49 protein-coding genes and 1 tRNA gene (1 of these 50 running past the window's edge) are annotated in these 57,671 nt (G+C 50.7%); 23 read left to right on the forward strand and 27 right to left on the reverse strand.

What is annotated here, in order from left to right; translation table 11 throughout:
• Window positions 1-145 precede the first annotated feature (145 nt).
• Complete coding sequence (locus BUB73_RS12650) at window positions 146-646, reverse strand: hypothetical protein (protein ID WP_073161409.1); 501 nt, start codon at window positions 644-646, stop codon at window positions 146-148.
• Window positions 647-729: 83 nt separating this feature from the next.
• Between BUB73_RS12650 and BUB73_RS12655 the strand changes: the two genes are divergently transcribed.
• Window positions 730-1,086, forward strand: a complete 357-nt coding sequence (locus BUB73_RS12655; RefSeq protein ID WP_073161408.1) for a hypothetical protein — start codon at window positions 730-732, stop codon at window positions 1,084-1,086.
• 176 nt (window positions 1,087-1,262) lie between these two features.
• Here the strand turns inward: BUB73_RS12655 and BUB73_RS12660 are convergent, their stop codons facing one another.
• Both BUB73_RS12660 and BUB73_RS12665 read right to left on the reverse strand, forming a co-directional pair.
• On the reverse strand, window positions 1,263-2,033 hold the full coding sequence (locus tag BUB73_RS12660; RefSeq protein WP_073286347.1) for a redoxin domain-containing protein: 771 nt from the start codon (window positions 2,031-2,033) through the stop codon (window positions 1,263-1,265).
• 14 nt (window positions 2,034-2,047) lie between these two features.
• Window positions 2,048-3,235 (reverse strand): beta/alpha barrel domain-containing protein, encoded by a 1,188-nt coding sequence (locus tag BUB73_RS12665; protein WP_073237928.1) that lies wholly within the window; start codon window positions 3,233-3,235, stop codon window positions 2,048-2,050.
• Between the two features lie 154 nt (window positions 3,236-3,389).
• Between BUB73_RS12665 and BUB73_RS12670 the strand changes: the two genes are divergently transcribed.
• Window positions 3,390-4,769 (forward strand): M20/M25/M40 family metallo-hydrolase, encoded by a 1,380-nt coding sequence (locus BUB73_RS12670; RefSeq protein WP_073237926.1) that lies wholly within the window; start codon window positions 3,390-3,392, stop codon window positions 4,767-4,769.
• Between the two features lie 10 nt (window positions 4,770-4,779).
• The gene (locus BUB73_RS12675) at window positions 4,780-5,469 is read left to right on the forward strand and encodes an NAD-dependent deacylase (protein WP_073161404.1); all 690 of its coding nucleotides are present in this window, start codon (window positions 4,780-4,782) and stop codon (window positions 5,467-5,469) included.
• Window positions 5,470-5,504: 35 nt separating this feature from the next.
• Here the strand turns inward: BUB73_RS12675 and BUB73_RS12680 are convergent, their stop codons facing one another.
• From BUB73_RS12680 to BUB73_RS12690, 3 genes are read right to left on the reverse strand one after another with little or no spacing between them, the layout of a single operon-like run.
• A complete protein-coding gene (locus tag BUB73_RS12680) occupies window positions 5,505-6,590 on the reverse strand; it encodes an ABC transporter ATP-binding protein (protein ID WP_073286350.1) in 1,086 nt (361 codons plus the stop codon).
• Window positions 6,583-7,662 carry an ABC transporter permease gene (locus BUB73_RS12685; RefSeq protein WP_073286354.1) on the reverse strand — a complete coding sequence of 360 codons (1,080 nt, stop codon included), beginning with the start codon at window positions 7,660-7,662 and terminating at the stop codon, window positions 6,583-6,585. The genes BUB73_RS12680 and BUB73_RS12685 overlap by 8 nt, the downstream gene beginning before the upstream one ends.
• A gap of 14 nt (window positions 7,663-7,676) precedes the next feature.
• A complete protein-coding gene (locus BUB73_RS12690) occupies window positions 7,677-10,256 on the reverse strand; it encodes a hybrid sensor histidine kinase/response regulator (protein ID WP_073161401.1) in 2,580 nt (859 codons plus the stop codon).
• 51 nt (window positions 10,257-10,307) lie between these two features.
• On the opposite strand from BUB73_RS12690, the gene hflX reads away from it, so the two are divergent.
• Window positions 10,308-11,495: a GTPase HflX gene (hflX, locus tag BUB73_RS12695; protein WP_073237914.1), complete on the forward strand. Its 1,188-nt coding sequence runs from the start codon at window positions 10,308-10,310 to the stop codon at window positions 11,493-11,495.
• 249 nt (window positions 11,496-11,744) lie between these two features.
• Window positions 11,745-12,326 carry a phosphatidylglycerophosphatase A family protein gene (locus tag BUB73_RS12700; protein WP_073161399.1) on the forward strand — a complete coding sequence of 194 codons (582 nt, stop codon included), beginning with the start codon at window positions 11,745-11,747 and terminating at the stop codon, window positions 12,324-12,326.
• On the opposite strand, the gene BUB73_RS12705 is transcribed toward BUB73_RS12700, so the two are convergent.
• From BUB73_RS12705 to BUB73_RS12725, 5 genes are all read right to left on the reverse strand, one after another.
• The gene (locus tag BUB73_RS12705) at window positions 12,327-13,847 is read right to left on the reverse strand and encodes a GGDEF domain-containing protein (RefSeq protein WP_073286356.1); all 1,521 of its coding nucleotides are present in this window, start codon (window positions 13,845-13,847) and stop codon (window positions 12,327-12,329) included. It abuts the gene before it with no gap.
• A 107-nt stretch (window positions 13,848-13,954) separates the two neighbouring features.
• Window positions 13,955-16,276 carry an ATP-dependent helicase gene (locus tag BUB73_RS12710; RefSeq protein WP_073286359.1) on the reverse strand — a complete coding sequence of 774 codons (2,322 nt, stop codon included), beginning with the start codon at window positions 16,274-16,276 and terminating at the stop codon, window positions 13,955-13,957.
• 282 nt (window positions 16,277-16,558) lie between these two features.
• Window positions 16,559-17,770: an FISUMP domain-containing protein gene (locus tag BUB73_RS16695; protein WP_083539772.1), complete on the reverse strand. Its 1,212-nt coding sequence runs from the start codon at window positions 17,768-17,770 to the stop codon at window positions 16,559-16,561.
• Window positions 17,771-17,829: 59 nt separating this feature from the next.
• Window positions 17,830-17,931 (reverse strand): LEPR-XLL domain-containing protein, encoded by a 102-nt coding sequence (locus BUB73_RS18040; protein ID WP_175552217.1) that lies wholly within the window; start codon window positions 17,929-17,931, stop codon window positions 17,830-17,832.
• Window positions 17,932-17,991: 60 nt separating this feature from the next.
• Complete coding sequence (locus tag BUB73_RS12725; RefSeq protein ID WP_083539774.1) at window positions 17,992-19,188, reverse strand: FISUMP domain-containing protein; 1,197 nt, start codon at window positions 19,186-19,188, stop codon at window positions 17,992-17,994.
• 226 nt (window positions 19,189-19,414) lie between these two features.
• Between BUB73_RS12725 and BUB73_RS12735 the strand changes: the two genes are divergently transcribed.
• Window positions 19,415-21,451, forward strand: coding sequence for a CotH kinase family protein (locus BUB73_RS12735; protein ID WP_073286373.1), 2,037 nt, complete (start codon window positions 19,415-19,417; stop codon window positions 21,449-21,451).
• A 14-nt stretch (window positions 21,452-21,465) separates the two neighbouring features.
• Here BUB73_RS12735 and BUB73_RS12740 read toward each other — a convergent pair whose 3' ends face one another.
• From BUB73_RS12740 to fabF, 3 genes are all read right to left on the reverse strand, one after another.
• Window positions 21,466-22,035 carry a fibrobacter succinogenes major paralogous domain-containing protein gene (locus BUB73_RS12740; protein WP_073160505.1) on the reverse strand — a complete coding sequence of 190 codons (570 nt, stop codon included), beginning with the start codon at window positions 22,033-22,035 and terminating at the stop codon, window positions 21,466-21,468.
• A 72-nt stretch (window positions 22,036-22,107) separates the two neighbouring features.
• Window positions 22,108-23,046 (reverse strand): YfiM family protein, encoded by a 939-nt coding sequence (locus BUB73_RS12745; RefSeq protein WP_249269337.1) that lies wholly within the window; start codon window positions 23,044-23,046, stop codon window positions 22,108-22,110.
• A gap of 92 nt (window positions 23,047-23,138) precedes the next feature.
• Window positions 23,139-24,368, reverse strand: a complete 1,230-nt coding sequence (gene fabF / locus BUB73_RS12750; RefSeq protein ID WP_073160503.1) for a beta-ketoacyl-ACP synthase II — start codon at window positions 24,366-24,368, stop codon at window positions 23,139-23,141.
• 243 nt (window positions 24,369-24,611) lie between these two features.
• Here fabF and orn point away from each other — a divergent pair, with 243 nt between their 5' ends.
• From orn to lgt, 3 genes are read left to right on the forward strand one after another with little or no spacing between them, the layout of a single operon-like run.
• Window positions 24,612-25,157 (forward strand): oligoribonuclease, encoded by a 546-nt coding sequence (orn, locus tag BUB73_RS12755; protein ID WP_073160531.1) that lies wholly within the window; start codon window positions 24,612-24,614, stop codon window positions 25,155-25,157.
• On the forward strand, window positions 25,158-26,552 hold the full coding sequence (locus BUB73_RS12760; RefSeq protein ID WP_073286376.1) for a penicillin-binding transpeptidase domain-containing protein: 1,395 nt from the start codon (window positions 25,158-25,160) through the stop codon (window positions 26,550-26,552). It abuts the gene before it with no gap.
• Between the two features lie 9 nt (window positions 26,553-26,561).
• On the forward strand, window positions 26,562-27,428 hold the full coding sequence (gene lgt, locus BUB73_RS12765; protein ID WP_073160499.1) for a prolipoprotein diacylglyceryl transferase: 867 nt from the start codon (window positions 26,562-26,564) through the stop codon (window positions 27,426-27,428).
• 186 nt (window positions 27,429-27,614) lie between these two features.
• Here the strand turns inward: lgt and BUB73_RS12770 are convergent, their stop codons facing one another.
• From BUB73_RS12770 to BUB73_RS12780, 3 genes are read right to left on the reverse strand one after another with little or no spacing between them, the layout of a single operon-like run.
• Window positions 27,615-28,943, reverse strand: coding sequence for a TldD/PmbA family protein (locus BUB73_RS12770; protein WP_073286379.1), 1,329 nt, complete (start codon window positions 28,941-28,943; stop codon window positions 27,615-27,617).
• A complete protein-coding gene (locus tag BUB73_RS12775; RefSeq protein WP_073286382.1) occupies window positions 28,940-29,218 on the reverse strand; it encodes a helix-turn-helix transcriptional regulator in 279 nt (92 codons plus the stop codon). Before BUB73_RS12775 ends, BUB73_RS12770 begins: the two co-directional genes overlap by 4 nt.
• Window positions 29,219-29,233: 15 nt before the next feature.
• A complete protein-coding gene (locus BUB73_RS12780) occupies window positions 29,234-30,796 on the reverse strand; it encodes an alginate O-acetyltransferase AlgX-related protein (RefSeq protein ID WP_073286491.1) in 1,563 nt (520 codons plus the stop codon).
• Window positions 30,797-30,891: 95 nt separating this feature from the next.
• Between BUB73_RS12780 and BUB73_RS12785 the strand changes: the two genes are divergently transcribed.
• Window positions 30,892-30,964: transfer RNA gene (locus tag BUB73_RS12785), tRNA-Arg, on the forward strand.
• 192 nt (window positions 30,965-31,156) lie between these two features.
• Entirely contained in the window at window positions 31,157-32,926 is a 1,770-nt protein-coding gene (locus BUB73_RS12790) for a S8/S53 family peptidase (protein ID WP_139259217.1), read from the forward strand.
• A gap of 13 nt (window positions 32,927-32,939) precedes the next feature.
• Here the strand turns inward: BUB73_RS12790 and BUB73_RS12795 are convergent, their stop codons facing one another.
• Window positions 32,940-33,737: a mechanosensitive ion channel family protein gene (locus tag BUB73_RS12795; protein ID WP_073286494.1), complete on the reverse strand. Its 798-nt coding sequence runs from the start codon at window positions 33,735-33,737 to the stop codon at window positions 32,940-32,942.
• Between the two features lie 106 nt (window positions 33,738-33,843).
• On the opposite strand from BUB73_RS12795, the gene BUB73_RS12800 reads away from it, so the two are divergent.
• Both BUB73_RS12800 and BUB73_RS12805 read left to right on the forward strand, forming a co-directional pair.
• A complete protein-coding gene (locus tag BUB73_RS12800) occupies window positions 33,844-34,656 on the forward strand; it encodes a hypothetical protein (protein ID WP_073286387.1) in 813 nt (270 codons plus the stop codon).
• Window positions 34,657-36,117, forward strand: coding sequence for a zinc metalloprotease (locus tag BUB73_RS12805; RefSeq protein ID WP_073286390.1), 1,461 nt, complete (start codon window positions 34,657-34,659; stop codon window positions 36,115-36,117).
• Between the two features lie 28 nt (window positions 36,118-36,145).
• On the opposite strand, the gene BUB73_RS12810 is transcribed toward BUB73_RS12805, so the two are convergent.
• Genes BUB73_RS12810 through BUB73_RS12820 form a run of 3 tightly spaced genes read right to left on the reverse strand, consistent with a single transcriptional unit; the run spans window position 36,146 to window position 41,444 of the window.
• Window positions 36,146-37,972: a LeoA/HP0731 family dynamin-like GTPase gene (locus BUB73_RS12810; RefSeq protein WP_073286393.1), complete on the reverse strand. Its 1,827-nt coding sequence runs from the start codon at window positions 37,970-37,972 to the stop codon at window positions 36,146-36,148.
• 2 nt (window positions 37,973-37,974) lie between these two features.
• Entirely contained in the window at window positions 37,975-40,950 is a 2,976-nt protein-coding gene (locus tag BUB73_RS12815) for a P-loop NTPase family protein (protein ID WP_073286396.1), read from the reverse strand.
• Complete coding sequence (locus BUB73_RS12820; RefSeq protein WP_073286399.1) at window positions 40,950-41,444, reverse strand: AAA family ATPase; 495 nt, start codon at window positions 41,442-41,444, stop codon at window positions 40,950-40,952. The genes BUB73_RS12815 and BUB73_RS12820 overlap by 1 nt, the downstream gene beginning before the upstream one ends.
• Window positions 41,445-41,812: 368 nt before the next feature.
• On the opposite strand from BUB73_RS12820, the gene BUB73_RS12825 reads away from it, so the two are divergent.
• The 3 genes from BUB73_RS12825 to BUB73_RS12835 all read left to right on the forward strand — a co-directional run bounded on the left by BUB73_RS12825 (window position 41,813) and on the right by BUB73_RS12835 (window position 44,264).
• A complete protein-coding gene (locus tag BUB73_RS12825) occupies window positions 41,813-42,547 on the forward strand; it encodes a DUF6261 family protein (protein WP_073286401.1) in 735 nt (244 codons plus the stop codon).
• An 80-nt stretch (window positions 42,548-42,627) separates the two neighbouring features.
• A complete protein-coding gene (locus BUB73_RS12830) occupies window positions 42,628-44,127 on the forward strand; it encodes a hypothetical protein (RefSeq protein WP_175552218.1) in 1,500 nt (499 codons plus the stop codon).
• 11 nt (window positions 44,128-44,138) lie between these two features.
• Window positions 44,139-44,264, forward strand: coding sequence for a hypothetical protein (locus BUB73_RS12835; RefSeq protein WP_083539775.1), 126 nt, complete (start codon window positions 44,139-44,141; stop codon window positions 44,262-44,264).
• A gap of 36 nt (window positions 44,265-44,300) precedes the next feature.
• On the opposite strand, the gene BUB73_RS12840 is transcribed toward BUB73_RS12835, so the two are convergent.
• From BUB73_RS12840 to BUB73_RS12860, 5 genes are all read right to left on the reverse strand, one after another.
• Entirely contained in the window at window positions 44,301-45,566 is a 1,266-nt protein-coding gene (locus BUB73_RS12840; protein ID WP_073286407.1) for a HesA/MoeB/ThiF family protein, read from the reverse strand.
• On the reverse strand, window positions 45,560-45,796 hold the full coding sequence (locus BUB73_RS12845) for a hypothetical protein (RefSeq protein WP_073286410.1): 237 nt from the start codon (window positions 45,794-45,796) through the stop codon (window positions 45,560-45,562). Before BUB73_RS12845 ends, BUB73_RS12840 begins: the two co-directional genes overlap by 7 nt.
• Window positions 45,797-45,860: 64 nt before the next feature.
• Window positions 45,861-46,355 (reverse strand): hypothetical protein, encoded by a 495-nt coding sequence (locus BUB73_RS12850; protein WP_073286412.1) that lies wholly within the window; start codon window positions 46,353-46,355, stop codon window positions 45,861-45,863.
• Window positions 46,340-47,374, reverse strand: a complete 1,035-nt coding sequence (locus BUB73_RS12855; protein ID WP_139259218.1) for an MPN domain-containing protein — start codon at window positions 47,372-47,374, stop codon at window positions 46,340-46,342. Before BUB73_RS12855 ends, BUB73_RS12850 begins: the two co-directional genes overlap by 16 nt.
• A gap of 26 nt (window positions 47,375-47,400) precedes the next feature.
• On the reverse strand, window positions 47,401-47,790 hold the full coding sequence (locus tag BUB73_RS12860; RefSeq protein ID WP_073286418.1) for a hypothetical protein: 390 nt from the start codon (window positions 47,788-47,790) through the stop codon (window positions 47,401-47,403).
• A gap of 167 nt (window positions 47,791-47,957) precedes the next feature.
• Here BUB73_RS12860 and BUB73_RS12865 point away from each other — a divergent pair, with 167 nt between their 5' ends.
• The 7 genes from BUB73_RS12865 (at window position 47,958) to BUB73_RS12895 (ending at window position 57,193) form a co-directional block, all read left to right on the forward strand.
• Entirely contained in the window at window positions 47,958-48,962 is a 1,005-nt protein-coding gene (locus BUB73_RS12865; RefSeq protein WP_073286419.1) for a WYL domain-containing protein, read from the forward strand.
• 182 nt (window positions 48,963-49,144) lie between these two features.
• A complete protein-coding gene (locus BUB73_RS12870; RefSeq protein WP_141100384.1) occupies window positions 49,145-50,446 on the forward strand; it encodes an OmpP1/FadL family transporter in 1,302 nt (433 codons plus the stop codon).
• Between the two features lie 80 nt (window positions 50,447-50,526).
• Complete coding sequence (metG, locus tag BUB73_RS12875) at window positions 50,527-52,620, forward strand: methionine--tRNA ligase (protein WP_073286423.1); 2,094 nt, start codon at window positions 50,527-50,529, stop codon at window positions 52,618-52,620.
• Between the two features lie 166 nt (window positions 52,621-52,786).
• Entirely contained in the window at window positions 52,787-53,851 is a 1,065-nt protein-coding gene (locus tag BUB73_RS12880) for a GGDEF domain-containing protein (RefSeq protein WP_170932286.1), read from the forward strand.
• Window positions 53,851-54,876 carry a GGDEF domain-containing protein gene (locus BUB73_RS12885; RefSeq protein WP_073236651.1) on the forward strand — a complete coding sequence of 342 codons (1,026 nt, stop codon included), beginning with the start codon at window positions 53,851-53,853 and terminating at the stop codon, window positions 54,874-54,876. The genes BUB73_RS12880 and BUB73_RS12885 overlap by 1 nt, the downstream gene beginning before the upstream one ends.
• Before the next feature lie 121 nt (window positions 54,877-54,997).
• The gene (locus tag BUB73_RS12890; RefSeq protein ID WP_073160481.1) at window positions 54,998-56,692 is read left to right on the forward strand and encodes an HD domain-containing phosphohydrolase; all 1,695 of its coding nucleotides are present in this window, start codon (window positions 54,998-55,000) and stop codon (window positions 56,690-56,692) included.
• Window positions 56,693-56,707: 15 nt separating this feature from the next.
• Window positions 56,708-57,193 carry an NUDIX hydrolase gene (locus BUB73_RS12895; protein ID WP_073160479.1) on the forward strand — a complete coding sequence of 162 codons (486 nt, stop codon included), beginning with the start codon at window positions 56,708-56,710 and terminating at the stop codon, window positions 57,191-57,193.
• Window positions 57,194-57,401: 208 nt separating this feature from the next.
• Here the strand turns inward: BUB73_RS12895 and BUB73_RS12900 are convergent, their stop codons facing one another.
• Window positions 57,402-57,671, reverse strand: partial view of an LptE family protein gene (locus BUB73_RS12900; protein ID WP_073160477.1) — the 3' portion only. It continues 237 nt past the right edge of the window; only the last 270 of its 507 coding nucleotides appear in the window; its start codon lies off the right edge, out of view; it ends in the stop codon at window positions 57,402-57,404.

Genomic DNA, 57,671 nt, shown 5'->3' on the forward strand with positions numbered 1-57,671 from the left:
GAACAATAGACCAAGAAAAAGGCTTGACTACCTAACACCAAATGAGTATCTTTTGAAAAAGTTCAACATTATGCGTTAGCGATTAGAAATCGCCTTTTATAATCGCGCCGAAGGCGCCATATTTTAACTCACAACTCATAGCTCACTACTCCAACAGCTCTACGTGCAGGTGTTCTGCATCGCCTTTTTCCCAAATTGCTCGGGCCTTGCCCTTAAGCTTATCTTCGACGCCGGTTACAACCATCCGGCGTTTTTCAATGGGAATGTTCTTAATACGGAAATCAATAGCCTTGTTAAAGTAGTGCTTAGAATTTCGGGCATGAAAAGGATAGTCATTACCGCTTGTGATTACGGGAATGTAATCATCCCCCATCACATTGTGGAAGACGTTCACCACCGTCAGACCCACCGTATCCATAACCGGTTCCAGGCTTTCAAGGTACACCCCCGGTTTCTGTCGGGTGCGGTTCAGCAAGAGACGGTGGACCTCATCACCATTAAAGGCTCGGTTGTTCAGGTGGCGCAAATATTCCTCGGCAGACCAGGATTCCTCAACATAATTACTTTCAAACTTTGGGATAGGCCGACGATTGTCCTGAATTAGCTGGTAGACAAAAAATACCAGCGCAACAGCAATTACAGGCATTAAAAGATGAATATGTTTTAGAATAAACTGCATTTTACAATAGATTTCGCGTTTTCCAACGCCAAAAATACTATTTTAGAGGCATGAAAAAGATTATCGCCCTCTCTATTACACTCTCTGCAGCAGCAACCCTCTTTACCGCATGCGGAAACGACTCCGCAAATTATGTGGGCCACTGGCAGGGTGAATCCAATATGGTTTTCGAAGTTTTGAGCAACGACAATCAGAACTTCACAATCCGCAACATCAATGGCGACCTTACCGCCAAGTTCGAAGACGGCAGAATCTGCGGCAAGAATTCCCTGGATATGCAGTATTGCATGACCGTCAAGGGAGACTCCGCTTACTATGAATTCGGCGGCATCACCACGGGTTACAAGCGTATCGGCCAGGCTGAATACGAACAGATCTTCGACAACCAGAAGAAGAGCATGCAGTAATCCTATAATACGGATTTTGCCGCTCTTTAAAAAATCTGACTTTATAAAGAAACCCCTCAGTAAAAATGAGGGGTTTCTTTTGTGCTTTAATCCAATATTATGGCAGCAGAACTACTCCAGTTTATTTGCGAATTCATCAAACCAGCTCACGAGCTTCAAAACCAAATTGGTCCAGCCTAGTTCTTGGCTTCGTTCAGCACTTCGACCACCAATTTTTCAACCATGGACTGGGAGGGAGCGCCGCTCCAGACACGCTTGATGTAACCGTTTTCATCCAGAAGCATCAAGGTGGGAACCGCCCTAATTCCATAGCGGCGCCACATTTCCTGGGTGGCATCGCGGTAGAGGGGGTACGGCGAAGCGTGCTGCTGCACATAGAAGGCATTCAGAGTCTTTGTATCTTCGTTAGAAATACCGATGACTTCCAGGCCCTTGGAGGCGTACTTGCCATACACATTGGCCAGCACAGGCAAGGTCTTACGGCAAGGGCCGCACCATGTAGCCCAGAAGTCCAGCAAGGTGGCCTTGGGCTTGGCGTTGCGCTTTTCGCCATTCTTGTAGAAGTTGGCGCCGAATTCAGCCATCTTGCTTCCGATAGCGGAACCTGTCAGGCTGCTGATATCATCGGGGCGATCCGTAATCTTTACGGTCATGGGAATCTTCTTCCCTTCACGAACCACATCAATCTTGACGTTCGACCCCACCTTGCCCTTGGAAATAGCCTGCTGGATTTGTGCAACATCCTGAAGGGGCTGCCCCTGGACACCCACAATCTGGTCACCGGCCACCATGCCTGCGGTAAAGCAACCGGAACCGGGATGCACGCCAATAACCTGGAGGGCCAAGTGATTTTCGAAAGTTCCCTTCTTGAAGGTAACACCAAGCCAGGGCACGGCACAGGCAAAGCTAACCGCACAAAGAATCAAAAATGCAAAATTGCGATTCATGACGCCTCGCCCACCTACTTCAGAGTCGTCACCTTGGGATTATGATTGTCGTAATCCTGCAGGGTGGCATAACCCGTTTCCTTGAGGGCGGCAGCCAGTTCCTTACGCATGGAATGAGCGGCCATCCAGCGGAATGCCACCACAGAATAGCACTGCACGGCATCCACACCCATCTTGATCAGGTCAAACACCTTGAAGCCATGGTCGATACCGCCGCATGCGATCACGCTCATCTGGGGGTAATGTTCGCGGATATACTTTACGTTCCATACCATGTTCTCGTACAGGGGGCGGCCAGACATGCCACCGCAATCTCCATCGGCGCGGAGGGGCGTCAAGTCTTCGAACTTGGTCTGTACGGGAAGTTCGCTAATCTTCTTGGTGGGGTAAGTGTTGCCCACCACCACACCGTTCACGCCGCAACGCACCAGCATATCCATGATGTTCACCAGATGGCGTTCAGAAAGGTCCGGGCTGATTTTAGCATAAACGGCCTTGCGCAAAGTCTGGGAATTGCGGAACTTCATGATTTCGCTGAAGATCTTTTCGGTGAGGGACAAGTCCATGTCTACGCGGGATTCACCGGTATTGGGGCAGCTCACGTTAATTTCTATGTAATCACCAGCCTTGTAGGCGATGGCAAAGCTTTCCACCACGTCCTTTAATTTATCTTCATCGTTGGTCAGGCCCGGAGTTTCGGCAACGGAAACACCGACACAGAGGCCAACCTTGTGGGCCTTGGCCAGCTGGGCGTCTACACGGCGGGCAATGACTTCGACACCTTCGTTATTCAGGCCCATGCTGTTATGAATGGCACGTTCCTCTTCGATGAAACCGACGCGGGGACGGTGGGTATTACCTTCGCGGAAGTTGCGGGTGGCAGTACCTACAGAAATACCGCCGAAACCCATATTGGCGTAGTCGCAAATGCGCTTGGCCGTCTTGTTGGCACCGGCTGCCAGAATGATGGGGCAACCGAAATACAGGGAATTGCTATGGTCCGGGAAAGTGACCACGCGCTTGAGGGTCTTGCTCAAGTCGGGGCGGCCGCTCATAAAGGGAATGATGGGAGCAAACCTGGCGGCATGCTTCAGGGAGTCATGACGGAATTCCGGATTGTTGTGGAAAATCTTGCGGATCATGGCCAACACGCGGTCGCCAAAGTTCAGGTAGTATTCGTGATTTACACAATTGAATGCCATAATTACACCTTTTAATCGCCTTTTTATAGTCAGCGTCAATTATTACGCCTTTTAAAATAGAAAATATAAAGGCCTGACACTGCGCCCCATTTTTCTTTACTATTTTCATGTGTGGTTAAATCAGGTCAAAAACGCTAACTATATAACAAGACTTATGGAACAGCAGATCAAGAAAGCTATCAAGGCAAAAATGCCCACCTATATTCAGCAACTGAGCAAGCTGGTGAGCATTCCCTCCATCAGTTTCGACAATTTTGACCAGAAGTATGTTCTGGAATCCGCCGAGGCCGTCAAGCAGATGTTCGCCGAAGCAGGTCTCACCAACATCCAGTTCCTGACTCCGGAAAGCGGCCGCCACACGGTCTATGCCGAAAGCCTGACCTCTCCGGACAAGCCCACCATCTTGTTGTACGCCCATCACGACGTGCAGCCCCCCATGCGCGAGGCCCTCTGGAACACCAAGCCTTTTGAAGCAACCGTCAGTGCCGACGGAGAACGTCTCTTTGGCCGCGGCACCGCCGACGACAAGGCCGGCATCATTATGCACCTGGCCGCCCTGGAACAGGTCCGCGCCCTTAAGAAGAACGACGGCCCTAACCTGAAGTTCATTATCGAAGGCGAAGAGGAATCCGGCAGCGCAGGTTTCGCAGGCATCCTTAAAAAGCATGCCGAACTTTTGAAGGCCGATGCCGTAATCATCGCCGACCTGGGCAACTTCGCCAAGGGCACGCCCTCCATTACCACCACCCTTCGCGGCATGAGCGCCGTATCCGTGGAACTGAAGGCAACGAAGGCTCCCCTCCATTCCGGCTCCTGGTCAGGCCCCATTCCCGACGTAGGTCAGGTCCTTTGCCGCATGATCGCGGAGCTGACCGACGGTACCGGCAAGATCTTGATTCCCGGCTTTGAAGACGGACTGGTTCCGCCCACCGCCGAAGACTTGGCCTCTTACAGGAGCCTGGGCATGACCGAAGAAATCTTCCGCAACGACGGCGGCGTCCTGGATGGCGTCAAGCTGAAGTGTTCCGAAGATGAAATTTTGACGACCCTGTGGCGCAAGCCTAGCCTGGTGGTTACCGCCATGGAAGTGGGCAGCCGCATGAACGCAGGAAACGTTCTGCAAGACAGCGCCTACGCCCGCATCGGCATCCGTCTGGCCCCCGGCATGGACGCCGACCGCTGCACCCAGCTGCTGGTGGACTTCCTGAAGCAGCACGTTCCTTATGGAATCCAGTGCAACATCGTTACCGAAGACGGCGCCAACCCCTTCGTCACAGACACAAGTCACCCCTTCTTCAAGAAGATGAGCGATGCCATGACCGCCGCCTACGAAAGCGAGACCAAGATTATCGGTTGCGGCGCCAGCATCCCCGGTGCAGAACTTTTCCGCAGCACCCTGGGCAACATCCCCGTGCTGATGACCGGTCTTGAAGACCCCGAATGTAACGCCCACGGCGAAAACGAAAGCCTTTACCTGCCCGACTTCGAAAAGGGTATCGTAGCAGAAACCTTGTTCTTTGGAGGCCTCTGCTAGAGGATCACTTATGAAAAAACGCTTGGTTGTTTTAACTGGTGCAGGAATTAGCGCGGAATCCGGACTCAGGACATTCCGCGGTAACGACGGCATGTGGGAACACGAAAACATCGACGACGTATGCACCCCCGAAGGTTACTACCGCGACCGCAAGCGCGTCAAGGATTTCTACAACTTCCTGCGCATGGGTCTCAAGGAACACCAGCCCAACGCCGCCCACTACGCCCTGGCAGAACTGGAAAACCGTCTTGGCGACGAATTCCTGCTGATTACCCAGAACGTAGACGACCTGCATGAACGCGCCGGCAGCCGCCAGGTGTTGCATATGCACGGCGACCTGATGCGCCTGACCTGCGAACGAGACCCCAGACACCAGTTCGTATTCAAGGGCGAAGAAACCATGAAGACCATCTGTCCCTTCTGCGGTGCCATGAGCCGTCCGGACATCGTGTTCTTCGGAGAAACCCCGCAGTACATGGAAGAAATCCAGCAGGCCCTGGAAGAATGCGAAGAGTTTGTCTACATTGGCACCAGCAGTGTGGTCTACCCCGCCGCCGGTTTCAAGAGCCTGGCCCATTCCTACGGAGCCAAGGTTACCTGTCTGAATTTGGAAGTCCCCGCCAGCGACCCCTACACCGATGTAAGCATCCAGGGCAAGGCCAGCGTCATTGTACCGGAATGGTGCAAGAACTTTAAATAATTTGTGGACGTCAAAAAGTTTCCGCTAACCGGTTTTTATAGACCGTAGCAGAAAGCGATATGATCCGCTTCGGAGTCCTGACTCCGGGGCGGTTTTTCGTTACCGCGGCAACGAGCCTGAGCGTCGGCGGAAAGCTTGGAGCAACGTTCGCATCGATCCGCAAAACGACAGCCAGACACAAAATCCTTGGGATGCGGCACAGAGCCCGGAATAGACTTCAGGTTCTTCATTTCGCTGTGACTTTCAGGAATGGCTGCCAGCAAGCCCTGGGTATAAGGATGCAGCGGATTGTTGATGACTTCACGGACAGGGCCCACTTCAACAATGCGGCCCGCATACATTACAGCCACGCGGTTGGCATACTGGGAAACGATACCCATGTTGTGGGTAATGAGCAGCACTGCGGTTCCAGTACTTTCGGCCATTTCCTTAAGCACCGCCAGAACCTGAGCCTGCACGGTCACGTCAAGAGCCGTAGTCGGTTCGTCGGCAATAATCAGCTTGGGCCTAGGCAGCAACGCCATCACGATGCAGACTCGCTGCAGCATACCCCCCGAAAGTTCATGAGGGTAAGAATTCAAGACACGATCCGGATCCGTAAAGCCGGCCAAGTTCAGCATGCGGCGAACTTCCGCTTCAGGGGCATCCTTCCCGGAGCCTACCATGGAACGTGCGCGGGCACTGAACTTGAAAACTTCCAGCAGCTGTTTCTTGATAGTCACCACCGGATTCAGGGCCTGCATGGGTTCCTGGAAGATGCACGCGATTTCGGAACCGCGAACCTTCTGAAGTTCCTTCAGCGGGAGTTTGGACAAGTCAATGCAAGATTCCTCGCTATCGCTCGGAATGACACATTGAGACGCGTTCTGAAAGGCTCCTTGAGACGCGTTCTTAATGGCGCTGGGAACAAACAGCACTTCGCCGCTGACAATTTTTGCGGAGGGCTGAGGCAGCAGTCGCAAGATGCTCATGGCGGTCACGCTCTTACCGCAACCAGACTCCCCCACCAGCGCAAAGAATTCACCGGCATGGATGTCAAAGGAAACACCGTCCGTCACCTGCAGGCGGGCAGCCCCGAAGGCCACCGACAAATCCTTTACTGAAAGAACCGTGTTACTCATAGCGGTCTCCAGACTTGGGATCCATGGCATCGCGAACACCTTCGCCTACAAAAGTGGTCAAAAGCAAGGTCACAAAGAGTGCCGCCACCGTACTTACAGAAATCCAGGGGGCGTAAAGATTATTCAATCCCTGGCTCATCAGTTCGCCCCAGCTAGGTGTAGGCGGCTGCAGACCGAAGCCAAGAAAATCCAGGGAGGTCAGGCTTCCGATTCCGCCAATCAAGGTAAAGGGGAACAGCGTCACCACAGGCGTCATGGCGTTGGGCAAAATTTCCTTGAAGAAAATATGACGATGTCCAAGTCCCAACACGCGGGCGGACTGCACATAGGTCATGCCGCGCAGCTTCATGAATTCGGCACGCATATAGTAGCTGAGCGAAATCCAGTTGAAAGCAGCCATAATCAAAATCAGAAGCCAGAAACTGCGGCCATAGATACTGCCAATAAGAATCACCACATAAAGCATGGGCAGCGAAGACCAGATTTCGATAATGCGCTGCATGCCGGTATCCCAGAACTTTCCAAGATAGCCCTGAATGCCACCAATGACGATTCCCAGGAACGTACCCAGAACCGTTAGCAGTAGACTAAAGCTGATACAAATCCTAAAACCATGAATCAAGCGGGCCAGAACGTCGCGGCCATTGGAATCCGTTCCCAGCCAATGCTTGGCGCTGGGGGCGAAAGGCGGCGCACCGTCATTATCCAGGTCGGCCTTCAGCGGGTCATGAGCCACAGGAGGCATAATGGTCCAGAGAGCAGGACAGCCACCGGCTCGAGTAAAACCTTCGGCGGCATCTTCTTCGCATTCACGAACCGCAGCAAACAAGGCACCGTAATCGGCCTCGGTATCATAGCTACCGCCAAAGTCCTTGTCGCTATATCGGGCAAAGGCCGGGAAATAGCTCTTGCCATTGTAGCTCATGTACAGGGGTTCGTCGTTCACGGTCCAGGGGCTAGTCAACGAAAGCAGGTAAGCCGCCACAAGAACCACAAGCGACCAGAAAGCCCGACGATTCCTGCGGAAACGTCTCAGACGATTCAAGGTTTCTTGAGTCAATCGAACTTTCATGTGCCAAGCCCGCCCTAGTTAAACACCTTCTGCAAAAGGTTATAGAACTTGGTAAAGTCAACCGGCTTAGAAATATGCCCATCCATGCCGGCATTCACCGATTCCTGGACATCTTCGGCAAAGGCGTTTGCAGTCATTGCATAAATCTTGATGCAGGCCTTGAGCGGGTCAGACATTTGACGAATTCTGCGGGTCGTCTCATAGCCGTCCATGCGAGGCATCTGCACGTCCATCAAAATCAAGTCGTAGCTGCCAGACGGTTCACGTTCCAACCTTTCAAGGCATTCCATGCCGTCTTCGGAACATTCCACATGAACGCCAAAACTCTTCAGCATTTCTTCGGCAATCTCGCGATTCAACTTGTTGTCTTCTACAAGAAGGATTCGCTTGCCCTGAAGGTTAGCAATGTACTTCGGCGAATTCTTACCATCACCCACGCTATCGCTTTCTGCAACACGGTGAGGAGTTTTCACCACGACCTTGGTACCTTCGCCAACCTTGCTGTTCACCTCGATGGTACCACCCATCAAGTCCACATACTTCTTGACGATACTCAGGCCAAGGCCAGAACCAACGACACCGCTAATCGTCGCAGACCGTTCGCGTTCAAAATCTTCGAATATATGAGGCAGGAAACTTTCCGATATACCCACACCGTTGTCTTCAACGGTAGTCACCATATAGCACCAGCCTTCCTTTTCGTGAGGCATTTCGCGGAAGTTCACTCTGACAGTTCCAGCGTTCTCGGTATACTTCACCGCATTGCTGACCACATTCAGAATCACCTGCTGGACTTTAACCTTGTCGCAGAAAATATACTTGTGACCCATGTTTCTGGACACCAGAAGCATGATATTCTTTTCTCGAGCAGTTTCTTCGAAGGTCACGGCAACTTCGCCTGTCAGTTCGGCCACCACAGTGGGAGACTCTTCCAGAAACACTTCGCCCGATTCAATGCGAGCCATGTTCAGCACGGAGTTAATCAAGCCCATCAGCTGCTTGCCGGACATCTGGATATTATTCAGACAGCGAGAAAGTTTTTCAGTCTGTTCGGGAGGCAGACCCAGTTCCCACAAATACTGCAGGGCCAACGTATCATAGCCAAGTACCGCATTCATAGGTGTGCGGATGTCATGACTCATGTTGAACAGGAACTTCGACTTGGCCTTATCGGCAGAGCGAGCCTTTTCCAGGGCGGTTTCCAGAGCGATTCGCTGTTCCAGTTGTTTCTTCTGCTTTGAACGTTCCAACTCCATGGTTTCGTCAAAGTTCTTGAAGCCCATCACAAATTCCGGACGAATCTTGGAAGGTCTTACGAAAAGAGCCTGGATATAATGGGTCGTACCGTTCCCCTGGGTACGGAATACGAAATCAAACTGAGACCTGTTGGCAAAAGCCTCCTTCACCTTTTCAAGGGTCAACACCTGATCAAACAAGGCCTTGTCTTCGGGAATAACCATACGGTTGGCGTACACAGCCATGATCTGATTATACTTGGCGTCTCCGCTAAAGAGAGCGCCAGCCTTCTGAACGAGAATGGGGGCAATACGGATGCACTGGTTTTCACCCGTATCCAGATTCACTTCGAAGACACTGGCGTACGATTCCGCCAAGGCGCCGACCACACTCTGGAAGTGGTCCCTGTTTTCTGTATGGATCATGCGGCTGGCCCGGTTCATCAAGTAGATTACCAGGAAAACAATCAAGACGATGATCAAGGCTATTAGAAGGGCGCCAACCACAACCTGGATAGAAACCTTTGAAATTTCTTCCGGAGGGACCCGGACCACAAGGTAAAATCCGTAATCGCCAATGGCATAAACACCGGCTACGTGGGCACCGTTCTCGTCGCCATAGGTGAACTCAACAATGGAATCATCCAAGGCGGCCTTACGGAACAAGTCCATATTGCGATCGGCAAAATTACCAGTCAGCACAGACCTGAACGGGAGGCCATATTCCGCCTCATCCAGAGAAGAGACCACGTTCAACTTGGAATCCAGAATGTATTCGTACGCACGGCGGTTACTCAAGGAGGAATCAAGCAAATGGCGTAATTTTGTACGGCCACCCATGGAGCCCACCAGATAGCCCACAACAGAATCCTTAAATGTTACGGGCTGTACAAATCCTGCTAGGGCCTGCAAACTCCTCTTGGACTTCAGAATGGAGAAGACGTTGTTCTTTCTGGAAATGGCTTCCCTATAGAGGGGTTCATCATAAAGATCGAACTGATTGTCTTCGCTTACAAGGACCCCATCGAGCCTAAGGAAGTCCACATAGTCAAAAAAGTCCTCACTATTTTCCGCCACCTCTTTAACAGCAGCCGGCGTAACGGGCAAACTCTTTAGCCGACGAGAGAGTTCCGAAGCCATCAACTGAACCTTTACGCGGGATGCATCCAGATGATGATTCAGCAGTTCCGATTTCTGCTTAACTTCCCATGCGACATACATTTCAATCTGTCTCACATGAGCTTCACGGACAATGTATGCAAAAAAAGCGGCAGCGATAAAAACGCCAACGGCAACAGAAGTCGCAAGTAAAAACTTGGGATTCATGTCCATCGGTCTGTTGTTCTTTTTGTCTTCCATAGGAGGCCCTTTTTCGCACACAATAATAACAAATTTCTAATATGTAGTCGTATGAGAGAAAAGACGATTGAGCACAAGAAAGAGAAAGACCAGAAGGAACGTTGCATTTTGGTTGGTATCGCCACTCCAAAAGTGCGTCCCTGGCTCGCCACCGAACAATTGGCGGAACTTGGTCGACTGGCAGAAACTGCCGGAGCTGAAGTTGTGCAAAGCTTTTTACAGAGGGTTCAGCAATTCAATGCCGCTACCCTTATTGGAGAAGGCAAGGTAAATCAGGTAAAACAAGCCCTTGAAGAAAACGACGCCAAGATGGTGGTTTTCGACGATGATCTATCCGGTTCCCAGGTCCGCAACCTGGAACAGAGAATGCCGGGAATCAAGGTCCTTGACCGCACAGGGTTAATCCTGGACATTTTCGCAAAGCATGCCGTTACCGCCGAAAGCCGCCTCATGGTAGAAGTGGCCCAGTTGCAGTATATGATGCCCCGCCTTACCGGTGCGTGGACCCACTTGTGTAGACAACATAACGGCGGTATTGGAACCAAGGGCCCTGGCGAAACCCAGCTGGAAACGGACCGTCGACTGATCCGCAAGCGCATACAGGAACTGAAGAAAAAACTTGAAAAAATCGAGGACGCCCGCGAAAGCCAGGCGGAAAACCGCAACGACATCTTTCACGTCGGCATCGTTGGTTACACCAACGCCGGTAAGAGTACTCTTACCAACCGGCTCACCGGTGCCGACGTCTACGTCGAAGACAAGCTCTTCGCCACTCTGGACAGCACCACCCGCAAGCTGTTCCTTGACGGCGAGAACATCATCCTCTCCGACACCGTGGGCTTTATCCGCAAACTCCCCCACAACCTGATCGAAACTTTCAAGAGCACCCTGGGAGTGGCCGCCCACGCCGACTGCATCCTGGAAGTGGTTGACGGAAGCGCACCCGACTACCGCGAACATCTGGAAGTCACCCACAAGACTCTGGAAGGTATCATCAGCAAGGACACACCCCGCCTCCGCGTATTCAACAAGGTGGAAGTCTGCGACGAAGCCCGCCGAAACGAACTGCTTGAAAACTATCCCGAAGCCATCCAGGTCAGCGCCCGCGAAAACATCGGCATGGAACGCCTGCGAGAAGCCTTCAGGGAGCAGCTATCCAACTGGCACAAGAAGCGAGAAGCACAAGCAGAAAAAATCAAGGAAGAAGCAGAATCACCGTGGAAGAGTGAAGAGTTATGAGTTATGAGTTATGAGTTATGAGTTATGAGTTACGAGTTACGAGTTATGAGTTACGAGTTATGAGTTACGAGTTATGAGTTACGAGTTATGAGTTAAAATATGGCGCCTTCGGCGCGACTATTTAGCTGAAAGGAGCCGCAGGCTCCGACCTCGTACCTGATACCTCATACCTAACTTTGGCGCCTTCGGCGCAATTATTTAGCTGAAAGGAGCCGCAGGCTCCAACCTCATACCTGATACCTAAAAATTATGAACAAAGAAGAACTTAAAGAAAAGTATGGCAAGAAGCGCGTCCCTCACCAGTGGCGCGGTACCGACTTCATCTCCGCACAGATTTGCACCTTTTTCGGTTCGGGCATGAGCCCCAAGGCCCCCGGCACCATGGGAAGCCTGGCCGCCGCCATCGTCGCCTACCCCATGGCATTGCTATTTGCCAAAATCGGCACACCCGACCTGGGCATCCGCGGAACATCCGCCGGTCTGAACAGCGCCTTCCTTATCGCCGCCATCTTCGTATTCTTCGCCGCCATCCCTTTTGTCAAGAAGGCCATGAAGGATACGCAGACCGAAGATCCGGGCTGGATTGTCATTGACGAAGTCTGCGGCATTTTCATGTCGTTAGCATTTATTTCTAATGCAAGTATACTCGCCCATCCCTGGACCCTTGCAGTGGCCTTCGGACTGTTCAGATTCTTCGACATCCTGAAGCCCCTAGGTATCCACAAGTTCGAAGCCTTCCCCGGAGCATGGGGCGTCATGGCAGATGACTTGCTGGGCGGTATTTACGCAGGCATCCTCATGGGCGCCATCGCATTCGGAATCGGACTTTAATCAGCCGCGCCAGAAGGTAAAGGAACGGCCCTCGATTTTCTTACTTTCGTAGGTACAGTCGTCGGCCTGTCGATAAAGGTCATCAAAGTCAACCTTGCCGCCCCTAAAGAAGGTGGCACCAAGGCTTACGGCAATATTGTAATCTTCAAGGCCTTCAATAGAGACCTTATTCAGTTCCGTAAAGAATCGTCCAATGGCCTGTGCACCCAACTCCTCGTTGGTCACCTTGCTCAGGAATACCATAAATTCATCGCCACCTAGACGCAGCAGCACATCGACGTCACGAAAGGTCCTCTGCATGGCATCGGCTACAGCCACAATCACCTTGTCACCAGCCTGGTGGCCATAATTGTCGTTGATGGACTTAAACTTGTCTATGTCAAACAGGCAAAGCATTCCCTGCAGGCGGTCGTGCATCTTTTCCTTGATCTTGGAAACGCCACCGTTGCGGTTGTAAAGGCCAGTCATGGCATCGGTTTCCGCCTGGGAAATCAAGGCCTTTTCACGCTGCTTCTGTTCGCTGATATTTTCCACCGCAAAAATCACGTAGCGGGGCAATTCATCTTTTTTGTCAAAGTCCACGTTCACATAACGGGCGCGGCACCACATCCCGCTCTGCGAAAGGAATTCATGAGTAATGGTCGTCTTCCCTTTCAGACGTTCCTTCAAAGTCCCTAAGTCCAGGAACTTCTTTGCGTTTTCAAGAAAATCGGGATCCACAGTCTGCAAGGCACCATGATGTAACATCTGCTCCACATGAGGGCCCATGGCACCATAAGGCTTCAGGGCATCTACATCATTACGAAGTTCCATGAACATCCCGGTATCAAGGTCTGCATGATACATGGTAACGTAAATATTGGAAATGGACTTCAAATATTTCGTCAGCTGTTCCTGGTTCGTCAATTCATTAACTCGATACTCAAACACAAAACGTTCCAGCTTCATTCGGGTCATGTAGGTTCCAAGAATCAAGCCCACGCTACTGTAGACCACCATGTTCACAATTTCAAGATTCACCATTTCGGCGGGCTTGAAAATCTTCACAAGATGAATGAACAGCAATTCCAAAACGAAATACAGGATCGCCAATCGATAAGGGCGGTCTGTAAAGAACATGGGCACGATGGCGAACATGACCAAAAGCGAAATGGTCAGCTGGTTTGGCGAACATACAAAGGCCAACAGGAATCCAAAGCCGAACAGAACACAGTCAAACAGGTATATCAGCCAAGGCAGCAACCTGGGCTTGCGGGGAACCAGATAGTAGTTGGCGAAGTAAATAATCAGCGATAGAACCAGGCCAAAACTGTAACCGAAATTCTGGTCAATCTTAACTTCAATCTGGAATGAACGGGAAAGCAACAGGGCCGTAGCAAACAGCACCACCGCGATCCTTGAAAAAGCATGAAGGGCCGCCTGGTTATTACGGTCCATAGCCGCCTTAATCTTAGGAAACTCCCTAGGATCAATACAAGCATACAGGATGTAGCTGCGCAACCATTCAAAAAATCGTTTCATCAGTTTTAAAGTAAATAAAAAAATACCCGTGGGAACATTTCCCAATCAACTTCATAGGAAAATCATCTAAAAAAAGGTATTTTTGGCCTAATTTGGAGTGAATAGATCTATTCTTCGGCTTGCAGAGGGTAATCGAACTGAATTGCCCTGTGAGTCGCAATCTTATCGAACTTGACTTCGTAGTATAAGTTCTCGGCATCGACACCAACCACGGTACCCGCCCCCATAATCTTGTGAACGACACGGTCCCCTTCCCCAAACTTGGCAATGGGAGCTTTCTTGCCGACAACACCATCTACACCGGATTCGCCATCCAGATTCTCGCCCAGTTCGCGGTTGCGATCCACCTCGGCAATATGTTCCTTGGCGGCGCGGTACCATTCCTCGGTAAAACCCTGAACCACATCCAGGTCGTCCATATCCATTTCCAGCAGGAACCGTGACGGGTAGCGACATTGGACATCGCCACCGGCGCTATCTTCGGAATCGCTGATGCACAGCACATTTTCGGCGCGGGTCAGAGCCACATAGGCCAGACGGCGTTCCTCTTCTAGCTGAGCCTTGTTCTTGACTCGCTTTACCGGGAAGCAGCCTTCGTTAAGGCCGCAGACAAACACATAAGGGAATTCCAGGCCCTTGGCGTTGTGGATGGTCATGAGCTGAACCTTATCCTTGCGGACTTCTGCAGATTCAGCGGATGAGTCAGAGGAACCGCCCGCCCCATCGCCGGCTCCATCCCCCAAGCCATCGCTATTTGTGAACAGCACGATGTTCTGGAGGTATTCATCAAGGGTAGCATCTTCTTCGAAGTTCTTTTCGAACTCCATGACGCCCTGCTTAAGTTCGGCAAGGTTACCCAGGCGGTCTTCGTCACCATCCAGGCGAAGCATTTCTTCGTAGCCGGTTTCGCGGAGCATCTTGGTCAGCACATCGCTGACGGCCATATCGCGGTAAAGCCCGCGGTACTTCTCGATCAGCTTGACGAACTCGCCCACCTTGGTGCGGGCCATGAAAGCGGCACAATCCAGGTCAGGCTTTACAGCATCATTTTCGACGGCGGCATTTTCCGCCTCGGCGGCCACATAAATTTCTAGAAGGGCATCGTAAAGATTCAGCCCGCGGCTAGTGGCGTAATTCTGCAAGATAGCCTGCTTCTTAGGGCCAAACATGCGCTTGGGCGTATTCACCACACGCAAAAAACTCAAGTCGTCGCCGTATACCAGCATACGCAAGTAGCAAAGCACATCCTTCACTTCCTGGCGCTGGTAAAATCCGATACCGCTGTAAACCTTGTAAGGCAAGTCCGAAGACATCAGCGCTTCTTCTACAGAGCGGGACTGGGAATGCATACGGTAAAGGACTGCGATATCCTTGGGACTGACGCCGTTATCGATTGCCTGCTTGATCCGTTCCACAATCCATTCCGCCTCTTTGCGGGTGTTCTTGGCGTGGTAAAACACAGGCGTCTTGCCGCCGGCCCTGGTGGGCTTCAACACCTTCTGAATACGGAACTCGTTATTCTTGATAACGGAATCCGGGATTTTCAGGATCGAGGGCGTCGAACGGTAATTGTTCTGCAGAAGGATTGTCTTGCAGCCTTCGTGGTGGCGGTCAAAATCAAGAATGCGGTTGACATCGGCCCCCCGCCAGGTATAAATCGTCTGGTCCGGGTCCCCCACAACAAAAAGATTCTTGTGGTAGCTGCAAAGCAGTTCCGCCAGGCGGTACTGCTGACCGTCAATATCCTGGAATTCATCCACCATCACATACATCATGCGCTTGGCCCACTTCTCCCGCTTTTCGGGGAAGCGTTCCAGAATATAAAGCGTTACCAGAATGAGGTCATCAAAATCCAGCGCAAAATTTTTGCGCTGTTCATATAGGTAGCGGTAATAAACCCGATGCCACTTATCAGGCGCAGCCTCCACCAATTCCAAAAGGCCTTCGGCATCCTTGTCGGCAAACAGGGAAACATAATCCGCCTCGTTGGCCTTGCGACCGCCAATGAAATCCATGACGCTACTGATCTTAAGGTCGTTCAGGTGCAGGCCCAGTTCGGCATAGCACTTCTTTAGCAAGGTCTTCTGATCGTCTTCGTCAAGAATCATGAATTCCTTGGGATAATTCAGCACATGAATATCTTCGCGAAGGAACTGTACGCAAAAACCGTGGAAGGTGGAAATATAACCGGAATCGTCGCCCTTGAGCATGGTGCGAATTCGGTTCTTCATTTCGCCGGCGGCCTTGTTGGTAAAGGTAACGCAAAGAATATTGGATGGAGAAATCCCCAGCTCCCTAGCCAGATACAGATAGCGATGGGTAAGCGTGCGGGTCTTGCCGGAACCAGCCCCGGCAATCACACGAATAAAGCCCTCGGTATTTTCAACAGCCTCGCGCTGTTCTGCGTCTAGTTTAGAAAGCAAATTCATACTGCACAAAAATACACTTTAACAAAGGCTCTGTCAAGTCACCCCATACACATTTGAGCAACTAGCATAAAAAGTCCGTTTTGTCAGCCCGTCGAAAACTGCATTTTTACTCCAGAAACGCCATTTCAAGGCTGTTTATTAGCTTCGGCGCCAAAGCATATTTACAGTAGGTTTGCAGCATACAGTCTGGACTGACAGAGCCTGCAGTTAGAATACAGCTAACAAAACGCGTTTATGCAATCTGACCCTGGCCGTACGAAAAAACTTGACAGAGCCATCCGATTAGTAGTCTTTTGCGCACCGGACGGACGCCCCGTTGACTTTCTTTAGACCCGCAGGTCGGTTTACATAATTGTCAGCGACAAAAGCTATCCTGCCTAACACTTCATGTTCTTCACTGTCGTATTCACCGGGCATCCAGTGACAAGCGTATTTTTCTATATTTTGATAAGTAGCTTGTTTTTCATTACTGTATCTACTCTGTAATTTAAGATCCCCCGCCGGCAGAAGGGAGAATCCGCGTTGGTTGCTCCCCCACAGGACAGCCCCCAAATAATTGGCACCATTACGCGATATGCTTCCCTTCATAATCAAGCCCCATTCTTCTTGATTCATCACATGCCAGCCCTCGGGGCATATTCCTTGATGGAGAACGGCCGTCAATGCACCTTTGGCTTCAGGAATCGGATTTTTCATCAAGTCATACTCTACAGGGCACTTGCTCGTGCCCAAGCCAAAGCTGTCGCAGGCGGCAGGGAAATTCATGGCGCTAGCCCAGGTGTAAAGCCCGCCGAAGCCGTTGTCGCAGTACCACGGGTCGTCGTCGTAGCAGAATTTCGTGGAGTCGGTCATCTGGATTCCGGCATCAATCATCTTCCCGTAGTTCAGGTTCTGCGCAAAAAAAGTAATGGAATCAAGTCCAGAAATAAGGACTTCATAACGAATGGTCTTGTACACCTGGCCGTCGCGCGGGTCGGTGAACTCGCCGTAGCTGTAGCCCTGGTCGTTCACAAACAGCTCGCTCATGTCGTAGTACTTGCTACTGCTGCTCGAACGGGCAACAGAACTGCTGGATTGTAGAATCCAGTGACCGTTTATGCAACGATACCTCAAATTGTACTTCGAAATGAATTTTGACCCACCTTCATATTCGCTGTCGCAAAGCGAGTCTACCAGCACAAAGCTGCTCGAGCTAATCCCGACATCGCTAACCGCTCCCGACGATGCCGCCACAGAACTGCTAGATCTCCGGTCGGTGCCGGGGATGACACTGCTGCTGGAGGTGGCACTTTCGCTCGATTTTGCGGAGTTTCCCTTGCTCGAGGAGCTCTTCTTGGAAGTCTTCCCGCTGCTGGAGGCGGCGTCGAGGCCTTCGTCGTCGCTCGAGTTCACGGAAATTTCGTCGCTTGCGCCACTCCCGGAGTCGCCTCCGCAGGCGGTAAAGAACATGGTTGCCGCGAACAGGGCCAGGCAAAAAATTCTGAGCAGGTTCATTCAAATATCCTTGTCATAACTCGTTTGAAAAATAAAAAATTTATATGTGAGCATCATTTTTACGCAGCGTCCATCAAGAGTCTTGGTTCTAGAGACTCAATTTTGTAATTATTGCGGTTGTATTTCTTAGACTTTTTGTTCTTCTTGTTGAATTTAGACACATAACCCCTATAGCCTTTCTCCAAAAAGGCTTTGTTAATTTGTTCAAAATCTTGTTATAGTTAGTAGTTTTTTACACAGCGGATGGAAAGAGCATTTGTCTTAAGAGCCCCTCCACTCCGACTAAAAGAATTTTTGTTAACATAGGCCGCTTGAGCAACATCCTCTTGACTTTTATGTTGTTGCGGCAGATAATAGCCCACAGACTCAGTAATGTGTTCGAATTTTTTTTCTTGCCAATACCCGGCTGGCAGTATCGATAATCCGTAAGAATTCTTGCTACCGAATCCGGTAACCTTTGAGCCCATGTAATAGGCAACATCACTACCGCTCATTTCAGACAGAAGCGTCCATACATCCTCGTTCATCACATGCCACCCGTCTGGGCAAATTCCTTGATGCTGGGTAAACAGAACATCTCCATTGAAATTTTCATTCTCGCTGCTTAAATCGAACTTATTAGGACATTTTTCCGAAGCGACAGAGAAACTATCACATACGGCAGGGAAACCCATGGCGTTGCTCCAGGTATAGAGACCGCCCCAGCCGTTGTCGCAGTACCACGGGTCGTCATCATAGCAATACTTGGTACCTTTCCCCTGTACCGTACCGCCCGGCACCCTCTCGCCATAGTTCAAATTCTCGGCAAATATGGTGACAGAATCAACGCCGCGCATATGGTACTTATAATCAATCGTCACCGTACGATATTTCTGTCCGTCGCGAGGGTCTGTAAATTCTCCGTACTTGACATCCGGATTGAATTGTTCCGTCATGTCAAAATAGCTACTACTGCTAACAGAACTAGACGATTCAACCTCAACCCAAAAACCATTCTTACAAATATATCTGACCCCTGTTGCCAAGACACGTTTTGTCTCCCCTTCTTCTGCTGCATCACAGGGTTCTAATGCAGATTCACTAGAGCTACTGCTATTCCCTGCCGACGAGTCCGCAGACGTTCCCGAGCTGCTCGACTTAACGCTTGACGAGGCTGGGTTAGACTCACCGCCACTGTTCTTGTCTCCTGTAGACGAGCTGGATTTCGCAGAGGAAGAGCTGTTCGTAGTCGAAGACGAGACACTGCTGCTAGATTTGTCTCCATTGCCGTCACTGGTCCCGTCGCCGCTGCTCAGGATTTCGCTAGACGAGGATTCCTTTTCCGGTTCAACGAAGCTGCTGCTGTCGTCGTCACCGCAGGCGGTAAAGAACATGGTTGCCGCGAACAGGGCCAGGGCAAAAGGTAACAGTCGATTCATTTGTTCACTCCAAAGAAAGAAGATAGAAATTGTTGATGAGGCACGAGGTTCGAGGGCGCTCGCGGGGCTCGCTTCGAGGTTAAAATTTGGCGGCTACGCCGCGTAGCTAAATCTCATAACTCGTAATTCATACCTCATAATTAATTGGCGACGCTTACCCCCTCGTACGCCGATAAAGGCACAACAGCCGGAGTCCGCTGTCTGAGGGATTAATTAAATTAAATGTATGCATTTAAAGTTTCGCCAGAGCATTCTCTCCCTGATACCGTCACTGGCGGTTATCTCGTTCCTGTTCGCAAGTTGTTCTAGCGAAAACTACGAAGAAATCGTTACCGTTTCCATCAAGGACGGTGTTCTAGGCGATCCGGTAGACATCGATGTTCCTTCCGACCTTTTCAGGTCCAGTTCAGACATGTCTCCGTTCAAGACATCCTCCAGTTCGATAGCCAGCGGTAAATCTTCTGACAGTAAGACGGATTCATCTGACAGTTCCGTCAACCCGGTTAGCAGTTCTTCTATTGACGTCCCAAAATCATCTGCATCACAGGCAAGCTCCTCGTCGCAGAAAACCGAGACTCCGGCCTCAGCCCTTCCGCCGGCAGGATTCTACTCAGCCTTTACCCTGACCGCCCCTACCCCGAAGAATGGCGGTGTGATCCGTTGCACTTACGACGGTTCCGAACCCACCAGTGCCACGGCCCAGGCAAGCAACAAGAACATCTCTTCTACAACTGCCGTTCGCTGCTACGAATTTATCGGTAACGGCATCGTCGCCAAGGAAACCCAGACCTACTTTATCAACGAAACCATTTCGATGCCCGTAGTGGCCATTAGCGTGGCTCCGGAATATTTCAACGGTTACGTCGCGGCCCCCAAGTGCTCCCCGGACCCCTGTTACTCCGCCAAGTTCTGGGAAGACGTGGAGTACCCGGTACATGTCGAATACTTCGCCAACGGCAGCCGTTCCACCCAGAAGGATTTCGAAATTGACGCCGGGATTTCCATCATGGGCGGCTGGAGCCGAAACCAGATCAAGAAATCCGTTTCGATCGCCATGCGCAAGGAATACCAGGACGGCCGTCTGAAGTACCCGCTTTTTGACACCCGCCCCGAAAAGAAAAAGTTCAAGGCATTCAACCTCCGCAACAACGGCAACCGCTTTGTCAGCGACTACATCGAAGACCCCATGGCCGTAAGCCTGCTGGAAGGGACCCATGTGGATTACCAGCGTTCTCGCCAGGTGGTGGTTTTCTATAACGGAGTCTATTACGGCATTCACGACATGCGTGAAAAGTTGAACGAACATTTCGTAGAGACCAACTACGGAATCGATTCCAAGGGCGTGGACGTCATCAAGCATACGAACACGGATATCAGCGCCAGCGGTGGTACCAGCGAAGGTTACATCAGCATGCTGAACTACGCCGTCAATAACGACCTGACCATAGACGCCAACTACATCACCCTGGGAACCATGCTGGACATCGCCAGCTACGTTGACTACATGGCGGCAGAAATCTACTACCACAACGGAGACTGGCCCAACAACAACCTTCGTGCCTGGCACTCCGTAGAACAGCCCTGGAAGTTCATGGCCTTCGACATCGACCACGGTTTTGACTGGACCTGGAACGTTAGCGGTTTTGGCCAGAGCACCAACATATTTACATGGATCAAGAACGGCGGAACCACAAGCGGATCCTGCTACAAGTCCAGCAACAGCCTCTGCTTCCACAACCTGTACAACAACATTATCAAGAACGAGAACTTCAGGCGCACCTTCATAAACAGGGCTGCCGTCCTGTACAACAGTTTTGTCAATTCCGCAAAGGTTGAAACCGCTGTCGACAAGATGGTATCCACCATGCCCATTTCCGATATTACCCGCGATATGAATAAATTCCCCAGGGCTCAGTTATGGTACACCAACAGTTGCAACAACGGATTTGAATATACGGGCTCCTGCCTCAAGACCTGGTCCCGCAGCAGGGACAGCAAGGTCATCCAGGAATTCCAGAACGAATTTGGCCTTGAATCCCTGGTGAAGATGACCATCAGCGCCACAGGACTGGGAACAGTGCTGCTAGATGATATCGCCCTGCCCAGCCAGAGCTACACAGGCAATTTCTTTAACGGTCACCCCATGAAGTTGACAGCCAGCGGAAACGGCGGCATCTTCGTAGAATGGGAAGATGGATCCGCCCAGAATCCCCGTTTTGTCTACGCATCGGCCGGGGCCACCTACACAGCCAAATTCAAGTAAAAAGGACGCTCACGCTAATCGCGTAGGCAACGCACCGAGTACATATTGGTGCTGATATCGAAATCCCTGGAAAAGTCCCCCGGAGGAGCCAGATGCCAACCAAAGGCATCACCATCTTCTTCGGTAGCGCTCCAGAAATGGGCAGACACACCCAGATCTACAAACTCATCCGTAGCCTTCCCTGCCGGAACCACGTCGAAACCATAACGGTCGGAGCCGTCCCATTTGTCCCTGGACTTTAGGCTGACCCATGCTTCTTCCTTTCCGTCGCTATCTTCGATAAAGCGTTTGAACATGGTCCATTCGTCGTTATCGGGCAGATGCCAGCCTCGGGGGCAGGATTTTACAGCGGATGAAAATGCATACAGTCTGCCGTACCTTTTACAGTTTTCGTCACTGTTATCGTAACAGGCACTCCCTTCGGACTTAAAGTTCAAATTCTGGGACATCCACGTTTTTGAGCCAATTTTGACGGTTTTGTAGGTCTGACCGTCTCGAGAATCCGTAAAAGAACCCGTGACAGGCACGGATATTGCTAAAGTGGGCAGGAAGAAGCAAAGAAAGGGAACGAAAATTTTATTCATGCAACTAAAGATATATTTCTTTCCCCATTTTGCAATGCAAAGGATAAATAACTAAATTCGCCCCGCTTTTTTTTAAAACTTGATGGGGTACATCAGGTACCAGTGGACTTCGGGGTAAACCTGCACCGTGGGAGCCGGGAACTTGAAGTAGTTCAAGTAACGCACAATTTGGCGGGCCAGACGACTCTGGGGCCGGAAGGCTTCAAGGTCGTAGTCCAGGGCGATGTAGACTTCGCGATGGGGCGTTCCCTCGTAATGCTTGATGAAGACGCCCTCGTCAATGCTGAGACCCACGGCAATGGCAAGCCAGCTGGGGTAATAGGCGCGGGCTGCGGCGGGCAGCATGCGGTAAGGCTTGAAGCTAGCCCAGTAAGTCTGGTTCACGTAGTCGTCGGTAAAGATGCCGTCTGAAGCCTGGTGGTCCTGGCGGTAGTAAACCTTGGTATTGATCCAGTAGCTCCACTTGAGGTCCACATACTTGAACAGCGGAACATAGCGTTCTGCCATAGGCAAGAAACCGCCAAGGGACCCGGACAGAACGTCAAAGATGCTGAAACCCCAGCTGGGAGCGAAGCCGTCCTTGATGTCGATGGCGATATGGGTGGACATGGCAGAAAGACCTGCGAACAGGTAGGAATAGAATTCCGAGACACCAGCCCAGTGGTAACCTTCGTAGAAGAATTCGCCCAGAGCCACACCCGAGGCAAAATGCCCCAGCTTGTCCAGGTTCAAGGCGTAGTCAAAATCGTTTTCAAAGTGGAAATCGTTGCCGTTCTCGCCCCACCAGCCCTTGTCAAAGACAAGCCAGTAGGCGGCACCGTAGGCGATCAGGGTCGTAGAGGCCACGCCCGTCAGCTTCAGGGCACTGAACTCGTGATTTTCCTGAGGATCCTCGGAGCGGTAATCCCAGGTGGAATCTCGCCAGGTCATGGGACCAAGGAAGCTGTCGGCCTGAGCCGCACCAGTTCCAGCCAGCACACCGGCAAGCATATATTTCAACACTCTTTTCATCGGGCTGCAAAAATAGAAAACCTCTCGGCATAAGCCAAGAGGTTTCCTAAAATCAGATTTGAGCCGAAGGGCCAAAAGGCCGAGCGGTCTCATTAGTCCTTAGCCAGGAGCACGACGCTGTTGTGGCCACCGAAGCCGAAGCCATCGGACATAGCGTACTTGAAGCTATGAGCAGTGTTCTTGTTGGCGCAAACGTCAAAGTGGATACGTTCGTCCTGGTTGAACACGTTGGTGGTAGCGTGGATCATCTGGTTCTGGAGAGACTTGATGGTGATGATTGCTTCGAGAGCACCGGCAGCACCGAGAGCGTGACCGATCATGCACTTGGAAGAGTTGATCTTCAGAGTGTCGCGGAGACCGAAGACCTTTTCGAGAGCGGAGCATTCAGCAACGTCGCCCAGCGGAGTAGAAGTACCGTGGGTGTTGACGTAGCCAACGTCGGAAGCAGAAATCTTAGCATCGCGGAGAGCCATTTCGATAGCCATGCGAACGCCTTCACCGTCTTCACGAGGAGCGGACATGTGGTGAGCGTCGGCGCTCATGCCAACACCGGCAACGCGGGCGAGGATCTTTGCGCCACGCTTCTGAGCGTGAGAAAGGCTTTCGAGAACGAGCACGCCAGCACCTTCACCGATAACGAAACCGTCGCGGTCAACGTCGAACGGGCGGGAAGCGGTGGTCGGATCGTCGTTACGCTTGGACAGAGCCTTCATGGAGCAGAAACCGGCAACAGCGACTTCGTTCACGGTTTCGTCGGCACCGCCAGCCAGCATGATGTCGGCACGGCCCAGACGGATAGCGTCGTAGGCGGCAGCGATAGCGTGGTTGGAAGTAGCGCAAGCGGAGGTCACTGCGAAACAGGGGCCCATCCAGCCAATGCGGTTAGAAACTTCACCGGCAGGCATATTGGTGATAGCCATGGGAATGAAGAACGGAGACACACGGCTAGGACCGCGAGTTGCATAGGCAACGCAAGTGTCGGTGTAAATCTTCATGCCACCGATACCGGAACCGATGATCACACCGGCGCGGCTGGGATCTTCTGCAGCAGGATCGACACCTGCATCGGCCAGGGCCTTGTATGCAGAGTAAACGGCATACTGGATGCTACGGGAGTAGCGGGACTGGTCGCGAGAGCTGAAGTATTCGTCTGCAACGAATTCGTTCACGCTAGCGGAGAACTTGGTGGTAAAGTTGGTTGCATCAAAGCGAGTGATCGGGGTGATGCCGGACTTACCTGCGAGGAGGCTGTCCCAAAGAACGTCGGGAGAGTTACCAAGGGCAGAAACGCAGCCCATACCAGTGATTACAACTTCTTCCATATATTCCCAAAGGTTAAGATTTGAGTCAGTTAACTATTACCAAATGTAGAAATTTCATTTTGTTGATTAAAGTCACACCATTGGCGAGACCGCGAAAAAATTATAATAAAAAACTTACAGAAATCTTACATCAGGATTAAAGCAGCCCCATTTTCGGTCACCACGCCAAAACCACGCCACCTTTAAAAACGTTTCCAAAGCATTGACAAACAATAATCTACATTTGCCCCCGCTATGGTAAGAATTAAAAGTGCGCCGAACCTCGTGTGGATGGACCTGGAAATGTCCGGGCTGGACCCAGAAAAGGATGTAATCCTTGAAGTGGCAACCATCGTGACCGACGGAAACCTGAAGATCCTGGCCGAAGGCCCCGTCATCGCAATTCATCAGACCGAAAACATCTTCGAAGGCATGGACGCCTGGAACACCCGCCACCACACCCAGAGTGGCCTGGTGGACCGCTGCCGCAAATCGAAAATCACCGTAGCCGACGCCGAAAAAATGACACTGGACTTCATCAAGCCCTTCACCCAGGAACGGGGCAACGTACTCTGCGGCAACTCCATCACCCAGGACCGCCGATTCCTCTACAAGTACATGCCCAAGCTCTCCGGATGGCTCAACTACCGAAACGTCGACGTCAGCTCCATCAAGGAACTGACCTTCCGCTGGTACCCCAACCTCCCCGAATTCGAGAAAATGGAAAAGCACCAGGCCCTGGACGACATCCGCGAAAGCATCGCCGAACTGGAATACTACCGAAAAACGATATTTGTAAAGAACGTTTAAATGACCATCAAACCTTACGTCGATACCCAGGACCGCCTCCCCTACGCCGTGCGCATGAGGAACCGCGCCATCGCCATCTTCGTTTTCATTGGAATTTGCGCAGGCATCGGTTCGTGTATCTATAAAGACAAGATTTCCGGGGCGGAAGCCGCCGAGTTAAAGGTGGAGACTCAGGCAGAGCCCGCTAACGATTATAACAAGGAAGAAGTTGCCGCAGGCAATCAGGCGCAAGAGATAAAAGCAGCCGGTCCGTCTGAATCCGCAAAGATGTTCGAAGGGCCCACCGCCGAAGACATCGAAAATACACAGATGGCGGTAACTGCAGAAATCGCCCCATCCAACCCGCCTGCCGTAGAAATCATCGACAGCGCCCACATCAAGAGCCAGAAAGACGTGTTCATGGCCGAAAAGATCGACAACCTGCTCCGTCGATTCAAGCCCGAAAACGCCATCATCCTGATCGTAGACGCCAAGAGCAACGAAATCATGGCCTGGGGCGAACGCAAGAACAACGCCGTGCAGAACCAGCCGGACTACCTGACCCGCAACACCTTCCCCGCCGCCTCCCTGGCAAAGACAATCACCATCGCCGCCGCCATGGAAAGCAACCGCTACGCCCTGAACACCTCGATCCCGCTCATCGGCCGCGCCCACCATCTTTACAAGAACCAGCTCAGGGTTCCCCAGAATTATCATGGCCCCACCGTAGAAATGCAGGACGCCTACGCCCATTCCTACAACCCGCCCCTGGCCCTCATCGGCATGAACGTGGGAGCAAGCAAGCTTAAGGCCGCCGCCCGCAACCTGGGTTACAACATGAACTACGCCGCAGGACTTCCGGGCAGGTCCAGCTTTACGCCGCCGGACACTGGCTACGGCCTTGCCGAAGCCAGCTGTGGCTTCACCGAAGCCACCACGCTGTCGCCCCTACAGGCCGCCGCGCAGGTCCGCGCCATCCTCATGAAGAAGCCTCTTGAAATCCCCTGGTCCACCACCCCGGACCTCGACGGCTACGCCCCCAAGACCCGCCTGGCCCTGGACGTGAACAAGTTCAGCGAAAACACCTACTACGGACTCCGTCAGGCCATGATCCGCTCCGTGACCCACGGCACCGCCCGCAAGAACATCTCCACCAGGCACATGGCCCGCAAGAACTATAACGCCCTGAACATCGGCGGCAAGACAGGCTCCCTGGACGGTTCCGACCCCAAGGGCCGCTACGACTGGTTCATGGGATTCGCCGAAAGCAAGGAAGACCCCAGCAAGGCGATCATCATCGTAGTTTTGCAGATTTACGACAACCAGGGCTTGCGCCCCCAGCCCACCACCCAGGTGGCCGGCATGCTAATCAATTATTGGGCCCACCAGTACGTCACTGGCGGAAAGAAGAAATAGGAGAACAACATGGATTTATCTTGGTGGAACTTGATTCCCACTTACTTTGACGGTACCGCCATTGAACTTGGCAACTTCCCGGTGCGCTGGTACGGCATCATGTACATCTTCGCCTTCGTCACAGCCTACCTTACGCTGTGGCACATCAACAAGAAGGACAAGCTGGGCTACACCAAGGACCAGTTCGACAGCCTGTTCACCTGGATTATCGCCGGTATCATCCTGGGCGCACGACTGGGCTATGTGATCTTCTACAAGCCTGGCTACTACCTGGCCAACCCCACCGAAATCCTGCTGCCCATGACCCACGACGCCCTGGGATACCACTTTAGCGGTATCGCCGGCATGAGCTACCACGGCGGACTCATCCTGGGCATCGTCTTTACCATTATCGGTCTCAAGCGAAACAAGATGGATGTCTGGCAGGGCCTGAACCTGTGCTTCCTGGCAGCTCCCCTGGCCTATACCTGGGGCCGTTGGGGCAACTTCATCAACGGGGAACTTTACGGTGAAGTGACGACAAGCGCCATCGGCATGTACTTCCCCCTGGCCCACGACAGCTCACTGGCCAACCCTATCCTCCACCACCCCAGCCAGCTTTATGAAATGTGCTTCGAGGGTGTTATCTTGTTCGTGCTCCTGTACAACCTGAGGCGCATCCCGCTGCTCAAAGACAAGATGCCCTGCCTCTACCTGATGGGCTACGGCCTCTTCCGCTTCTTCATCGAGTTCTTCAGAAAGTCTGACGCACACCTTGGACGTAACGACCTCTTCGGCATGAGCCGAGGCCAGACGCTTTGCAGCGTCATGGTCCTTAGCGGCCTCATCTGGCTGATCGTAATGATCTACCGTCAGAAGAAGCAAGCAAAGGTGTGAGGTACGAGTGATGAGGGCGGAGCCTGCGGCTCCTTTGAGCTAGATAATCGTGCCGGAAGCGCCCTACACAGCCATCAGTTTTCAGCATTGAGCAAAGAGTCATTATAATAGCGCCGAAGGCGCCTTACTTTAGCTAACTGCTCACAGCTCATAACTAAAAAAACGAGCCCGCAGGCTCGTTTTTTTTTAAACGCTAACGCTGAGTTCGCTTACGGCTAATGCCGGCACCATGTAGGTTCCGAAGGGGTCCCGGTATTCGCTACCCACATCCACCACGTTCTTCATGATGTCGAAGAAGTTGCCGCTGAGGGTCACGCCATCTACAGGATGCTGGATGACGCCATTTTCGCACCAGAAACCGTGAGCGCCCATAGACAGTTCACCGCTAATGGCGTTACAGCCGGAGCCACCTTCCAGGCGAACAACCAGCAGACACTTGGGGAACAGCTTCAGCAAACCGGCCGTAGTCAGTTCACCTGCGGGAACCAGCAAGTTGTTAAAGGAAGTCCCCATCTTGCTGCCGAAATCGCGGGCGCCGTTGCCGGTGGTCTCGCGGCCAGCCTTGGCCGCCGTCTCAAGATTGTAGAGGGCTTCGTTGAACACGCCGTTCTTTACCACTTCCACACGCTTGGCCACACAGCCTTCGGAGTCGCAGCGGTACTTGTGCTGGAACAATTCGCCCTGAGGGTCGTTAACGATGGAGAACTTTTCGCCAGCCACCATCTGACCTTCCATGCCGGCCAGGCGGGACTGTCCCTTCTGCATGGCTTCGGCTTCGAAAGCGGAGCAATACATTCCCACAATGCGGGCAGAAACTCTTTCCGAGAACACCACGGGAATCTTGCCGCCCTCGATTTTCTTGGCACCAAAAAGTTCCGTGGCATAGTCAGCCGTCTTCGTCGCGATTTCATCGATACTGAACTGCTTCCAGTCGCGACCGGACCTCACGAAGTTTCCAAGCTTCTTGACGCCATCGCGGACAGCTACGGCACCAGCCCCCGCAGAAGCGGAGTTGGACTTACCCTTGTAGAATACGCCTTCGCTATTGGCAATCACAGAAGAGGCGCTGGTCATATCCGCACCCAGGTACGGAATATTTTCAATTTCCTTGGACTTCGCGAAGGTCTCTTTTTCTAGTTCGATACAGAAGTCCTTCATCTGCTGCAAGTTCAGGGATTCCAGGGCCGGGTTGTAGTTGGGATATTCATCCGGCATTTCCACAGGCTTGGGCAGTTGGATATCGATGGACTCCGTCCACTGAGTATGACAGAGAGCATCCTTCAAAGTCTGCGCCACCGCTTCCTTGGTCAGACGTTCCGTATAGGCATAACCCGGATGGCCATCCTTGATCACGCGGACACCGAGACCGACGGAGTCAGAAATTTCTGTATTCTGTACCTGTCCCTGAAAAACGGACAGACCTTCGGAATGGGAAGTAGAAGCAATTACATCAAACTGCTGAGCCTCTTTCTTGGCCAAGTCACACATGTAGGATACAGCATCAACAATATTCATTTGTTCGGCTCCAAGTTCGAGGCTCCAGACGTAGCATTGGCAAAAGCACAACGGGACTTACGTTCCAGCATTTTCCAGTAGGCGGCGGGGCTGCCGGTTACAGATTCCAGTGCAGAAGCCAGGTCCGCAGTAATGGGCTGGGTTCCAGCAATCAGGGCTTCCAACATTTCCATAGACACGCCGATGCGACGGGCGAATTCAGCCTTGTCCATCTTAAGCCATTCGATGCCTTCCAAAATTGCCTGTCCCGGAGTGGGAGTTCCACGTCTTGCCATACACAACTTCCTTGATTAAAAGTCTACCGTCTTCCAGCCTTCTGCGCCAAAGCGCAGATCGCGTTCCACAAATTCCCAGATCAAGAGCTTCTTGCCCTTCAGCACACCAGCTCGACGAGCCAGCTTTTCGCGGACCAAGGTACTTGCACCGCCATCGCTTACAATGCTTGCCACCGGACGCTTCATGTCCTTGGCGAAATGTGCGATCCAGCCGGCGTTCACCGGGGAATCCGTCTGGTAAATTCGGCTGAAACTGTCCCCGAGAATCAGGATCTTCGCATTGCGGAAATCATCCTTGAAAGGGACAACCACATGGCCCATCACCTTCTGGGACTTAAACACATTGAACTTGTTCAGGCCGCTCATTTCTCCGATGTCACCCATACGGTCTGCGGCACTATCCTGAACATCATACTCTATAGATTCCGGTCCCACATCAACCAGACTATCTTCCACCATTTTCTGAACCTTGGTGTAGATTTCCCAGGCAGCCAGTTCCGCGCCTCGAGGAGTCCAGTGGGTATCGTCATTCAAGTACAGGGCACCCAGTTCACCATCGTTGGCCTTGGCCGCCCACAAGGGAGTGTAAAGGTCTACCGTATTGAAGCCCAGGGCAGTAAGGCTATCCAGAACGGTCTTGCCATGACCTCTATAGTCGCCGCCACCCATCACAGGCTTAATATCATTATCTCCGGTCAGTCGTTCCGGGTAGATGCTGGGTTTACCAGGAACCACCACCACCAGAAGTTCCACACCCTTGGCCTTCAGTTGGTCCCTAAATTTTTGGATTGCCTTAATGGGATCGTCTAACTTGGCTGCGCGTTCATCAAACGGAGACGGCTGAACCAGAAATTCCACATCCTGGCGGTAATAAAGCCACGGGTCAGAAGAAAGATCTGCTGGATTATTCCCCAGGACCACCTTCTCGCCCGGCTCACTGAACAGTTTCCACACCGTCAGCTGGTACTTGGGACGAATGGCCAGAACCAAGGCATTTTCATTTTCCACAGTTTTTTCGAAAGCCCTGAGATAGCTTCCCTTCCAGACACCATAACGTCTAATACCATCCAAGGCGCGCAATACAGAAAAATCACTAAAGCGTTCCGTAATCACGCGCAAACAGGAATCCAGTTCCGGGAAATGTTCCGGTTCATCTTCCAGAACATACAACAGAGTGTCAGCACGGCGGAGCAATTTGTAGTCATCGTCAGCCGTGTCCAGCTGCGCATAAGTATTTACCGCAAAAGTCGCAGATTCAAGATCCGAAAGGGCATTTACCACAGGTTCCAGATTCTGGGACAGTTCCCCCTCATTGGAGCCGGCAGCAACGTTCTCACGGGCGTCATGCCAGGCAGCCTTCAACTTGCGGGCGTTATCCACCATGGAAGCCTCACGCTTGAAAGGCCCGTAAAAAGTATCCTTGAAAATGTCAAAGGACAAGAGCCGCGGACCGCCAGAAACAGAAGAATCAGCCTCTTCATCGGAGGAACCACAAAAATCAACCACCGTCTGCACAGTAAAGGGCAGCAGGAGCAATACGCCAAAAATCGCGATAAGAACAACAAAGGATTTCTTCACGTTCAAAAAGATAGTATTTTCTCCCGCCCACAAAAAAATTATACTATATTTGGTTGCGCTTATGGCAGTAGGCCTAAGGCCCCGCCGTAGTTGTTGCCTGGATAGTTCAGTTGGATAGAACGGGTCCCTCCTAAGGATCAGACTCGCGTTCGAATCGCGATCCGGGTATTTTCAAAGGTTTCTGGTTCACTCCAGAAGCCTTTTTCTTTTTCCCCAAAAAAATCCTGCGCCCATCCAGAAGTTCTATTTCTTTGTTGTAAACAAAAACAACGTATAGTTTAGTACAAGTTAAGAAACAACTGTATAATTTATTAGTTTTTACACATCTTTTTGTGTAGGGTAACAAACAAAGGAACAAAGATGAAAAAACTTACAACAATGGTAGTCGTAGGTTCGTTGGCCCTGTGCGCCTCCGCCTCCGAAAATACTGTCCGGCTAAAAAGAGACGTCCTTGGACGAGCCCTCGGTTCAAACCAGAAACAGTCCGTCCTCCTGAAAAAGGCGAAGGTCCAGGAAGCTACGCCACTGGCCACCAGATACAGCGGCCTGTACAACAGCATGGCAGACCTTTACAACCCCAATGAACAGGAGCCCAGCCTGGGCAGATATGTCGTCGCCACCTTCATCAACGACAACAGTACCGGTTACGCAGATCGTTTCGATTTCAACGAACGTTCCAACATTCCCCTTAGCGAATTCAAGACCAGGGTCCAGGACTTCGAAGACCACTACACTTCCGTAGTCGGTGACTATGATACGCCCCAGATCAAGGTCCGTTACAGGGGTATATATCCCTACGAGACCACACCCTACTCCGTCATGTTCGGTGCCGACATGTACGATTACCAGGGCAGCTTCTACAGGGTCAACAACGAAATGTACATGACCAAGAACGGCCTGAACTCCGTCTACGGCATTCGAAACTACGCCCATGACAACGGCTATGTCGGTGTCGCCACCAGGATGTTCTTTATGAGCCAAGGTACGGCATTCCCCGGTTACGTCAACTTTACGCAAAAGACAGGATGTAACCTCAGCATGAGCCGCGGCTACAACAGGACCGAGGAACTAACCTACAACGTAACTCTGGCCATGGACATCGCGCCCTTTGCCAACGTGTACCTTTTTGACGCCGCATGCGCCAACAGCGTGGACTTCTACACCTATCTTCCCGATAGCCCCAGAAACGAAGACCTTGCCGTCGGCGTCCACGATTATTCCTACTTCGGCTACATCTTCAAGGATAACGAAGCCTACAAGCTGACCTATGACGAAGAAGCCGCCATCCTGGACGACTTCATCTACCATAACAGAACCATCGACTTCGCAACCATGGCCGAAAGGAACAACTTCGCCCTGGCCAACAACGCCATTTCCGTAGCCCCCTACCAATACTACAATGGCGAAATGCTCCCCCACGACGATGTAAACCCGTACTTCAAGAACGGATACAGCTATGTCAAGCCCGAAATCTCCGCCATGACCTACCTGTACCTGAACGGTCATAAGAAGGTGACCCAGATTATGACAGGCCAGTTCGTAGACCACGATGCCGTTACCGCCAACCCCAGCGCCGCCCCCACCCTGGCCGCAGCCATGGTGACCGACCTGATTTCCAAGAATCCGTTCTACAAGTGGCATCCCGAAGTTGTCAAGGCCTTGCTGCTCACATCCGGCCTTAGCGACATCCTCAGGAACCGCTACACCAAGGACAACTATAACGGAGGCGGGTCTGAAGTAGGCATGTTCCGTCCCAATTTCAGCGGTATGATCAAGGGCAACCGTTCCCGCTATTGGATCGGCGACAACAACGACTTCTTCAAAAATGGACCCATCAAGTTCGTCGAGAAGAACCTGGTCAAGGGTAAAAAATACAAGCTCGCCATTTCCTGGCTGAACTCCGGCATTTACCAGATTGCAAACGGTCGAATTCAGCAAGATCTGGACCTGAGTGTTGCTGTCCCCCAGGCAAACGGTTCCAAGAAATATTACCGTTCCATGTCCTACGGCAACACCTTCGAAATGGTGGAATTCGAGACCGTCACAAACGATCCCATCACCATCGAGATTTCCCGATTTGCCAACAACGGCGGCCGAGTCATGCTAGGCTACAACCTCCACGAAATGTAGTCTAGAGTAAAAGTCAATCCTGTTTCAGGTAAACCACTTGCTGGGGGAAGGGGATTTCAATCTTGCCTTCGTCCAGCAATTTCTTTATCTTCTCGAGATATTCCCGTTTAAGGCTCGGGAAATCACTGGCACGAACCCACACGCGTACCGAAACGTTCACGCTGCTGTCGGCCAAATTCTCAACAAAGATCGCGGAGGCAGGATCCTTCAGGAAACGATCTTCTGCGGCGACCATCTTGCGGAAAATATCAAACACCTCGTCCAAGGAAGCGCCGTAGGCGACCCCAACGGACAAATCCAGTCGGCGAACCTTATTGCGGCTGAAATTCACAATGGGAGCACCCCACAGGGAACTGTTCGGGGCAGAGACATACAGGCCATCCGTCGTCTTGAGGGTCGTATTAAACAACCCGATACCACCGATCTTTCCCTTGACATTTCCGCATTCGATGTAATCCCCAGCCTTGAAAGGGTTAAGGAACAAAAGCAAAATACCCGAAGCCACATTTGACAGGGTATCCTTAAGGGCAAGGCCAATGGCAAGGCTCGCGGCACCGATCATGGCCAAAATTCCATTGGTATTCACGCCAAAAATATTCAGCCCTACAAGAAGGCCTATTACATACAGGGAATACCTGAACAGATCTGTTATCAGGGGCACCGCCGCCGGGTCCAGCCCGCGCTTGGTCATACGACCGATCACCTTGTGAAAGGACCAAACAAGAAACTTGATGGCGACGATTACCACGAGCAGCAACAGGAGCCGCTCGAAAATTGAATCCTCGGGAATATACTCTCTAATCTTATCCACGGGGGCAAATGTAGAAAAAAAATTAAAATCTACCCCGTGACGCAAATCAATCGCAAACTTTAAAAAAAACGTTCATTTTTTATATTTAAGTCAAGGAGTATGCTTTATGGAATTCATTAAATTTTTAACAAGAACGGTGGCGATTTCTTTGATTATCGCCCTGTCCGCATGCAGTGACGACTCCCTCCTCGATGTGCCCGACGAAGAATCCTCCGAGAAAAAATTCGATACCTTCTACGACCTGAATGACTGTACCGACGAAAATGCTGGCGAAATCGCCTACGTAATCAGCGAAGACGCCTACTATGTCTGCTCCGACAAGTGGTACCGCGAACACCGCGACACCAAATCCAGTTCCTCCACGTCCAAGGAATCTAGCAGTTCCGTAGAATACATCGAGGAGCCCGAAGAAATTTCCTCCAGCAGCAACGACGAACCCGAGGAGCCGCCCTGCAGTTCCGCAGCCGAACCCGAAGAAGCATCTTCCAGCAGCATCGCCTACTACCTAGAGACAGCCAAGGAGCTGTACCTGACCATGACTTCCTACGAGCAGGTATCCAAGAACTGGGACGGCTTCGATGGCGCAGGCGACCCCCAATTCAGCTTTTCCATCAAAACCTACGCAGACGGAATCCAAGGCGCAATCCTGTCCATCAACAAGCTCCTCAGTCTCGACGACAAACGCAGTTGGAGCGGAAGCAAAACAGCCTCCGTTACAATACCCAAGGGAATCGATTCCCTGGTCATCTGCGCAAAGGTCCTCGATATCGACGTCAACTACCACGACGACTATTCCTCCGGCAACTGCGCCTCCCAGGGACAAATCGGCTACCTGGAAAACTACGAAGAAATCTCGCAGTCCGATGCCAAGGGCAAAGACTATAGGCTCTACTGGGAATGGTTCCTGACCGAGGAATAAATGTTTCACAAAATCCTTAAGGTCATAGTCCCCCTCAGCCTCCTCCTTTTGCAAGCCTGTTCCGACAACTCCGACATATCCTCCACGGAACAGGAAAACACGAACGCAGGAACCACGGAATCCTCAAAGACCTACTTCACCGATGAAGGTTACGAAATTGGCCAGTGTCAACCCGTCTTTTACGGCCTTAAGATTTTCGTTCCCGAAGAAAACGCCTTCTACATTTGCGCCAATAATAACCGCTGGATAAAAGTCCGCGTAAACGACGACTACGAGGAACCTGCATCCAGTTCAAGCACCTGGGTCGAAGAGTTCCCCGTTGATTCCGTCCACATCATTATCGACACCCTTCCCTACAGCAGTTCATCGGCAGTTTGCGATCTGTACTGGAATTCAGACTACGACGATTACATATACGCATACCCCAACGACAAGGCCAATAACGATTCCGCCTCCCACAGGCTTGCAGACGGAGGAGTTTTCCTGAACATTCTCCAGGGCGGGAGCTATTCCGTACGGTTCCAGAAGGGATCGGACACTATCGCCCCGGAACTAAGCCTTTATCATTATTCGACCTACACCACAACGATCCAGGCGCAGGATTCCATCGATTACTGGTACTTCCCCATTAATGCGGAAAACCTGAAATCAAGCGATTTCTATAAAACAAGATTACACAACAAGGACTGCTCATTTTATAAGGAACCGACAAAAGGGTTCCTCTTTGAAGGCTCCGGAAAGTACTCCAGCCACTTCAACATAAACCTGATCGTTATCGGCAAGTACATGGGCACATCGGACAAGGCAAGCGAAACCACGCTGGCCGAAACCATCAAGGCCCGCATGAACGAAGCCCTTAACAACGGAGGAGTATTCGTTGACAAAATCACCGTACTCCACGCCCATGAACACGAGTTACACGGCCAAATGTTCCCCGAAGATAGCGCCTACGTCCTCCCCTACGGTCGAGTATTCGCCAACTACAGCCTGCTGGAAAAGTGGAACGGCCACGAAAATGCCCTAAACCTGATGCTAGGCTACTACATAGACCGGCCGAACATTCTCGGTTTTGCCCCTAGATTCGGAGGGCACCTAGACGCCTCAATCCCCAACTACTCCTACGTGGTACTGGGAACCCACAACCGCGTCACGGGCAAGCCAACGGCACAAAGCTCAAACGACATTGCCGAGACAGCCGTTCACGAGGCGGGGCACTTCCTGGGACTGCGCCATACATCCTCTTCCAAGAACGACATGGAAGGAGACCTGGACAAGTCCAACGTCGAAGACGGCCTAGAAGACACCCCCTACTGCGCCAAGGTGAATACCAGCGAAAACATAGACAACTGCCCCGACCGCCGCAACATCATATTCCCATACAGCTCAGACAAGACAGAACGCACCTACTCCGGGGAGCAGGTGGAACAAATCAGAAAGAACCTGACGCTGATGGTGCACTAGAAAGGAGCAACAAAAGCCCTTCCAGCCGTTAACGGAAACGGCCAAACAGTGAAGCGAAAAAGCCCTTCTTCGATGGTTCTTCCCTGGAAGGTGAATATTTGTCCTTAGCCAGAGGTTTCTTCTCAAAAGTCAAATCCACATCTTCACCCTTCCAGAAAGCCAACATTTTCTTTTGGACTTCGGAGCAGAAACGTTCATTTTCCTGATAGGACAACAGAACCTGCTTTGCCTGGTCAATCTGATTTTCGATTTCGTAAACCTGAGGGGCAAAGGTCTGGAAGAATATCGATTCATCATTCAGCTGCAGATAGATATCCTTGAAGGCATCCTGAATTCCCTGCTTCAAGTTAAGCTGAGCCTTTCTAAACTTTTCTTCGTTGGCCTTATTCATGATAATGCCAGCCACATCGGCAACAAGCGAAACGGCCGCACCAACCACGGGCAATGTCTTTCCGGCAAAATTAGCCAACTTTACAGCGCCCCAGGGTTTAAACTTGATGGCAATGCCAACCTTTCCCAGAAGGTCGCGGCCTGCGAAAATCATGGCCTTGTCAATGCCATCAGCCTTCTTAAGCAGACGGGCACCTCCCTTGACCAAACCCAGAGCTGCATCGATATTCTTGGATCCCACATCCAAGTCCGCCTGAATTTTTTGACAGGTTGTAGAGACAATTCCTTCAAAATGATCTTTCAGAATATCCTGGATGTTGCCTTCCAGCTTGTAGGCAGATCCAGAACCAATTTCATCATCCACGACACTTTGCAATGTATCGGGAGTGGAACTATCAATCTTCGAAACGATTCGACGTTCAAGGGCCAAGAGTTCTTCACGACAAGGGCGAATTTCACGCTTCAAGTCCGTGCAAGCATTATTCAGGTCTCTTTCCAGGACTTCCACAGTATTCTTGGTTTCGGGAATGACAGCCTGATTCAATTCACGCTGTTCATAGTCCAGGGCCTGCAAATTCACCTTGGATTCTTCAATGATAGCCGTGAGTGCCGTATCCTGAATCAGCTTCTGGGGAAGGATTTCCTTAACCACGGAATTGACCATATCCCTAAGATTCTGCATTCTGGAATACTTCTCGTACTGTTCTCTCTTTTCTGGAGTCAGCCAGTAATTCTTGCGGCCGGCACCATTATCCTGCAAGCCCTTTCCTTCGGGATCCGAGGAAATGCACACGATGTTCAGATTCTTGATTTTACCACTATTAGCATCCAATCCGCAGAATCTAGAGACATTTTCTACTAGGAAGTTCTTCTTATGCACTTCCTTGGCAGCAAAATCATCAGGATCCGTATAGTCGCAAACATCATCCATGCGGTTAATGACAAAGATGGTATTGTCGAACTTTTTCAGCTTGTTCATTAACCAAGCTACAGTCTCCTTGTGACTATCCTTCAAGGGATTGGTTGCTGCCACGATGTACAAAATCACATGGGCTTCCGAAATATAATTCTCCGTCACGCTGGAGAACTTCTGGCCAAACAGACCCGGCGTATCCACGAACACACAGGGAGGCACATCGGCATCGATATTCTGGGGAGCGTATTCAATCACTTCATCCGAAGATTCCTCTTCGGCAATTTTCATATTGCTATCTGCATGGCCCAGGAACCCTGCCACCGTACTGGTCTTGCCATCAGAAAAGGCACCCACCAGGGCAATCTTCAACTTGCCAGACTGAATGCTGGCTTTTAAGGCTTCTACCTTGTCCATGGATTTCTGGAACGACACCTTCAATTCATCGTTCAGAGTTTTTTCTTTAGCCTGCTTAAGCAAATCGGAGAACTGGTCCAACTTGCCCATGAACTTTAAGGTTTCTGCAGAAAAAGCATTTTCATTTGTAGACATAGCTAAGCCACCTTGATTTGATTGATATTCTTTTGGATTTCCTCTGTAATCAGAAGCATCTTCTTTTCCAGAGACTGAACGAGTTCATAGGATTTAATTGCAGATTCAATCTGATACTTGGCATCAGCAATATTGGCGTCTAGGCACGAAGCAAGACTTTCAGCATGGCTATTAATCTTGCCGGACATTTCGTACCAGGCATCGCGAGCAGAATCTTCAACGGCGTCGGCCGCCTTTTTCTTGCACTTACGAATCTTGGATGCATCCGATTCAAAGAAACTGAAGATTGAAACCAGCACGCCAACAACAGCACCAACAATACCGCCGACAATATTTCCAATCACCGGGAACGCCGTTCCAATGGCAATACCGGACATCACATAGCCACCGATCGTAAACGCCACATTGCCAAGGGTTCCCATGTTAAAGGAGTCCACAGAAATAGAAGGCAATTCCATAGAAAGGTTGCCAATGTCCAGTTTCATGCCACGAACATATTCGTCTGTATAGGACTGCACTCTGGCAGAGAAATCATTGATGGCCTCTTCCATGGCCTTGGAAACACGATTCTGGAATCGAACCTGTAAATCAGATTTGTGATTATTCATGGTGTATTCCAGCTCATCATCAACGATTTTCTTATTCCGTTCAATATGAGGATAGATGATTCCTTCTAGAACATCAATCCGGTAGAAATCAAAGACTGCATTTTGGGCGGCACTGGGCAAGTTTCGCTTAATTCTATAAGCGGCCTGTTCCAGATTCGAGATATAGCTGCCGGCTCTCTGATTGACCTGGCTCCTAAAATTGTCAATGACATTCTTTTGATTTCTAATGGTTGCGATATACTCTGATTCCAGAGTACTCTTCAATCTCACCAGGGCAGCCTTCTTAATGCGGCTGGGAGCGCTTTCGCAATTATGGATAATATAATTTCTCAAGTCGGCTAAACGGCTCACCTGCAAAAGTTCCATTTCGGTTGCGCGACTCAAGAAAGAACTCTGCTGCCTGCGTAAGGTCTTCAGGGAATCACAGACCGCTTCGTTATCCTGGTGGAGCATGGGATTTTCAAAAGTAGTCACCCCCTGGTTCATGGCCAAGGCGCACAAGCCCGGGAGCACAGCAACGCCAAACGTATTCTTGTAAAGATTGTTCTTCACCACACAGCGAAGTTTTTCTTCGATATTCACATTGTTCTTGGCGGCCTTACTTACCTTTTCGGTAATATCCTTAACGTAGTTATCGCCTTCATATTCCTTTTGCGGTTGCAGCGGGATATTATGGATGCCAATGACTTCGGTTACGTTCTTTCTTAGATAATCGTTCACCTTAGCCAAGGTACTTTCTTCTAGGCCCTTGGATTCACGAGCCACATAGCAAACCAGGTGAGCCTTACCCAAGGCACGGCTAATAATATCCTTGAAGTATTCTTCCTTTCCTTCAATACCCGGAATATCTACCAACTGGGCAGCTTCCCCATTGATATTCAGGGAATAGGTCTTGTAATCCTTGGTAAAGTCCTGGCTACCGTTACCAATAATGGCACCATCGACCTGAAAATACTTTACAGTGGTACGCAATCGGTTCAATTCGATCAATTCGATCAAGTTATCAATAACACGTTCCTGTTTTGTGGGGAACAAGGATTTTTTGATTTTCGAAGCCTTAAGCAGGCTCAAAATACCAGGTCTTTCGTCTGTAGATTCAGCCAAGTCGTTGGATGCGGTTTCAGCCTTGGCGGTCTCAACAGTCTTGGCTGTTTCGGTCCTGGCAGTCTTAGGAGTTTTTGCTGCAACTTTTTCGGCTTTTGCTGCCAGGGGCTCATTCTTTGAAGCCTTGGGCTGCTGATGGACAGCAATCGAATCGGAAGCCAACCAGCGGAACAAACCCTTGACTAAACGGCCTAAGGCCGCAAGGCACTTCATCAAGAAATAGAATGAAGTGAATAAAATTCCAAAGTACACCAGGAGGCAGGCGTAAACACTATTTATAGACAAGGAGGAATTCAAAGTTTCTGTCAAATAGGTATCCAATCCGCCCTTAAAGACTAGGGAAACACAATGGACCGCTTGGGTGACTGCCCCCATGCAATCGTAAATTCCAAAATCAAGTGGTTCCTTGGGCATATTGAAGAATACCACACCCAAAAAACAGGAACTGGCCCAAAGCAAACCGACAAAGGTAAGCATGGTAGAAACCGTTGTTGCCAGGAAGATTCTGCCATCGGACAAGGCGCAACTTACTTGACTCAAACCAAGAAGAATAGCGATGACAGCAATAACTGCAAAACCGATGCCAAAATACCATGCACCCAAGACATAAGCGAACAAGGACAAAAACATGGTGATTGCGGTCAGCATGGGATAAAACGGAGTCCATCCAAATTGATCACTAGGAGTAGGCTTTTCTACAACCGCTTTCTTGAACACCCTGGCAATAAGAGCAAGCCACTTCCTCTTAATCATGCACATCATACAAATAATGGACATCATCGAGAAGAAGGCGTAAAAAAGGTAGGCGGCAGCAATGCAAACTAAGGAAGCCCTAACGACAGACACATCAGCCCCTTCAGCAGCATTCTGAACAAAAGCTTCTAGCCCTGTCGTTGTCCAGCTATGTAGAGCCATCAAGAATTTGCGGAAAACCCCTACAAAGCCATCTGTGCCAAAGTTTACCATGGTATCCAGCTTTTGCTGATTCACGACAACATTGGTGCAGAACACTCCAGCTACAAAAACAACCCCTGACGAAATCAGCGTATGAATAAGAGCCGACAGGGTATAAAGCTTGGACTCATAGGCGCCGGCGCAGAAAATTGCCCCCACCAAGGCGCAAACGACAGCCACGGCTGCCACAATGTAGGCAACGACTGGGTAACCACTTCCGCACACAGCCATGGAAATAAGGAACAAGGCGGCAGTGCCCCATGCCCCTTGAGCTTCCATACGAAGCTCTTCTTTTTTTTCTTCATTAGCCATTACATGCCCCCTACGACAAAGCCAGCAGCAAAACCAGCGACCAAAGTCACCACAGGGATCACATAGGACATGACACTTCTCTTGCACCCCGCCTTAATATTATTCAGGTCTCTTACAAGGGTATCGCAGCGTTTCTGGAAATCCTTCTCGATCGAAGCCATGTCGGCTCCATTCTGTTCCATCTGCTTTCGGCGGGATTCTTCGTCAAACAGGATTCGTAGAGATTCAATAATGGTACTCTTACCGGCACCAGTCTGGCCAAAAAAGGCAATGGAGAACTTGTCAAATTCGGAATTGCGTTCCAATTCCTCCACCAAGTCCTTAAAATGTTCTTTTTGTTTTTCTAGATCATCAATGAAAACACCCACTTTTTCCTGAAGTTTTTCATCGTTTTGAGCATTCACGGCCTTCAGTTCATTCAATATCTGATCAGCGGAATCTGTGACCTGGGTATAGACATTCTTTACTTCTTCTCTAGTGTTCGTAGTCGACATGGGCGTCCTCAAAAATGTAATAATATTGGGAAATGTAATCTTTTTTACACATTTACGTTTCCTTTCTTACAATATTGTGAACTTTTTGTGAGCATTATCATTCCAATTTGGGATATTTTCCTCAAGCGACTGGAACTTATTTTGCCTTTTTGGGAAAAATGCTCGCCAACTTTTCCACGAAGTTCCACCATAGGGTGAAAATTTGCCCTCTTTTTCACTCACTTTTCCCCACAAAATGGGCATTTTGCGTTAAAACCGGCCATTTTCACTCACTTCGGGAAACTTTTTTCAAAAAAAATGTCGTTTTCACAACACTTCGGGGGGCGTTTTTTGCATTTTAGGCGAGTAGGGTTAAAAAAGGAGTTCAAATGAAGTCAATCATCAAGATCAAGTTTCACGACATGCGGAACCTCGAGTTTAGAGGTGTCCAGTATCAATTACTCCAGATGGCGCAGGACATCAAGACTCCGGGAGCATCTTCCTTCATAGAGGATTTCAGAAGTTCATTTCAGGAAATGTGCCAACACTTTGATTCCGGGCTGCAGGATTCCCCCGACCGCATCGTCCACAACATCCACGAGGAGCGATCCTCCTTTTATTACCGGTGTCGCGCCGTGGCCAAGGCGGCCGCCAGCCATCCCAACCCCACAGCACGTGAAGCCGGGCAGAAGTTGTGGAGCATTTTCCAGAAATTCCCCTCCAGCGCACGGATAAACCAGCTTCAAGCCTACGGTATGATCGGACGTTTGGTGAACAATGCCCGTTCTATCGGGGAAGACGCCCTGGAGTGTTGCGGTTGCAAGGTTTGGATCGACGAGCTGGACCGAATTAACCAGAGTTTCCTGCAGGCAGACGCCGAGCGAAACTATGCACGAGGCCATCGGGAGTTGAAGCAGAGCCTCCACCTGCGGGATCGATGCACCGAGGCATTCGACCTGATCGCCACATTCGCCAAGTTCCAGGCCGCCCAGGGGGATATTTCCTGCGCCCGTTTCATCGATTCCGCCAACGCCATGCTAAAGGACAAGAAGATGCACATGGCCCAGCGCAGGAGCAGCAAGGGAAACTCCTCCGAAATCAAGTACTTGCCAGTTGTGATCTAGGAATCCCGCTACTTGACGGGTTTTACGCATCAGATGTATATTTTACAATACATTTGGGTTTTACGTTTTACCCCAAGGGTGTGGCGATAAAGATTAAATTTTTTGGCAAGACTTTCAAGACAATTGCGTTTTTAATACCGGCAGCATGTTCCGCCGTTTTCGCACAGTGGAACGGTACCGCCAGCGAACCCATCGAGAAGAATGTTATCGATGGCAAGGTGTTCTACACCATCACCAGCGCCGAGGAATTAACCTGGGTCGGTGTCCAGGTCAAGAACGGTTTTAACGGGATCAATGTGGTGTTGGCTAACGATATTGTTTTCGGCGCAGATTCCTCCCAGACCAGTTCCCGCCTCTGGACCCCCATCGGAAAAGACACGACCACCGCCTATGCAGGCACTTTCGATGGTGCAGGTCACACAATTTATGGCTATTATGTAGAACAGGGAACATTTGCAGGCCTTTTTGGAGCCCTTTCTCCTGATGGTGTTATCAAGAACTTGAGGGTTGCCAATAACAAGGTAACCGTCACAGAAGCAAGTGCGACCGCTGGGGGTATCGTAGCCTTTAATAGAGGCCTCGTGGATAATTGCGAAAACTCGGGGACTGTGGACGTCACCACGAAGGCTTATGCTGCAGGGGGTGTAGCCGGCATTAACGAAGGAGTCGTATCCAACTCCTCCAATTACGGTTCCGTTACCTCCAAAACAACAATGACGTCCGAGGGCGGCTTTGAAAACGGCACCCGAGCCGGAGGCATTGTTTCTTTCAATCAATACGGAAAAGTTTTCGACTGCGTTAACCATGGTGACGTCGTTGCCGCCACGGTACTTGTCCCGATCGATATTGATAACGACTGTATTGCCGGCGGTATTGCAGGCGGTAATGAAGGTTCCCTATATCGGAACTTCAACGACGGCTCCATTATTTTCCGCAATTCCTATAACAATTCGGGAACCAACATGAAATTCACAAGCACCGGCGGCATCGTAGGCCGCAACCTCGGCTTCGTGGAGAGATCTTCCAACTGGGGCAATATCATTGCCAAGATTGCCAGCACGTCAACAAAGGCCGGCACAAGTTCCTATTCTACGGCAGGCGGCGTTGTCGGCGCAAGCAGAGGCACGGTCAGCGACGTATTCAATACCGGTTCCGTGACCGTTACGAAAGTTGCCACGGCTTCCTACGCGGGAGGCATTCTCGGTTCCCTATTCGGATCCGAAAAGTTAACCAACAGCTACAATGCCTCGTCAAATATTACCGGCACTTTGATTGGTGCGGTTTCCGCTTACATTACAGAATCATCCCATGTGCAAAATTGCCACTATGACGCATCCTTGTTCAGCACCAAGACTCCCGCCATCAAGTCTGTCGGCGGATCGGCCACCGTCAAGGATACTTCGGGATTAAAGACCGACAACATGAAGTCCGACGAAATGGCCTGGATCCTGAACACTGTCAACAACACCGAAAAGAACAGGAAGCTCTGGGGCCGCGAAGACAGCTATCCCGTCTTCGCCAACGAATCCGTCAAGCCGATTTCCCGCGTAACCATGAATAACGATGGCGAGGAGCTGTAGACGTCTTTGATATGCAGGGAAGACCTGTCATTGTCCAGAAGTTCACGAAGGGCAACGCCAACAATCTCACCCTTCCCCGCAGCGGATCTTACATTTTGAAAGTTGCCGGACAAACAAAACAAGTTACCGTCAAGTAAACATTCGAAACAGTGCTCCCCAAGGGAGCACTTTTTTTATTGGAACTTTTTCAGCATCTCTTCCAATTCATCCCCTTCATCTAAAGCAATGGGACCTTGACTGCATTGGGCACAATTGTCAAGTTGCCGAATATGGCTTCCGTACCATCGAAGGATGGTTGGCTTTGGCCCTGCGCCAGGCATGGGGCTCCAATTGGCAAAGCGGTTTTCACGACGGTTTGCCCACATGTAGTAATCGTACACCAGCTCATTCTCGAGGGCGGAAATGCCGGAATCTATTCCACGGGAAAGTTCCACCAAGGAGATTTTCACCATCATATTGCAAATAGGTGCGATATCAGCAGATAGACCTACTTGCACCACGGCATTCGCCTCCTCGGGACTTACATAGGCGGCAATCTGCCCATTACGTCGGGCGCTTTCTACATTGGTAATCTCCTCAGCTTCAGCGTCAAACCAAGCATTTCCAAGTAGGCAATTGTAGCAAGGGCCGTCGGGCACGTAACGGAAAACGTCTCCTCCGGCAGCACGGGAATTGGCCCTGCCAAAAATGCAGACCTTACGATGTCTTACAACGGAGTCATTCAAGTTAAATCGACTCTTGTTATTATCGGTAGCACAAATAACCAGATCCGCCCTGGAGACCTCTCTGTTTAACAGAGTCAAATCCTGATTAATATCCACCGGGAACCGATCCACCTGTGCGTAAGGATTTTTTCCCAGGATGGCATCACAAAGAGCATCCGTTTTTAGGCGTCCCAAATCATTTACCACACAAGTATGGCGCATCAAATTGTGCAATTCCACCCTATCGAAATCCAGTAGGGAAAAGGAACCCACGCCCGCCTTGGCAAGTTCTATTGCAATTTGGGAACCGAAACTTCCCAAGCCAACAATCATCACCCGCTTAGACACAAGCGCACCAACTTCCAAAATTCCTTGACTTCGGGAATAGAGATTTTCCCGTGAGGGAATAAATTGCAGTTCCATTTTCTGCCACCATGGGGAAATCCGTTTTTCGGATGAAACGCCATTGGTCACTTCCGTAGAGCAGTATGCATCTGCAGAATTCTTCGTTACCAAAATCAAGTAGCGATACTTTTCAGCTTCCACAGGATCTTCTACAGCGCAAAGGTCTCGAGTAAACAGGCAAAGAGATTCCCTGCCGTAACCATGGGCAGGGCGATACATATGGAAATGGACAACCCCCTCCCCTTCCCATTCGCAGGCAACTCCTTCCCAGGATACAAGATTCCCATTTAGAAATTCCTGTAATTCCTGCTGGTCCAAAAAGGCTAACATGCAAAACCTTCCTTGGTCATGCCCGTAACGACAGTTCCCTGGGTAGGAGCCTGGCCTTTTGCCACCTGGCGAAATTCTCCAGTAGTTTCATCAAATACCAGGTCAATCATGGAATGACCAGATCCCTGACCACCCTGCTTACGAATTTCTTCGCCCAGTTTCTGTTCAGCACGACCCGCAAAGCCATCTGCAGAGAAGGCGGTAAAAATCTTAATGTTTTCTTTTTTCATAACGATACCTATTTGTTGTTTAAATGTGTTCATAGATGCATGGCCGGGGGCGGGAGCAACCCCATCACGATTGATGATTCAGGTAATAGTCAATGTCATTACCAGTTTCCAGATGTAGTTCATACATGTTTAGCCACAGGCAGCACTTCACGTAAATCTTGTACAGCGACACCCCCGGATTCCAGGAAGCATTTCCGTAATGGCAGATACGGGTCCAGCCATGTTCTGAATCCAGCACATGCATGGAACCATCGCAGGAATCCAGACGATTTCCATCCCGATCCTTCAACATCTGAGTCACAAAGACCTTGGGCACATCATTGGGGAAACGTCGCAAATCCATGTGCAACGTATACAGGTTCCTCTTGGTGCGGGCTGCAAATACCGCATATGGTTTTTCACCCATGTAAATGTGATAGACGTTATCGGGAACGTTCTTCCGTTTCAGCACCCCAATTTCACTTTGCACCCGTTCAGGCGTGAGACGAACATCATCTTCATCGTCGTCCTCATCATCGGAACGATGAGACAATAAAGCGTTTATCAATTCTGCAAACATGATTCATCCTCTTTTTCAAGTTGCCTATTCCGAGTCACCGCGGCATAATATTGGGTAAAGGCTTCAAGAATATCTCCCTGAAAATTCCATTGAACCTCTCCCCCCGCGGTGACTCCATCTATGGAAACACTTACGGGAACCTTCGGGAATTCCGCAGGAAAGTACAAGTCAACATTTCCCACCATCACGTGCACATGATGATTTTCATCCAGCATGACAGACACTTTCTGAGGATAAGACGTTTCTTTCAGGAACTTGTTTATTTGCACCAAGACCTTCTTGTTCTGAACCGAATTGAGCCAATAACCATCATCAAATTCGCTTACCACTCGGTCCTTCGCCACTTCAACCTTGTACACTTCTCCATGGCAGGGTTTGGGGGACTCCGGATGAATCAGCACATCCTGCAAATCCTGATCCACCAACTGCCTAAAAGGAGATTCACACTCCTTGATACTCCAACAGGCCATCTCATAATCGTAGCCATGATCCTCATGAAAATTGAAGGCGTTAAAGGTGGTTCGCAGTTCTGCATAACCGGAACCACCATTCCCCAAGGCCACTCCTCGTTTCACTTGACAATTTCCAATGCAAAGCAAGAATCGACGCAAATGGGAACGGCAAATATTATTTACCATGGTGGAATCATCATGGCCACTGGGCCGTGCCAATCCCAACTGATGATGAGAATGCCATTCCCCAATATGTTGCAGCCCGTACTTTTCCAACAGGAAATTACCAACCTTTACCAAATAGTCCAGGTCCTGGTTAAAGAAGGTTTCCTGATGGTTCGCATTCCGTCCTGGGCCGATCGCATATAGAACTACGGGTATTCCCGTGGACGTCCAGAAACCAAACAGTTGGCCTCCCGTTTCTATATCCGGATAATCCAGGATGCAGCGGGAGACGTAATCCAGTTCGCTCCTGTAAATCATGGCCAAGGGCGAAGGTGAGCTTTCATCGGGATTCTTCCCGCCATACTCAAACCAAAGCCCGTGCTTTTTTAAAACATTAGACATTCTGGGCCACCTTATATCAAACATTTCTAGCAATCTTCCAAGCCACATTCCCGGGTCACCTCGTCAATGGCCTTCTCGATATCATGACCCGATTCCACGGCGTTCTTGAACTTTTCCAGACCCATGCAAAGTTTGTTCATTTCCCCCATCATGATGTCGCCTGTCTTTTTTACGGCATAAAAACTCATGTCGATGCCCAGGCAAACAGTCGCCTTTTCCGAAAGCCCAAATTCCTGGGCCAGCGCCGTGGATTCGCGTTCAATAAAATCTTCGTCCTTTTCCATGTCGTAGACGAAGTCTCGCTGGGCACCAGCCAACTTTTCCCGGAGTTCCTTGACGACTTCGGTCTCCTCCACATAGGCAGCCAAAACTTCGGCCAAGGTAAACAGCACTGATGTATCTGAAATCTGGATCATACGAACCTCATAAAATTTTGATGTATGTTTGACTTTCGTCGTCAACACAAAGATACCTTTGGGTAAAAAGCCTCACAACGGTATCAAAAAAAATATTGAAAAAGTGGAACTTTTATTTTTATAGAAATAGGCAAATATGGAACTTTTAAAATCCTATATTTACAGTTATGGAAAATTCCGCTAAAATCAAAATCGCCGTATCGGCGACTATTCGAAACCAGCTTGAAATGGATATTCAAGATTACCAGCTAAAAGGGATTGGCGAACTCTGCAACAAGATTATCGAATTGCGCCAGGAACTAGCTTCATTTCCTTTATCTAAGCGTATTTCAAGGGAAAATTGCGAACTTTTCAAGAACAGCGCACCCCTGCAATTTATCCTTCACAAGCGCAATGGGGAATTCGCGACTTACGCCGTTTCTAAAAAAATCAAGATAGCCACCTTGTGCAGGCATTACCTACAGCAGTACGTAGACATGCCCCGTGGCAAAAGAGAAATCTTTCTCAAAAAAGTGGAACTTTCAAAAATAGATTACGCCATTGAAAACCAGCTAAATGTTTGGCTAGACTATCACGGAAAGAGAAAATTGCTGGCACCATGCTTTGTCGCTCTTTCTCCTGCCCACATGAGGGCCTACCTGGTAATTTGCGAAAGATCCGAGTTGGGAGTTGAATTCAAGGCATTTCGCTTAAGTCACGTCAAGAACGTTGAAGTGGCAACAGCCCATAACAGCAACTCTGCCGATGATACAGTCGCCTTCCACACTCAAACCAACGCTCTATACAGGAAATCGTTAGATTTTAAGAATCATTTCGACCCCTTCCTTTGCTATGGCCAGGAGCTAAAAGTGGAACTTTCTCCTGAAGGGGTTGCCTTATACAATAGGGCTGCCACGAACCGCCCCAAGATTCTTAAGGCTCCCCAAAACCCTGGCAGTCACAATTCTTTCGTTTCCGCTCAGGAAGAAATCGCTAGCGCCTTGGACGCCCAACGTCCCGGCATCTATACCTTCGAATGCTCCCCGGAACTAGCCAAGGTCTATTTTCCTCAATTTCTGGAAACGGCACAGGTCCTCGCCCCCGCCGAGCTACGCCACTACTTCCGCCAGCGATTCCTGAAGGCAGCCTCAGCCTACGGCCTCGTGGATCAATTCACCGCCAAAAAAGTTTAAGTTCAACGTATCGGATACAAAGCCGGTTAAAAGAACTTTTGGGGCACTTTGTATCGAATTTACACCCTGACGCCAGTTTCTTACTTTTTTCACGGAAACTGTGTTTTGTTTCTTACGTAATATTTATATAAGCATTCTATATTATTAATATCAGCTGTTTCTTCTATCTTTGGCGAGAGTTTTTGACCATCAAAAACGACTTTTCAACCATAGGAAACATCCTTATGAACCGCACCTCCAAGCTATTTGCGGCAGTCCTCGTGGCCATTCCTTGCGCCATTACCCCCAGTTTTGCAGGCGGCCTCACCCATAACACCAACCAGACCGCCCATTTCGTACGTGGTATCGCCCGCGATGCCTCCACCGATGTGGACGCCGTCTACACCAACCCGGCAGGAACCACCGAATTCCAGAAGACCTGGAACATCTCCTTGAACAGCCAGACCGTCTGGCAGAAGCGAATCATCAACACCACCTTCGCCACCGGCGCCGAAAAGGAATATGTAGGCGAAGCCTTCGTGCCCAGCATGCCCAGTTTCCTGGCCGCATGGCACCACAACAACGTGACCGTTTCTGGCGCATTCACCATCGCCGGTGGTGGCGGCACCGTCACTTACGATGACGGACTCCCCATGTTTGACGCATTCACCCTCAGTAATCCCCTTACCAAGGGCATGCTGCTAAGCGACATCGGCGGCAGCGCCGAACTTGAAGGTTCCAGCTACATCTTCGGATGGACCCTGGGTTCCGCCTACCGTTTTAACGACTACATTTCAGGTTACGTAGGCGCCCGCTTCAACTACGCCACCAACAACTACAAGGTCAAGGCAGACCTTTCCAAACTCGGCATGGGCGAAGCCGAAATGGACGTGGACCAGACCGGCTACGGCGTCACCCCGATCCTCAGCATGGACGTACGCTACAAGCGCCTGACTGTCGCCGCCAAGTTCGAATACCGCACCCGCATGGAACTTGAAAACGACACCAAGAAGATGCCCAAGCAGCTGGCCGCCTCCTTCCCCAACTATGCAGACGGCGTAAAGACCGATGCCGACATGCCTAGCTACCTTTCTGTAGGCGCCCAGTTCGAATTCGTGCAGGGCGTTCGCGGCGCACTTGGCTACCACAGGTTCTTTGATGCCGCCGCCAACTACGCAAACGGTGGTGACAAGTACCTGGAAAGCACCAACGAAATGCTGGTGGGCTTCGAATGGGATATCATCTCCCGCTTGACTCTTAGCGCAGGCGCCCAGTTCTCACGCATTGGAGTCAGCGACAAGTACCTGACCGAAATGAACATGAACGTCGATGCCAACAGCTACGGCGGCGGTATCGCCTTCAAGGCCACCGACTGGATGAAGATCAACCTGGGCTACTTCCACAGTTTCTACTACGAATGGAAGGGCGACAAGGAAGCCTACGGCAAGAACAACTACGATCGTGAAAACCAGATGGTGGGTATTGGCGTAGACTTGACTTTCTAATGGGTTAAGCAACTATAAAAAGCTAATTTTATAATAGGACCGAGGCCACGCCCCCGGTCTTTTTTTAAATTTGGGCGCATATGAAGAACTTTTACGTTACTACCCCGATTTACTATGTGAATGATGCCCCCCATATCGGGCACTCCTACACCACCGTCCTTGCAGACATTCTTACTCGTTTCCACAAGATTCTGGGCTACCAGACCTTCTTTTTGACCGGTACCGATGAACACGGCCAGAAGGTGCAGCGTGCTGCCGCCAAGCGCGAAGTGGACCCCCAGGCCCATGTGGATGAATACTACCATCACTTCGAAGATCTCTGGAAGAAGATGGGCATCTGCAACGACTTCTTTATCCGTACCACCTACCCCGAACATAAGGCTTACGTTCAGGAATGCCTCCAGAAGCTCTGGGACAAGGGCGAAATCTATTCCAAGGAATACGAAGGCTGGTACTCCGTCGGTGAAGAACGTTTCTTTGGCGAAGACGAACTGGACGAAAACAAGTGCGACCCCATTAGCCACCGCCCGGTGGAATGGCTGAAGGAAAAGAACTACTTCTTCAAGATGAGCAAGTACCAGCAGCAGCTCATCGACCATTTGAACGCCAATCCCGACTGGATCGTTCCCGACTACCGTCGTAACGAAATCCTGGGCTTCTTGCGCCAGCCGCTGAACGACCTTTGCATCAGCCGTCCGAAGGCGCGCCTTAGCTGGGGCATTCCTCTGCCCTTCGATAACGACTATGTGACCTACGTCTGGTTTGACGCTCTCCTGAACTATGTGAGCGCCTCCACCGCTTTCCACAAGACTTTTGCCGATGGCACCCCCATCTGGCCCGCCACTTACCACCTGATCGGTAAGGACATCTTGACCACCCACAGTGTTTACTGGCCCACCATGCTCATGGCCCTGGACATTCCTCTGCCCAAGCATATTCTGGCTCACGGCTGGTGGCTGGTGAACGGTGGCGAAAAGATGAGTAAGTCTGCCGGTAACGTGGTGAAGCCCATGGACTACATGGAAAAGTATGGCGACGACGCCTTCCGCTACTATCTCGCCCGCGAAATGGTGGTTGGCCAGGACGCAAACTTCACCCACGATTCCTTTGTCCGTCGCATTAACGCCGACTTGGCAAACGACCTGGGCAACGTTCTGAACCGCGTCCACAAGCTGGTTCTCACCAACTTCGAAGGCAAGCTCCCCGCAGCAGTCGTTATGGATGACGCCGCCAACGACGTGATGAACCTGGCCAAGAAGGTCATCGAAGACATCAAGCAGGACCTGCCCCAGGCACGTCTTTCCCAGTCTATCGAAAACATCATGAGTCTGGTCCGTAGCATCAACCGCTACTTTGAAATCAAGGCTCCCTGGAAGCTGGCCAAGGACCCGGCTCTCAAGGATGAACTGGCAACCGTTCTCTATGTGGCTGCCGAAGCCGTGCGCCTCAGCCTCTGCATGCTGTGGCCGGTGATCCCCACCAAGGCTGAAGAAGGCCTCAAGATGCTGGGCACCAAGTTCACTAGCGCTGAAGACCTGGTCTGGGGTCTCATGAAGGGTGGCGAAGCTTTCGGTGAAGGCAAGCCCCTGTTCCCCCGCATCGAAGAAGAAGTGAAGCCCCAGCAGCAGCAACAGCAGCAGAAGCCCAAGCAGAACAAGCCCCTGACCGCAGCCGATGTTCCTGCCGCCATGGACCTCCGCGCCGCAAAGATCGTGGAAGTGGCAGACCATCCGGATGCAACATCCCTCTACGTTCTGAAGGTTGACGCAGGCGAAGGCGAACTCCGCACCGTTTGCTCCGGCCTGAAGGCTAGCTACGAAGCTTCTGAGCTTAAGGATCGTATGATTCTCTTGTTCGCAAACCTGAAGCCGGCCCCCCTCCGCGGTATCATGAGCGCAGGTATGCTCTTCGCAGGCGACCTGGAAGCAGAATCCCACAAGTGCCGCCTGGTGGCTGTACCCGAAGGCGCAAAGCCCGGTGACCGCGCATTGTTCAAGGGTGTTCAGCCCAGCGAACCTCGCGAACTGAAGCTGAAGGATTTCGACAAGATCGCTCTCTCCGTCAAGAACGGCGAAGTGTTCTGCACCGCAGGCGAAGGCGCCGCCCCCATCGCACTGGAAATCGATGGCAAGGCTGTCACCTGCGACGTCCCCGAAGGCAACGGAGTGCATTAACAAAAACGCAGAAAACCATTCGCGTTTGATAAACATCACATATTAACAGTTAGACTGTTAAAAAGACCCGTCTTTGGCGGGTCTTTTTTTATGCAGGCCCCCAAAAATCTCCATTTTCCGTCATTTTTATTTACTTTTCTTTACAAGAAGAAAGGAGATGCATATCATGTCCGACACCAACCAGAAAGGGTTGCAAGAAAACCAGACAATCGCCAACCGAATGAACGTCCTCATGATCGCCCTGACGCTAATCATGATGGTCATTTACTACGCCATCGGCGCCCATATCCTGGTCACCTTTTCCATCTTCATCGCCCTGGGATACGCCTTCAACTTCTTGCTGATCCGGAATCGCAGGATGGTGGAATCCACCTGGAGCACCTACGCCCTACTCACCTTGTACATGGTCGTTTGCACCATATGCCTGGGCTACGATTACGGGTTCCAGCTGTACACCATGTCCACCATCCCCCTGATTTTCCAGCTGAAGTACATTTCCAAGAAATTCAACCAGCGGGACCCCAAGGCCGCCGGATTTTCCATCATCATCCTCCTTTCTAGCCTAATTTCTTCGCTGTACACAGTGAAGGTGGGGCCCATCTACCATATCGGCGGCCTACCGCCCCTGATTTTTTTGGGGATGAACATCTGCATTGTGTGCTACTTCCTGATTTTCTTTTCTAGCAACACCATCAACCAGATTATCGATTTTGAGATAATGCTGGGAAGGCAAGCTAACTTTGACGCCCTGACCGGGCTTGCCAACCGTTACAGGATGCAGGACTACCTGAAGGAAATCTTTGAATCCCAGGAACAGTCCGACGGACAGGCTAGCAAATTCACCGACAGTTCCGAGAACATCTGGGTGGCCATGCTGGACATCGACTTCTTCAAGAAAATCAACGACAAGTACGGCCACGCCACCGGCGACCGGGTTCTTGAAAAGTTGGCGGAAACATTGCGCAAGGTTTGCCAGGACTGCGAAGTCAGCCGCTGGGGCGGCGAGGAATTCTTGATTTGCGGCAAGGGAGATCCGCAGACCCTTCTAGAAAATCTGGTAAAAAAAGTCGAGAGCGTTTCTGTACAGAGCCCTCACGGTAACATCCATTTTACCATCTCGGTCGGCGTTACCCATAAGACACCCAACGACACCTTGGATACCTGGGTTACCAGGGCCGACAAGCTTTTGTACAAGGCCAAGGAAAACGGCAAGAACCAGGTGGTCGTCTAATGCTTTCCAATCTAAACGATCTTAAGAAGGCAGCCTTTGTCGTGAACACCGTGCTTACGGTGCTGGTCATCGTGATGATGGCCTTTTACTACTTCATGGGCGCCACGTTCCTCGCCTACTATTCCATCCCGGTAGCCTGCTTCTACTTTTTCCATTATTACTGGATCCACAAAAAACAGTTTACCAAGGTCACATGGACCACCTACACCATGCTTACCTTGTACATGTTCATTTGTACCATATGTCTCGGCTATGATTACGGATTCCAGCTGTACGCCATGTCCACCATCCCCCTGATTTACCACATCCGGTACATGGCCAAGAAGTTTAAGCAGCCCGATCCGAAGCCCAATCTCTTTTCGGTTTTCATCGTCATTTCCTGCATGGTTTCCTCCCTCTATTCCGTTTATGCAGGGCCAATCTACCAGATCGGCGGGGCAGTCAAGCTGGCGTTTCTGTGCATGAATCTGGGAGCGGTGTGTTTCTTTTTGGTCAGCTTTTCACAGGTAACGTCTAAACTGATTATCAAGACCGAAGAAAAGCTGATCAAGCAGGCTGATTTTGACGCCCTGACCGGGCTTGCCAACAGATACTACATGATGTCAAGACTGGATCCGATTTTAGCCGATAAGAATGCGGCATCCAATCAGTGGCTGGCCATGATCGATGTAGACAACTTCAAGAAAATCAACGACACCTACGGTCACGACGTTGGCGACCAGGTTCTGATGATTCTCGCCAACCAGATGAAAAAGATTTGCAAGGATTGCGTTATCAGCCGCTGGGGTGGCGAGGAATTTTTGGTCAGCGGCAATAATTCCAAGGTATCTCCACGAATCATGCAGACCTTGCTTGAAGAAATCAGGAAGCGAGAAGTCCATTCCGACACGGAAAATTTCCACTTTTCCATTTCTGTGGGTGTTTCGATGCACATAGCCAACGAGTCATTGGGACCGTGGATTAGAAGGACTGACCGGTTGCTCTATCAAGCCAAGAAAAACGGCAAGAACCAAGTGGTTTGCTAGTCAATCGTTTGTGCGGCCAAGTGTTGTAAACTTCTCAACACATAATATTAGCAACATATTTCTGTAAGCAGGCGGACTTTCGTTTTTGAATTTTTACATTTGATTTCAGGAAGTTTTGTGTATGATTATTGGGTATTTAATAACAATGTGCGTTCTGGCAGCCATCAACAACGTGCTGCATTTCCGTAACTACGGAAGAAACACGCATCTTTATTCGCTGTTATTCTTCGCTCTATTCATCTGCTGCGCGGGACATTTGCTCCTGGCTTTGTCTCAGACGGCCGACGGCGCCATTATGGCCGTCAAGATGAGCTATGCAGGTTCTGCATTCCTCCCCTTCTTCTTGTTCTGCGCCATCTTGCAGGTGTGCCATGTCCGTTTCCAGCAGGCTTATCAGCTGGTACTGTTCCTGCTCAGTTTTGCCATCTTCGGCATGGTCTGCACCATCGGCTACAGCGACCTCTATTATAAGGATTTTGCCTATGCAGTCGCCAGCGGTGTGGGTAACTATGTAGTACAGAACTACGGCTGGGGTCATGACCTGTTCAACGTCATGCTCCTTGTCTACCTGGTCGCAAACGTAAGCATTATCGTCCACACCTTCTTCAAGAAGAAGAACGTCTCTTACAAGAGCCTGTTCGCCCTGGCCCTGATCGAAACTTCCACTATCGCTTCTTTCCTGTTGGCCCGCTTCATGGAAAACGATATGCTGATCATGCCGGCGGTCTATGTATTCGACCAGTTCCTGTTACTGTATATCTGCGAACGTGTCAAACACTATGACATCAGCGAAAGCGTACTCCGTTCCCTGGAAGCAGGTAACGCCAACGGCTACGCTTCCATTTCTACCAGCGAAAAATTCCTGGGCGGAAACGAGATCGCCTACAACCATTTCCCCGAATTGCTGGAATGCCGTGTAGACCATACCTTGCCTAACAAACCCGGTGTCGTGCAGTTCTTTAAGGAATGGGCAAACGAAATTCGCCAGGGTAACGTCATCCACGAAAAGGAATTCGAGACCGGCGACCGGCACTTCAAGTGCACCGTCAAGAAGTCCGGCAATTCCGACAGGGATTACGCAACTTTATTCAAAATCGAAGAAGATACGGAATACCACCGCTACGTGCAGATGCTGGGTAGCGACAACAACCGTCTGCAGCAGTTGGCCAAGAGCAACGCCTCCCAGATTCACGCCATCCAGGAACAGATGATCGTGAACATGGCCAGCATGGTCGAAAGCCGCGACTCCAATACCGGCGGCCATATCAAGCGTACCAGCAAGGTTGTGGCCATCCTGACCGAAGAGATGCAGCGAGACCCCAGTTTCAACTTGCCCAAGAAATTCTATGAGGCTCTGATCGTTGCCGCCCCTATGCATGACATCGGTAAGATCGCCATCGACGACATGATCTTGCGCAAGCCGGGCAAGTTCACCGACGAAGAATACAACATCATGAAGTCCCATGCCGCCAAGGGCGCCGTCATCGTAGAGAACCTGCTTTCTTCTATCGAAGACCCGTACCTGGTGCAGATTGCCCGTAACGTGGCCCACTACCACCATGAACGTTTCGACGGAAGTGGCTACCCCCATGGACTGGCCGGGGAACTGATCCCCTTCGAAGCCCGCATCATGGCCGTGGCCGACGTTTACGACGCCCTGGTCAGTCGCCGTTGCTACAAGGAACGCATGTCTTTCTCCAATGCAAACGAGATTATCATGGGTTCCATGGGTACGCATTTTGACCCCCGCCTCAAGCAAAGCTTCGTGAACGGCCGCGAAAAGCTGGAAGCTTATTACCGCCAGGTGACCCACTAAGCTAAATTTGGGTCCATGATAAACACCACTCTCTGCTATATCGAACAGGACGACAAGTACCTGCTGCTCCACCGCGTCAAGAAAAAGAACGACATCAATAAGGACAAGTGGATCGGCATCGGCGGAAAGTTCGAGGAGTGGGAATCCCCCGAAGACTGCATCAAGCGCGAAGCCCTGGAAGAAACCGGGCTTACCCTGGTGCGCCCCAAGTATCGCGGTATCGTAACCTTCATTAGCGATGGCATGGACCAGACGGAATTCATGCACCTTTTTACCGCCACCCAATGGACTGGCGAAATCAAGGAATGCGACGAAGGTAATCTGGAATGGGTTCCCAAGGCCGACGTGGCGAAACTCCCCCACTGGGACGGCGACCTGATATTCCTGGCCCTTCTAGAAAGAGGTGAACCCTTCTTCAGCTTAAAGCTGACCTACAAAGGCAGCACCCTGACCGAAGCCCTCCTAAACGAAGCCCCCGTAAAAGTCGAAGACTTTATTTAAAAAATCGTCGCGGAGCGACTACCACTTTGCCAGGGCAGCCCTCATTAAAATTCGTCGCGAAGCGACTACCACTTTGCCAGGGCAGCCCTCATTTAAAAATCGTCGCGGAGCGACTACCACTTTGCCAGGGCAGCCCTCATTTAAAATCGTCGCGGAGCGACTACCACTTTGCCAGGGCAGCCCTCATTTAAAAATCGTCGCGAAGCGACTACCACTTTGCCAGGGCGTTGGTGATGATCAGGTCTTGGAGTTTTTCGATGGCTCTTGTCTGACCGTGGCGGTCTTCGGTTTCGTTGGCCTGAACGTCGTAGGTTCCTTCGGCAGACAGAGACTTGTTTTCGTAGATGATTCGTTCCTTGACGTTGTCGTAGAACTTGACCCCGACGCGGATCGTTACGCGGTAAGATTCCACATCGCTGTTGCTGTTATAGTCCATGGGCTTGTTGGTATAAGACAGCAGGGTCACCTCGAAGTCGGC

Source organism: Fibrobacter sp. UWH6, assembly GCF_900142465.1.
Lineage (GTDB): Bacteria > Fibrobacterota > Fibrobacteria > Fibrobacterales > Fibrobacteraceae > Fibrobacter.

Excerpts from the sequence above, each read along its gene's own strand:
- BUB73_RS12845 (WP_073286410.1), bottom strand. The coding sequence starts at position 45,796 with ATGAAAAAAGAAAACATTAAGATTTTTACCGCCTTCTCTGCAGATGGC.
- BUB73_RS12670 (WP_073237926.1), top strand. The coding sequence starts at position 3,390 with ATGGAACAGCAGATCAAGAAAGCTATCAAGGCAAAAATGCCCACCTAT.
- BUB73_RS12850 (WP_073286412.1), bottom strand. The coding sequence starts at position 46,355 with ATGTTTGCAGAATTGATAAACGCTTTATTGTCTCATCGTTCCGATGAT.
- BUB73_RS12725 (WP_083539774.1), bottom strand. The coding sequence starts at position 19,188 with ATGAATCGACTGTTACCTTTTGCCCTGGCCCTGTTCGCGGCAACCATG.
- BUB73_RS12835 (WP_083539775.1), top strand. The coding sequence starts at position 44,139 with ATGCAGGGAAGACCTGTCATTGTCCAGAAGTTCACGAAGGGCAACGCC.
- BUB73_RS12680 (WP_073286350.1), bottom strand. The coding sequence starts at position 6,590 with ATGAGTAACACGGTTCTTTCAGTAAAGGATTTGTCGGTGGCCTTCGGG.
- BUB73_RS12855 (WP_139259218.1), bottom strand. The coding sequence starts at position 47,374 with ATGTCTAATGTTTTAAAAAAGCACGGGCTTTGGTTTGAGTATGGCGGG.
- BUB73_RS12825 (WP_073286401.1), top strand. The coding sequence starts at position 41,813 with ATGAAGTCAATCATCAAGATCAAGTTTCACGACATGCGGAACCTCGAG.
- lgt (WP_073160499.1), top strand. The coding sequence starts at position 26,562 with ATGGATTTATCTTGGTGGAACTTGATTCCCACTTACTTTGACGGTACC.
- BUB73_RS12810 (WP_073286393.1), bottom strand. The coding sequence starts at position 37,972 with ATGTCTACAAATGAAAATGCTTTTTCTGCAGAAACCTTAAAGTTCATG.
- BUB73_RS12820 (WP_073286399.1), bottom strand. The coding sequence starts at position 41,444 with ATGTCGACTACGAACACTAGAGAAGAAGTAAAGAATGTCTATACCCAG.
- BUB73_RS12650 (WP_073161409.1), bottom strand. The coding sequence starts at position 646 with ATGCCTGTAATTGCTGTTGCGCTGGTATTTTTTGTCTACCAGCTAATT.
- fabF (WP_073160503.1), bottom strand. The coding sequence starts at position 24,368 with ATGGAAGAAGTTGTAATCACTGGTATGGGCTGCGTTTCTGCCCTTGGT.
- BUB73_RS12800 (WP_073286387.1), top strand. The coding sequence starts at position 33,844 with ATGGAATTCATTAAATTTTTAACAAGAACGGTGGCGATTTCTTTGATT.
- hflX (WP_073237914.1), top strand. The coding sequence starts at position 10,308 with ATGAGAGAAAAGACGATTGAGCACAAGAAAGAGAAAGACCAGAAGGAA.
- BUB73_RS12840 (WP_073286407.1), bottom strand. The coding sequence starts at position 45,566 with ATGTTAGCCTTTTTGGACCAGCAGGAATTACAGGAATTTCTAAATGGG.
- BUB73_RS12815 (WP_073286396.1), bottom strand. The coding sequence starts at position 40,950 with ATGGCTAATGAAGAAAAAAAAGAAGAGCTTCGTATGGAAGCTCAAGGG.
- BUB73_RS12880 (WP_170932286.1), top strand. The coding sequence starts at position 52,787 with ATGTCCGACACCAACCAGAAAGGGTTGCAAGAAAACCAGACAATCGCC.
- BUB73_RS12735 (WP_073286373.1), top strand. The coding sequence starts at position 19,415 with ATGCATTTAAAGTTTCGCCAGAGCATTCTCTCCCTGATACCGTCACTG.
- BUB73_RS12805 (WP_073286390.1), top strand. The coding sequence starts at position 34,657 with ATGTTTCACAAAATCCTTAAGGTCATAGTCCCCCTCAGCCTCCTCCTT.
- BUB73_RS12710 (WP_073286359.1), bottom strand. The coding sequence starts at position 16,276 with ATGAATTTGCTTTCTAAACTAGACGCAGAACAGCGCGAGGCTGTTGAA.
- BUB73_RS12775 (WP_073286382.1), bottom strand. The coding sequence starts at position 29,218 with ATGGCAAGACGTGGAACTCCCACTCCGGGACAGGCAATTTTGGAAGGC.
- BUB73_RS12685 (WP_073286354.1), bottom strand. The coding sequence starts at position 7,662 with ATGAAAGTTCGATTGACTCAAGAAACCTTGAATCGTCTGAGACGTTTC.
- BUB73_RS12885 (WP_073236651.1), top strand. The coding sequence starts at position 53,851 with ATGCTTTCCAATCTAAACGATCTTAAGAAGGCAGCCTTTGTCGTGAAC.
- BUB73_RS12655 (WP_073161408.1), top strand. The coding sequence starts at position 730 with ATGAAAAAGATTATCGCCCTCTCTATTACACTCTCTGCAGCAGCAACC.
- BUB73_RS12760 (WP_073286376.1), top strand. The coding sequence starts at position 25,158 with ATGACCATCAAACCTTACGTCGATACCCAGGACCGCCTCCCCTACGCC.
- BUB73_RS12660 (WP_073286347.1), bottom strand. The coding sequence starts at position 2,033 with ATGAATCGCAATTTTGCATTTTTGATTCTTTGTGCGGTTAGCTTTGCC.
- BUB73_RS12860 (WP_073286418.1), bottom strand. The coding sequence starts at position 47,790 with ATGATCCAGATTTCAGATACATCAGTGCTGTTTACCTTGGCCGAAGTT.
- BUB73_RS12665 (WP_073237928.1), bottom strand. The coding sequence starts at position 3,235 with ATGGCATTCAATTGTGTAAATCACGAATACTACCTGAACTTTGGCGAC.
- BUB73_RS12705 (WP_073286356.1), bottom strand. The coding sequence starts at position 13,847 with ATGAAACGATTTTTTGAATGGTTGCGCAGCTACATCCTGTATGCTTGT.
- BUB73_RS12675 (WP_073161404.1), top strand. The coding sequence starts at position 4,780 with ATGAAAAAACGCTTGGTTGTTTTAACTGGTGCAGGAATTAGCGCGGAA.
- BUB73_RS12790 (WP_139259217.1), top strand. The coding sequence starts at position 31,157 with ATGAAAAAACTTACAACAATGGTAGTCGTAGGTTCGTTGGCCCTGTGC.
- BUB73_RS12690 (WP_073161401.1), bottom strand. The coding sequence starts at position 10,256 with ATGGAAGACAAAAAGAACAACAGACCGATGGACATGAATCCCAAGTTT.
- metG (WP_073286423.1), top strand. The coding sequence starts at position 50,527 with ATGAAGAACTTTTACGTTACTACCCCGATTTACTATGTGAATGATGCC.
- BUB73_RS12700 (WP_073161399.1), top strand. The coding sequence starts at position 11,745 with ATGAACAAAGAAGAACTTAAAGAAAAGTATGGCAAGAAGCGCGTCCCT.
- BUB73_RS12865 (WP_073286419.1), top strand. The coding sequence starts at position 47,958 with ATGGAAAATTCCGCTAAAATCAAAATCGCCGTATCGGCGACTATTCGA.
- BUB73_RS12895 (WP_073160479.1), top strand. The coding sequence starts at position 56,708 with ATGATAAACACCACTCTCTGCTATATCGAACAGGACGACAAGTACCTG.
- BUB73_RS12770 (WP_073286379.1), bottom strand. The coding sequence starts at position 28,943 with ATGAATATTGTTGATGCTGTATCCTACATGTGTGACTTGGCCAAGAAA.
- BUB73_RS12890 (WP_073160481.1), top strand. The coding sequence starts at position 54,998 with ATGATTATTGGGTATTTAATAACAATGTGCGTTCTGGCAGCCATCAAC.
- BUB73_RS12740 (WP_073160505.1), bottom strand. The coding sequence starts at position 22,035 with ATGAATAAAATTTTCGTTCCCTTTCTTTGCTTCTTCCTGCCCACTTTA.
- BUB73_RS16695 (WP_083539772.1), bottom strand. The coding sequence starts at position 17,770 with ATGAACCTGCTCAGAATTTTTTGCCTGGCCCTGTTCGCGGCAACCATG.
- BUB73_RS12745 (WP_249269337.1), bottom strand. The coding sequence starts at position 23,046 with ATGAAAAGAGTGTTGAAATATATGCTTGCCGGTGTGCTGGCTGGAACT.